The organism is Kitasatospora sp. NPDC091335 (assembly GCF_044757205.1).
GTDB lineage: Bacteria > Actinomycetota > Actinomycetes > Streptomycetales > Streptomycetaceae > Kitasatospora.
In genome coordinates, this window is the sequence record NZ_JBIVUM010000013.1 from 215,873 (window position 1) to 259,170 (window position 43,298).

The window sequence follows — 43,298 nt, forward strand, 5'->3', positions numbered from 1 at the left end:
GAAGAGGCCTCGTACGGGCGGGTGGCGGCCGGGGGCCGGGCCGACCTCGCGGTGTTCGCGGTCGCGGGGGACGGGAGCGCCGAGCCGGTGGCGGGCGGGTGCCTGGCCACGGTGCTGGGCGGACGGTTGGTGTACCGCCGTCGATGAGACGGCCGTCACGTCGCGCGTCGCGTACTCGCCGGTAGGCGGATTCCCCTGTGGCGCACGGGACTTCCTTCGTGTGCACCCGAACTCGGCTGCCGGTACCGGAGAGTGATTGCCCCTTCGTCGTGACCTGAGGGCCCGCCAGCGGATACGATCCCGGACAGCTCACTCCGTACCCTCACCACACCACCGCCCGTGCCCGCGGGCGGCAGGGCCGTGTCCCCGGCCCCGAAGGCAAGCCAGGACAGGAACCATGCAGACCGCGACCGTTCCCCCGCCGCGCATCCCGCGGTTGGGCCGTGGTTGGTACCTCGCCGCCGTGCTCAGCGCCGTGCTGGCCGTCGGCATGTGCCTGCTCGGATGGCGTCAGGCCGACCAGGCCGACCGGATCGAAGCGCACCCGGTGAGAGTCGAGGGGGTCGTCACCCAGCTCCCGACCGGCGGTGGCACCTACAGCGCCGTCAGCTACCGGGCGGGCGGACAGCCGCACACCGCGGCCGCGCTGCCGCTCGCGGACGGTGCCAGGCTCGGCGACACGATCTGCCTGGAGCACGCCGCCGACGACCCGGGCGCGGTGCGGATCTGCGGCGACACCTACCCGCAGCCGGTCGGCGTCGGCCTGGCCCGGTTCAGCGTGCCGGTGGCCATCGCGTTCTTCGTGATCTGCGTACTGCGCATCCGGCGGCACCACAAGGCCGTCGCGGTCCGCAGCGGGCAGGGGAAGCTGGCCGCCAACCTGGCGCTGGCGACGGGGGCGCTGGCGGACGGGATGCCCGCGATAACGCAGGGCAAGCGGTCCCGGCGACGCCGCCGTGCGGGCGGGCGGCGCGCCCAGCACTGACGTGCCTGCGGGTGCGGCCCGGGACGTGGCCTGCGGGTGCGGTCCGGGGGCGCGGACCGGGCGTGCGGTCATGGGTCGGTGTGCCCCGTTGGTCGGGGTGTCCGTGCGAGGGTGAACAATGGGGGCGTGACCCGAGCCTCTCTGGACAAGCAGCCGCACGAAGTCGCCGCCATGTTCGACGACGTCGCGGCCAAGTACGACCGCACCAACGACGTGCTCTCCCTCGGCCAGGCCCGCGCCTGGCGCCGGGCGGTGGCCGAGACGGTGGCCGCCGGACCGGGGGACCTCGTGCTCGACCTCGGGGCCGGCACCGGCACCTCGTCGCTGCCCTTCGCCGAGGCCGGGGCGCAGGTCGTCCCGTGCGACTTCTCGGTCGGCATGCTCACCGAGGGCAAGCACCGTCACCCCGAGCTGGCGCTCACCGCCGGTGACGCCACCCGGCTGCCGTTCGCGGACGACACCTTCGACTCGGTGACGATCTCCTTCGCGCTGCGCAACGTCCAGGACACCGACGAGGCGCTGAGCGAGATGCTGCGGGTCACCAAGCCCGGCGGCAAGCTGGTGATCTGCGAGTTCTCCACCCCGACCTGGACGCCGTTCCGGACGGTCTACACCGAGTACCTGATGCGCGCGCTGCCGCCGGTGGCCACCGCCGTCAGCAGCAACCCGGAGGCGTACGTCTACCTCGCCGAGTCCATCCGGGCCTGGCCGGACCAGCCGGGGCTGGCCGCCAAGCTCCAGGACAACGGCTGGTCGAAGGTCGCCTGGCGGAACCTGACCGGTGGGATCGTGTCGCTTCACCGGGCCTACAAGATCGCGTAGTCGGGCCCGGCCGGTTCCGGTCGCACGCCTCGGGGCGTGTGGCCGGGGCGGGGCCCGCGGGCCTGAGGGGTTGTGGGCTTGTGGGCCTGTGGGGTTGTGGGGCCGTGGGGTCGTGTCGGGGAGGCGTGGCCTGCGGGCCTGAGGGCCCGTGGCCGGGATGTCCGTGCTCGGGGTGGGCGGGGGCGCAGCCGGTGGCGTGAGCGGAACTAGACTGCCGGAGGCAAAGCCGCCGTCCCCCAGCCGCAGTTCCAGGAGTGTGTCCACGTGTCCGAGACCGCAGCCGATCTGACGAAGCCGGACAGCCCCGTGGAGAGCACGGCCGACGTCATCGTGGTCGGCGCGGGCCCGGCCGGCTCCGCCACCGCGTACTACCTGGCCCAGGCCGGGCTGGACGTCCTGCTGCTGGAGAAGACCGCCTTCCCGCGCGAGAAGGTGTGCGGCGACGGCCTGACCCCGCGCGCCACCAAGCAGCTGGTGGACATGGGCATCGACGTCTCCACCGAGAACGGCTGGCTGCACAACAAGGGTCTGCGGATCATCGGCGGCGGCGTCCGGCTGGAGCTGGACTGGCCCGAGCTGTCCTCCTTCCCCGACTACGGACTGGTCCGCAAGCGCGCCGACTTCGACGAGCTGCTGGCCCGCCAGGCCGAGAAGGCGGGCGCGCGGCTCTACGAGCGCTGCAACGTCAGCGGGCCGGTCCTGGACGAGCGCACCGGGCGGATCGTCGGCGTCACCGCCAAGCTCGGCGACGAGAAGCGGCCGGTCACCTTCCGGGCCCCGCTGGTGGTCGCCGCCGACGGCAACTCCACCCGGCTCTCGCTCGCCATGGGCCTGCACCGGCGCGAGGACCGTCCGATGGGCGTCGCCTACCGCACCTACTTCACCTCGCCGCGCCACGACGACGACTACCTGGAGTCCTGGCTGGAGCTGTGGGACACCCGCGAAGGCCAGCGCAAGCTGCTGCCCGGGTACGGCTGGGTCTTCGGCATGGGCGACGGCACCTCCAACGTCGGCCTCGGCATCCTCAACTCCTCGCCCGCGTTCGGCGAACTGGACTGGCGCGAGGTGCTCAAGGCCTGGTGCGCCAGCATGCCGGAGGAGTGGGGGTACACCCCCGAGAACATGACCGAGCCGATCCGCGGCGCCGCGCTGCCGATGGCCTTCAACCGGCAGCCGCACTACACCCGCGGTCTGCTGCTCGTCGGTGACGCCGGCGGCATGGTCAACCCGTTCAACGGTGAGGGCATCGCCTACGCGATGGAATCCGGCCAGATCGCCGCCGGGGTCATCGTGCAGGCCCTCGCCCGGGTCACCGACGGCGGCCGCGAGCGCGCCCTCCAGGCCTACCCGCGCATCCTCAAGGACGTGTACGGCGGCTACTACACGCTGGGCCGCGCCTTCGTGAAGCTCATCGGAAACCCGAAGGTGATGCAGATCGCCACCCAGCGCGGCCTCACCCACCCGATGCTGATGCGCTTCACCCTCAAGCTGCTCGCCAACCTCACCGACCCGCAGGGCGGCGACGCGATGGACCGCCTGATCAACGGCCTCGCCAAGGTCGCGCCGAACGCCTAGTCGGGTTCGGGTGTCGCCGCCGTCTCCTGCCGCCGACCGTCGGGGTCCCGGCGGGAGGCGGCGGAGCGCTGCTCGACGTAGGTGAGGCGCTCGGCGAAGACGCGGGCCGCGTCGGGGGTGAGCGTCCTCAGGGCGACGAGGGCGGCGAAGACGACGTCGCAGAGTTCGTGCTGGACGTCCTCCCAGGAGTGGGTGACCCCCTTGCGCGGGTTCTGGCCGGTGGCGCCGATCACCGCCGCGCCGACCTCGCCGATCTCCTCGGAGAGCTTGAGGATCCGCAGCAGGCGTTCCTCCTGGGGCGACTGGGTGCCCTGCTCGTCCAGCCAGGCCACCAGGTGGTCGACGCTCTCCCAGATCCGGCTGTCCATGCGGCGTTGCTCCTGCTCCCGTGCGGTGTGGTCGGTGTTGCCACCGTACGGGAGTGGCGGTGGGTGGTCGGTCGGCTGGTCAGGCCGGTCGGTCGGTTGGCTGCGCGGCTGGTCGGGCGGCGGCTGTGGGTGGTGGGCGCCGGGTGGTGGGCGCCGGGTGGTGGGCGGGGCGGGCCGGGGCTGTCCGGCCCGCCGGGTCAGCGGGTGCTGATCTTCACGTTGCGGATGTTCACCGGGAGGGTGGGGAAGCCGTCGCCCGGGTTGTTCTGGTCGTCCTCGCCGCCGGCGGCGATCTTCTGGAGGACGTCCAGGCCCGCGGTGATCCGGCCGAACGGGGTGTAGGCGGGGGAGAGCTTGGTGTCCTTCCAGACGAAGAAGAACTGACTGCCGTTGGTGTTCGGGCCGGCGTTGGCCATGGCCACGGTGCCGGCCGGGTAGGTGGCGCCGGTCAGGTTCTCGTCCGGGAACGAGTAGCCGGGCCCGCCGCTGCCCGTGCCCGTCGGGTCGCCGCACTGGAGGACGTAGATCCGCTGGGTGGTGAGGCGGTGGCAGTGGCTGCGGTCGAAGTAGTCGTGTTCGGCCAGGAAGCGGAACGAGAAGGTGGTGCAGGGCGCCTTGTCGGTCAGTGCCTCGAAGGTGATCTGGCCCTGGGTGGTCCGCAGGGTGGCGCGGTAGGGCTTCGCCGCCTTCTTGGCGTCGAACACCGGGATGCCCTTGAAGTTGTCGGCCGGGACGGCCGGTGTGTAGGTGCAGCCGGCGGCGGGGGCGCCGGCCGCGGGGGCGTCCGCGATGGCGGTGCCGGTGCTCGCCACCAGCGGGAGGATGGTGGCGGCGGCGACCAGCGCCCAGTGCTTGCGCTTCACGTGACGGGCCTTCCGGGGGGTGGTGGACGGCTGGATTGTCATGTGGGCATCATCCACGGCCGGGTGGGGATGCGGTAGGGGGTCGGGACGGCTGGGGCTCCTTGGGTGACAGGGTGGTGATGCTTTGTCAGTTCGGCCCCGGGGTGGCCGGGGTGGAGGTGAAGAGTCCGGCGCGGGCGGCCAGGGCGGCGGCGTCGGCGGCCCGCTCGGCGGTGCGGGCGTCCAGCGGTTCGCCGGAGACGAACAGGCGGAAGTAGAGCGGCGCGGTGGCGGCCCTGACCATCTCGGCGCCTTCGGTGCCTGCGGGCAACTCCCCGCGGGCGACGGCCCGTTCGGCCACCTCGGCGGCCTGGCGGTGACGGGCCGCGAAGAAGGCGCGCAGGGCGGCCGCGCCGGCGTCCGAGCGCTGGGCGGCGGAGATCAGCGCGGTGGGCGTGGGGCCGAGTTCGGGATCGGTGAAGACGCTGAACACCTCCTGGGTGATGCGGCGGAGGTCCTGCTGGAGGTCTCCGGTGTCGGGCAGGGGCCAGGGCTGGTCGGCGGAGGCGGTCAGGGCGTCGGCGACCAGGCCGTCCACCCCGCCCCATCGCCGGTAGAGGGTCGCCTTGTGGACGCCGGAGCGGGTGGCGACCGCTTCGACGGTGAGGCCGTCGTACCCCTTCTCGGTGACCTCGGCCAGAGTGGCGGCGACCACTTCCGTTCGGACCCGGGCGCTGCGGCCGCCCGGGCGGGAGGCAGGGATGCGGGGCCCCGGTGCGGGGTGGGTGGCTCCGGGCAAAGTCGACTCCAGTCGCATTAAGGCTTGCTGGTGGGTGGCGGTCATGCCATGCTCATCGTAATGCGACTCAAATCGCATTACGAGAGGAGCCTGTGTGCCCGAAACCGCCATCCCCGACCCCACCGCCCTCCACCCGCTCGCCGGCCACGACCGGGTCGTCCTGCTGCGCCCGCTCGTCACCGACCCCCGGATCGAGGTCGGCGAGTACACCTACTTCGACGACCCCGACGGAGCCACCCGCTTCGAGGAGCGCAACGTCCTCTATGCGTACGGCCCCGAGCGGCTGGTGATCGGCAAGTACTGCGCGATCGCCACCGGCACCCGCTTCCTGATGGCCGGCGCCGCCCACCCGACCGTCGGCGTCTCCACCTTTCCCTTCACGATGTTCGGCGGAAGCTGGACCGAGCGGACCCTCGACATCGTCACGGGCCTGCCCAGCCGGGGTGACACGGTGGTGGGCAACGACGTCTGGTTCGGCCACGGGGCCACCGTCCTGCCCGGTGTCCGGATCGGCGACGGCGCGATCATCGCGGCCGGAGCGATGGTCACCGCCGACGTCGAGCCCTACACCGTCGTCGGCGGCAACCCCGCCCGTCCGATCCGCCGCCGCTTCGCCGACACCGACATCGAACGCCTGCTCCGCGCGGCCTGGTGGGACTGGCCGGCCGGGCTGGTCACCGAGCACGTCCGCGCCATCATGTCCGGGACCCCTGCCGACATCGAGGCGATCGCCGCGGCGAACGGTCTGCTCGCCGTCTGACCCACCCGTTTCCGGGCCGGGCATTGATCGCCGGTGGCCCGGTGCGCGAAGATGGCGCGCCGCCGCTCCACGCCCCACCCCGTCCACTGCTGGGCCTTCCGTCCAGCTCCTGGGTCCGTCCGCCGCCGTACGGTACTCGCGCCCGCCGGTTCCGTTCGTTCGGAGGGATCTTCCGCATGTCAGCCTCCTTGTCCGGCCTGCCCGAGGGATCACCCTCGTCGGCCCTTCGCGATCTTCCGGTCCTGCTCGTGGCCGTGGTGTGGGGGTCGAGCTTCCTCGCCGTCCAGCGGGTGGCCGAGCCCGGGACGGTCGTGGCGATGCTGGTGCTGCGATTCGGGCTGGTGCTGCCGCTGCTCGGGGTGGTCGCCTGGCGCGCCCTGCGGAGGTTGAGCCGCGCCGAATGGCTGGGCGGCGCCGCACTGGGGCTGGTGCTCAGCGGGATCTTCCTGCTGGAGACCTACGGCGCCGTGCACACCTCCGCGACCAACGCCGGGCTGATCATCAGCCTCGCGATGGTGCTCACCCCACTCGGCGAGAGCGCCCTCGGCCGGACCGCACCGCCGAAGGCCTTCCTCGCGGCTGCCGGGCTGGCCGTCCTCGGCGTCGCCCTGCTCACCGGCGACGGCGGGCTGCGACCTCCCTCGCTCGGTGATCTGCTGGTGCTGGGCGCCGCCCTGGTCCGGTCGGCGTACGTCCTCGCGATGGCCCGCACCCGGGCCGTCCGCGACACCGACATGCTCGCCGTCACTTGGGTACAACTCGCGGTGGCCACCGGGGTGTTCGCCGTCGTCGCGCTGTCGGTCGGGCCGGCGCCCTGGACGGTCGCACGCTCGTACGGGCCCGCCCAGTGGGCCTGGCTGCTGCATCTGTCCTTGTTCTGCACGCTGTTCGCCTTCTTCGTCCAGATGTGGGCCGTGCGGGCCACATCTCCCTCGCGGGTGAGCCTGCTGTTGGGCACCGAACCGCTCTGGGCCGCCGTCTTCGGCATCACCCTGGCCGGGAACCGGATGGGCCCGCTCGCCCTGCTCGGCGGAGCCCTCGTGCTGGTCGCGACCGAGTGGGGCCGGCGCACCGCCCCCGTGCCGCGCCCGGCCGGGGACGGGAGCGAGGGAGAGAACGCGCCCGCTGTGGTGGGGCCGAGCCAGGAGCCGACCCCGGTGTGATCCGCCACGCTCGTCACCGGCGCCGCCGCAGCGTCCGGCGGGCGTAGTCGATGGCGACCGCGCCGAGCAGCGGGCCCCAGGCGACCAGGGGCAGGTAGGCGAGCGTCATCACCACGGCGGCGAAGCCGTGCGGAGAATCGGGCTCGGCCAGGTTGTCGGCCCAGCGGCCGGACAGCCCCTCCAGGCCGAGGGCCGTGAGCATCGCCGCGCCCAGCAGGGCCGGGACGATCGCGGCGAGCGGCCGGACCCGGCGGCCACCTATCAGCGGGATCCACCGGGGCACCACCAGCCCCCAGGGCCGGACCAGGCCCAGGGTCAGGAAGGCCAGCGTCTCGGCCAGGGCGCTCAGCACCACGCAGTAGGCCGTGCCCCAGCCCGGCTGGTGCGCGCCGTACGTCGCGGCCGTCGCGCCGGTGAAGCCGACCGGGACGCCGAAGCCGAAGGCGATCCGCCACAGCCCCGAGGGGACGGCGGTGAGGGCGGCGGCCCCGGCGGCGAACCGGGCCCAGCGCGGGGCGGCCGGGACGCTGGCGGCGGACGCCCCGGCCCGGTGGGAGGTGCCGCGGGCGTTGGTCGCGAGCTTCGACATGGTGCTGGACTCCTTCCGGCTCCGGCCTCCGTGGCCGGTGCGACGACTCAAGACTGGAGGCCCACCGGGGGTTCGCGGCAGATGCCGATCGGGCTGTTCGCCCTGCTCAATCGCCCTTTGAAATATGCCGATCGGCACAGGTGTGCGGCCCGGGCGGCGTCGTAGTGTGACGGCAGTCGAAGAGTCGGGGAGAGGCGGTGACGATGAATCAGATCCTGTCCGGGGTGGTCCCGGTCCTGGCGCCCGCGGCCTGGGCGGTGCGGGTCCGGTACGGGGCGGTGGCCGTGACCACGGTGCTCGGGGTGGTGTCGGTCGTGGTCACGGTCGCCGTCTGGTTCCTCGGCCGCTGGGTGGAGGGGGATCGCTGGCCGGGGCTGCTGGGGCTGGTCGAGCTGGCCGTCCTGCTGCTGTCGGTGGTCGTCAGCCTGCGTGCCGAGGACGGCCCGCGGTGTGCGGCGGCGGCCTGGACGGCGTGCGGAGCGGTCGCCCTCTGGCTGACCAGGTTCGCGTTCGTCGAGGGGCCCGCGGACGCGCTCACGCTCTTTGGGTTCGGATCGTCGCTCTCCCTGCCGGCCGTGCTGACCGGGCTCTACCTGCGGGGCCTGGACGAAGGGCGCCGGAAAGCGGTGGCCGAGGCCAAGCGGGCGCAGCGGCTGGAACTGGCCCACGACCTGCACGACTTCGTGGCGCACGACGTCAGCGGCATGGTCGCCCAGGCCCAGGCCGGTGCCTATCTGGCCGGGATCGACCCGGCCGGGGCGGCCGAGATGTTCCAGCGAATAGAGCAGGCCGGGCAGCGGGCGCTGGCCTCGCTGGACCGGACGGTGCAGCTGCTGCGCAGTGAGGAGGGTGCCGGGCGCGGGCCGCAGCCCGGCCTCGCCGCACTGGCCGAGGTGGCGGAGAGGTTCACCGCGACGGGCGGTGCCGAGGTCCGGCTGGAGTTGCCGGAGGGGCCGGTGCCACGCGAGGTGGAGAGCACCGTCCACCGGATCGTGGTCGAGTCCCTGACCAACGTCCGGCGGCACGCTCCGGCAGCGCGGACGGTCGAGGTCCGGGCCCGTCGCAGCGGCGGACGGCTGGAGCTGACGGTGACCAACGACGGTCGGGCGCCGGCTCCGTCGGGGCGGCCGCGTCGGGGCGGCGGCAGCGGACTGCCGGGGCTGGTGGCCCGGGTGGAGGCCCTCGACGGTTCGCTGGAAGCCGGCCCGTACGAGCGGGACGCCTGGCGGGTGACGGCGGTGCTGCCTCTGGAGGACGTCGGCGCAGGGCCGGCGCGGGCGTAGAAGCCGACGGAGTTCGGCAACGGGGAGGTACAGATATGGGCAGTGGCACGAGACCGGTTCGGATCCTGGTCGCGGACGACCAGGCGGACGTCCGCAGCGCGTTCCGGATGATCCTGGACGCCCAGCCGGACATGGTCGTGGTGGCGGAGGCGGCGGACGGCGCCGCCGCGGTGGCGGAGGCGAAGAGGCTGCGGCCGGACGTGGTGCTCGCGGACATCCGGATGCCGAAGCTCGACGGCCTGGAGGTCACGCGGCAGTTGGCCGACCAGTACAAGGTGATCGTGGTGACCACCTTCGACCTGGACGAATACGTGCACACGGCGCTGCGGCACGGAGCGGCCGGGTTCCTGCTGAAGCGCTCCGGGCCGGTGCTGCTGATCGAGGCGGTCCGGGCGGCGATGGCCGGGGACGCGTTGATCAGTCCGCAGGTCACCGTCCGGCTCCTGCGGCACATGGCGCTTCCGGGCGCGGAGCCGAAGCCCGGACCGGGCGCGAAGGAGGCCGCGGCGCAGCCGCCGGCCGGGCCGGCGGAGGAACTGACCGCGAGGGAAAGGGAGATCGCCGAGCTGGTGGCGGACGGCGCGACCAACGCCGAGATCGGCGCAGGGCTGTTCATCTCACCGGGGACGGTGAAGAACCACCTCGCCAACGTCCAGCGCAAGATCGGTGCCCGCAACCGGGTGGGCATCGCGGCCTGGGTCTGGGAGCAGGCGGCCGGCCGCCAGTAGGCCGGTCCCTGGACCGAAGGCGGAGGCCGGGCAAAGCCCGGTCCGGGGAACGGCGATCCGCCGCCGTACCGGGTCCCGGCCCGGTCGGCGCTGCCTATCGCGGAGTCGACGGCGGGGGAGAGGACCCACCCCGACGACAAGCTCGCGCGCTTGTGAACGAAGGGTCAAGCGAGCGTTCGGCCCCCGCCACCCCTCCGAGTGAGCCGCTATAACACGTCAACATGACGCCCGAAAATTTGCTTCGGCCGACGCATGATTGATATAGGAATGTGCCCCTGACCAGCCTCTTCACAAGTAAATGCGACTGCTTGTGATCATTTGACTGCTTTGCGTCGACAGATCTGGGCATGTTCACATTCGCCACCATTCACGAGGTGTCGTAGATCACAAAGAAGACGGTGAACTGCGTGTCGCAGATCACAAGCTGACGGGCATAGGATGCGCTCGTTCCAGGCTTTGTGAACTGCCTCACATGGGGTGGATCTCGGGAACTGGAACGCGGGTTCACCTCACGGTGACCCGCCGGTTCCGATCTGCAGTCAAGGACGACTGGACGGAGGGAGCGGGGGCTATGAATGCCTACGCGCCGATCCTCGTACTCGGTGCCATCGCGGCGGCGTTCGCGGTCGGCTCCGTCGTGATGGCCTCACTCACCGGCCCCAAGCGCTACAACCGGGCCAAGTTGGAGGCGTACGAGTGCGGTATCGAACCGACCCCGCAGCCTGTGGGCGGTGGTCGGTTCCCGATCAAGTACTACCTGACGGCGATGCTCTTCATCGTCTTCGACATCGAGATCGTCTTCCTCTACCCCTGGGCGGTGACCTTCGACGCCCTGGGGATCTTCGGGCTGGTCGAGATGCTCCTGTTCATCGCCACCGTCTTCGTCGCGTACGCCTACGTGTGGCGCCGCGGCGGCCTGGAGTGGGACTGAGCGCGGGGTGGTCCGAGCGCGGGGTGGCGACCCCACCCGTCCGCCGGCTGCGCGACCGCTTGTGAACGAGCGGACTAGCCAGAACCGGCCCACGTATCAGCGGACTCGAGGGCATTGAGAGGGATCTGATGGGAATCGAGGAGAAGCTGCCGAGCGGCTTTCTGCTCACGACCGTGGAGACGGCTGCCGGCTGGGTGCGCAAGGCGTCACTCTTTCCGGCGACCTTCGGTCTGGCCTGCTGCGCGATCGAGATGATGACCACCGGAGCCGGCCGTTACGACCTGGCCCGGTTCGGCATGGAGGTCTTCCGGGGCTCCCCCCGGCAGGCCGATCTGATGATCGTGGCGGGCCGGGTGAGCCAGAAGATGGCCCCGGTGCTGCGCCAGGTGTACGACCAGATGCCCAACCCCAAGTGGGTCATCTCGATGGGCGTCTGTGCCTCCTCCGGCGGGATGTTCAACAACTACGCGATCGTCCAGGGCGTCGATCACATCGTCCCGGTGGACATCTACCTGCCCGGGTGTCCGCCCCGTCCGGAGATGCTGATGGACGCCATCCTGAAGCTGCACGACAAGATCCAGCACGAGCCGCTGGGCGTGAACAAGCGCCGGGCCGAGGAGCTCGGCGAGGCACTCGCCCTCCAGGCCACCCCGATCAGCGAGATGCGGGGGCAGCTGCGATGAACGACCAGGTACCCGAGACCCGCCGCGAACAGCCGGTCCGCGAGATCCCGGTCGAGGTGGTCGGCCGCCGCCAGGGCATGTTCGGCGCCAAGGACAGCGGCGACACCTCCGGCTTCGGCGGCCTGGCCGCCCCGATCGCGCTGCCCGGCCCGAGCGAGCGCCCGTACGGCGGCCCGGGCGGCACAGGGGGCCAGAGCGGCCCAGGCGGCCAGACCGGCCAGAGCGGCGCGGCCGCAGGACACGGGATCTTCGACGAGATCGCCGACGAGCTCGAAGGCGCCCTGGAGGAGCAGGGCCTGGACCCGGCCGAGGTGATCGAGAAGACCGTGGTCGACCGCGGCGAGCTCACCTTCCACATCGACCGCGCCCACCTGCTGAGGACGGCCCGCATCCTGCGCGACGACCCGGCGCTGCGCTTCGAACTGTGCCTGGGCGTGAGCGGCGTGCACTACCCCGGCGACAAGGGCCGCGAGCTGCACGCGGTCTACCACCTGCGCTCGATCACCCACGGCCGGCTGATCCGGGTGGAGGTCACCGCGCCCGACGCCGACCCGCGGATCCCCTCCGTGGTGAGCGTCTACCCGACCAACGACTGGCACGAGCGCGAGGCCTACGACTTCTTCGGCATCGTCTTCGAGGACCACCCGGCGCTCACCCGGATCATGATGCCGGACGACTGGCTGGGCCACCCGCAGCGCAAGGACTACCCGCTCGGCGGCATCCCCGTCGAGTACAAGGGCGCCCAGATCCCGGCTCCCGACCAGCGGAGGTCGTACAGCTGATGAACACCCAGCACCATGGAGAGACCGAGGAAGCGGATGCCCGGGAGACCACCGAGGGCCGGGTCTTCACCGTCACCGGTGGCGACTGGGGCGAGGTGGTCGAGGCGGTCGGCCGGGCCGACGACGAGCGCATCATCGTCAACATGGGCCCCCAGCACCCGTCCACCCACGGCGTGCTGCGGCTGATCCTGGAGATCGACGGCGAGACGGTGAAGGAGGCCCGCTGCGGCATCGGCTACCTCCACACCGGCATCGAGAAGAACATGGAGTTCCGCAACTGGGTCCAGGGCACCACCTTCGTGACCCGCATGGACTACCTGACGCCGCTGTTCAACGAGACCGCCTACTGCCTGGCCGTCGAGAAGCTGCTCGGCATCACCGGTGACGTCCCGGACCGCGCCACCGTCATCCGCGTGATGATGATGGAGCTCAACCGGATCGCCTCGCACCTGGTCTGCCTGGCCACCGGCGGCATGGAGATCGGCTCCACCACCCTGATGATCTACGGCTTCCGGGACCGCGAACTGATCCTGGACGTCTTCGAGCTGGTCACCGGCCTGCGCATGAACCACGCGTACGTGCGCCCCGGCGGCCTCGCCCAGGACCTGCCGCCCGGCGCCGTCGACCAGATCCGCGAGGCGGTCAAGGTCTTCCGCTCCCGGATGCACGAGTACGACAAACTCGCCACCGGCAACCCGGTGTTCAAGGCCCGCCTGGTCGACGTCGGCTTCCTCGACCTGCCCGGCTGCCTGGCCCTCGGCGCCACCGGCCCGATCCTGCGCGCCACCGGCCTGCCGCACGACCTGCGCAAGACCGACCCGTACTGCGGTTACGAGGACTACGACTTCGAGGTCGCGATCGCCGAGAGCGCCGACTCCTACGGCCGCTTCCTGATCCGGCTGGAGGAGATGAAGCAGTCCCTGCGGATCGTCGAGCAGTGCCTGGACCGGCTGCGCCCGGGCCCGGTCATGGTGGCCGACAAGAAGATCGCCTGGCCCGCCCAACTGGCCGTGGGCCCGGACGGGATGGGCAACTCGCTCGACCACATCCGCAAGATCATGGGCACCTCGATGGAGGCCCTGATCCACCACTTCAAGCTGGTCACCGAGGGCTTCCGGGTCCCGGTCGGCCAGGCGTACGCGGCGGTCGAGTCGCCCAAGGGCGAGCTGGGCGTGCACGTGGTCAGCGACGGCGGTACGCGCCCGTACCGGGTCCACTTCCGGGACCCGTCGTTCACCAATCTGCAGACGATGGCGGCGATGTGCGAGGGCGGCCAGGTGGCCGACGTGATCGTCGCGGTGGCCGGGATCGACCCGGTGATGGGAGGCGTGGACCGGTGACCAACGTCGAACTCGGACTGCCGGCACTGCCGGCCGCACCGTACCCCGAGGAGGTGCGCGCCCGGCTGGCCGCCGACGCCGCGGAGCTGATCGCCCGCTACCCGCAGCCCCGCTCGGCGCTGCTGCCGCTGCTGCACCTGGTGCAGGCGGAGGAGGGCTTCGTAAGCCCGACCGGGATCCGTTTCTGCGCCGAGCAGTTGGACCTCACCACCGCCGAGGTCACCGCGGTCGCGACTTTCTACACCATGTACCGGCGCCGCCCGGCCGGGAAGTACCACGTCGGGGTCTGCACCAACACCCTGTGCGCGGTGCTCGGCGGCGACCAGATCTTCGCCGAGCTCCAGGAGCACCTGGGCATCGGCAACAACGAGACCACCGGGGACGGCGAGGTCTCGATCGAGCACATCGAGTGCAACGCGGCCTGCGACTACGCGCCCGTGGTGATGGTCAACTGGGAGTTCTTCGACAACCAGACCCCGGAGAGCGCCCGGCAGCTGGTCGACGACCTGCGGTCCGGCCGCGAGGTCAGGCCCACCCGCGGCGCCAAGCTGTGCGGCTTCAAGGAGACGGCCCGGATCCTGGCCGGCTTCCCCGACGAGCGCCCCGGCGCCAACGACGAGTCCGGCGCCGGCGGCGCGCCCTCCCTGGCCGGCCTGCGGCTGGCCCGCGGCGAGGCCCTGCCCGGCGCCCCCGGCACCAAGGTGGTCTCCCCCCGCAACGAGGGCCGCGGCCCGGCGGGCAACGGCCAGGAAGGGAGCGAAGCGTGATGACCTCCGCCGAACCGGCCGAGAAGCTGCTCACCCCGGTCCTGTCCGACTCCTGGGACGACAGCCGCCCCTGGACGCTCGACACCTACCGCCGCCACCACGGCTACGAGGGCCTCAAGGCGGCCCTCGCCATGCCGCCGGACGACGTGATCGCCCTGGTCAAGGACGCCGGCCTGCGCGGCCGCGGCGGCGCCGGCTTCCCGACCGGCATGAAGTGGCAGTTCATCCCGCAGAACGACGGCAAGCCGCACTACCTGGTGGTCAACGCCGACGAGTCCGAGCCGGGCACCTGCAAGGACATCCCGCTGCTGTTCGCCAACCCGCACGCGCTGATCGAGGGCATGATCATCGCCTCCTACGCGATCCGCTGCGACCACGCCTTCATCTACCTGCGCGGCGAGGTCGTCCCGGTGCTGCGCCGGCTGCACGCGGCGGTCGCCGAGGCGTACGCGGCGGGGCTGCTCGGCCGGAACGTCCTCGGCTCGGGCATCGACCTGGACGTCACCGTGCACGCCGGCGCCGGCGCCTACATCTGCGGCGAGGAGACGGCGCTGCTGGACTCGCTGGAGGGCCGCCGCGGCCAGCCCAGGCTGCGCCCGCCGTTCCCGGCGATCGCCGGCCTGTACGCCTGCCCGACGGTGGTCAACAACGTCGAGTCGATCGCCTCGGTGCCGCCGATCCTGGCCCGCGGCAAGGAGTGGTTCAAGGCCCTGGGCACCGAGAAGTCCCCCGGCTTCACGCTCTACTCGCTCTCCGGCCACGTCACCAACCCCGGCCAGTACGAGGCCCCGCTCGGCGTCACGCTGCGCCAGCTGCTCGACCTCAGCGGCGGCGTCCGCGCCGGGCACCGGCTCAAGTTCTGGACCCCGGGCGGCTCCTCCACCCCGATGTTCACCGACGAGCACCTCGACGTCCCGCTGGACTACGAGGGCGTCGGTGCGGCCGGCTCGATGCTCGGCACCAAGGCGCTCCAGGTCTTCGACGAGACCACCTGCGTGGTGCGCGCGGTCACCCGCTGGACGGAGTTCTACGCCCACGAGTCCTGCGGCAAGTGCACCCCCTGCCGCGAGGGCACCTACTGGCTGGTCCAGCTGCTCAAGCGGATCGAGGCCGGCGAGGGCGTCGACGGGGACCTGGAGAAGCTCCTCGACATCGCCGACAACATCAACGGCAAGTCCTTCTGCGCCCTGGGAGACGGCGCGGCCAGCCCGATCGTCTCCTCGCTCCAGCACTTCAGGGCCGAGTACGAGCAGCACCTGGCCGAGCGCCGCTGCCCGTTCGACCCGGCCGCCTCCACCGTCTGGGCCGACGGCCCCCGCCCCGGCCACCAGTCCGCCACCGAAAGGGAGGTGCACGCGTGACGATCACTGAGCCGACCGCCTCCGAGACCGCGGTCGAACTGGTCACGCTCACCATCGACGGCGTCGAAGTCCGGGTCCCCAAGGGAACGCTGGTGATCCGGGCCGCCGAGACCGTCGGCACCCAGATCCCGCGCTTCTGCGACCACCCGCTGCTCGACCCGGCCGGCGCCTGCCGCCAGTGCATCGTCGAGATCGAGGGCCAGCGCAAGCCGGTCGCCTCCTGCACCATCCCGGTGGCCGAGGGCATGGTGGTGCGCACCCAGCTCAGCTCGCCGGTGGCGGAGAAGGCGCAGCGCGGCGTGATGGAGCTGCTGCTGATCAACCACCCGCTGGACTGCCCGGTCTGCGACAAGGGCGGCGAGTGCCCGTTGCAGAACCAGGCGATGACCAGCGGCGCCGCCGACTCCCGCTTCGAGGGCATGAAGCGCACCTACGAGAAGCCGGTGCCGATCAGCAGCCAGGTGCTGCTGGACCGCGAGCGCTGCGTCCTGTGCGCGCGCTGCACCCGCTTCTCGCAGCAGATCGCCGGGGACCCGTTCATCGACCTGGTGGAGCGCGGGGCGCTGCAGCAGGTCGGCACCGGCGAGGGGGACGACTTCGAGTCGTACTTCTCCGGGAACACCATCCAGATCTGTCCGGTGGGCGCGCTGACCTCGGCGGCGTACCGGTTCCGCTCGCGCCCCTTCGACCTGGTCTCCTCGCCGAGCGTGTGCGAGCACTGCGCCTCGGGCTGCGCGCAGCGCACCGACCACCGGCGCGGCAAGGTGCTGCGCAGGCTGGCGGGCGAGGACCCGGCGGTGAACGAGGAGTGGAACTGCGACAAGGGCCGCTTCGCCTTCCGCTACGCCCAGCAGCGCGACCGGCTGACCACCCCGCTGGTGCGGGTGGACGGCGAGCTGGTGCCGGCCTCCTGGCCGGAGGCGCTGGCCAGGGCGGCCGAGGGGCTGCGCGGGGTCAGGACCGGGGTGCTCGCCGGCGGCCGGGTGACGGTCGAGGACGCCTACGCGTACGGGAAGTTCGCGCGGGTGGTGCTGGGCACCAACGACGTGGACTTCCGGGCCCGCCCGCACAGTGCCGAGGAGGCGGACTTCCTGGCCGCGGCGGTGGCCGGGCGGGGCGTCGACGTGGACGGCACCGGGGTGGCGTACCAGGACCTCGACCGGGCGCCGGCGGTGCTGCTGGCGGGCTTCGAGCCGGAGGAGGAGTCGCCGGTCGTCTTCCTGCGGCTGCGCAAGGCGACGCGCGCCGCGGGCCCGAAGGTGTTCTCGGTGGCCGCGTTCGGCTCCCGGGGCCTGGCCAAGCTGCGCGGCGCGCTGCTGCCGGCCGCTCCCGGCACCGAGCCGGAGTGGTTCGCGGCGCTGGCGGCGGACGAGCCGCTGGACGACGAGGCGGGCCGCGCGGCCGAACTGCTGCGCACGCCGGGCGCGGTGATCCTGGCGGGCGAGCGGCTGGCCGCCGTCCCCGGCGCGCTGACGGCGGTGCTGCGGCTGGCGCACGCGACCGGCGCGAAGCTCGCCTGGGTGCCGCGCCGGGCCGGTGAGCGCGGGGCCGTGGAGGCGGGCGCGCTGCCGGGCCTGCTGCCCGGTGGCCGTCCGGTGGCCGTTCCCGCGGCCCGCGCGGAGGCGGCCGCGGTGTGGGGCGGGGCGGAGCTGCCGTCCGGTCCTGGCCGGGCCACCGACGGGATCCTGGCGGCGGCCGCGGCGGGCGAGCTGGACGCGCTGCTGGTCGGCGGCGTGGACCCGGACGACCTGCCGGATCCGGCGCTGGCCGACGAGGCGCTGGCGGCGGTGCCGTTCCTGGTGTCGCTGGAGCTGCGCCCCTCGGCGGTGACGGCCCGCGCGGACGTGGTGCTGCCGGTCGCCGCGGTGGCGGAGAAGGCGGGCACCTTCCTGGACTGGGAGGGCCGGGTGCGGATGTTCGAGGCCGCGCTCAAGCCGGACCAGCAGATGGGCCGTCACCTCCAGTCGGACCTGAGGGTGCTGAGCATGCTGGCGGACGCGCTCGGGCAGCGGCTGGGCCTGCCGGACGTCCGGGCGGCCCGGCTGGAGCTGGACCGGTTCGCCCCCTGGGAGGGCGAGCGCACGTCCGGCCCGGCGGCGCACCCGGATGTGCTGCCCCGGCCGGCCGCCGGCCAGGCGGTGCTGGCGGGTTGGCGCCTGCTGCTGGACAACGGCGTGCTCCAGCAGGGGGACCCGCACCTCGCGGGCACCCGGCACCGGGCGGTGGCCCGGATCTCGGCGGAGACGGCGAAGGAGGTCGGCGCCGAGACGGCCGCCGCGCTGCGGCTGACCGGCCCGGCGGGGTCGCTGACCCTGCCGCTGGAGATCACCGGCACGATCCCGGACCGCACGGTCTGGATCCCGCTCGACTCCACACCGGGCGGCGCCCACCGCGCGCTCGGCACCACCGTCGGCCACCTGGTCACGATCGCCGCGGCCGAAACCGAGGCCGAAGTCGAGGCGGCGACCGCAATCGAGGCCGGGACCGAAGCAGACGCCGACGCCCGGCCCGAGCCCGGACCCGGGCCGACCACGGACGGAACCGCCGGCGAGACCGCGGGCGAAGGGGAGGACCGATGACTCCGCAGCCGTACGAGACGCTCCACTTCTTCGGGCAGGACCCGTGGTGGCTGGTGCTGCTGAAGGCGGTGTTCTGCTTCGCCTTCCTCGTCCTGACGGTGCTGATCGCGATCGTCTGGGAGCGCAAGGTGGTGGCCTGGATGCAGCTGCGCATCGGCCCCAACCGGCACGGCCCCTGGGGCCTGCTGCAGTCGCTGGCGGACGGCGTGAAGCTGGCGCTGAAGGAAGACCTGGTGGTCAAGGGCTCGGACAAGGTGGTCTACATCCTGGCCCCGATCGTCTGCGCCATCCCCGCGTTCATGGCCTTCGCGGTGATCCCGTTCGGCCCGGCCGGCAACGAGGTGTCGGTCTTCGGCACCCGCACGCCGCTCCAGCTGACCGACTTCCCGGTGGCGCTGCTGTACGTCCTGGCGACGGCCTCGGTGGGCATCTACGGCATCGTGCTGGCCGGCTGGTCCTCGGGTTCGACGTACCCGCTGCTCGGCGGGCTGCGCTCGGCCGCGCAGATGGTCAGCTACGAGATCGCGATGGGCCTGTCCTTCGCGGCGGTGTTCATCTACTCGGGTTCGATGTCGACCTCGGAGATCGTGGCGCACCAGCAGCCGACCTGGTTCGCGGCACTGCTGCCGGTGTCGTTCATCGTGTACGTCATCGCGATGGTCGGCGAGACGAACCGGGCGCCGTTCGACCTGCCGGAGGCCGAGGGCGAGCTGGTCGGCGGCTTCAACACCGAGTACTCCTCGCTGAAGTTCGCGATGTTCATGCTGGCCGAGTACGTGAACATGGTGACGGTCTCGGCGGTGGCCTCGACCCTCTTCCTGGGCGGCTGGCGGGCCCCGTGGCCGGTGTCGACGTTCTGGGAGGGCGCCAACCACGGCTGGTGGCCGATGCTGTGGATCACGCTGAAGATCCAGCTGCTGCTGTTCCTCTTCATCTGGCTGCGCGGCACGCTGCCCCGGTTCCGCTACGACCAGTTCATGAAGCTGGGCTGGAAGGTGCTGATCCCGGTCTCGCTGGTGTGGCTGGTGCTGATCGCGAGCGTGCGGGCGCTGCGCAACGAGGGCTACGGCTTCGGCCAGGTGGTGCTGTACGTGGGTGCCCCGGTCGGGGTGGTGCTGCTGCTGGCGCTGCTGCGGGACTTCCTGAAGAAGGAGCCCGAGCCCGGCGAAGTCACGCCGCCCAAGGGCGAGTTCGACCCGATGGCGGGCGGCTACCCGGTCCCGCCGCTGCCTGGTCAGGCGCTCCCGCCGGTGCCGCGCCGGCGCAGCCGCGCCCCGAAGCAACTCCAGGACGCCCTCAACGGGGCCGACCATTCCGAAGGGAGCTGAACCGAGATGTCCGACCAGTCCGATCGTACGGACCGACCCGAGCGGGCCGACCGTCCGTCGATCCTCGGCCCGGCCGCCGGCTTCGGCGTGACCTTCAAGGCCATGTTCAAGAAGCGGCTCACCGAGCAGTACCCGGAGCAGAAGAAGCCCACCGCTCCACGCTTCCACGGCCGCCACCAGCTGAACCGGCACCCGGACGGCCTGGAGAAGTGCGTCGGCTGCGAGCTGTGCGCGTGGGCCTGCCCGGCCGACGCGATCTACGTGGAGGGCGCCGACAACCGGGACGAGGAGCGCTACTCCCCGGGCGAGCGCTACGGCGCGGTCTACCAGATCAACTACGCCCGCTGCATCCTGTGCGGGCTGTGCATCGAGGCCTGCCCGACCAGGGCGCTGACCATGACCAACGAGTACGAGCTGGCCGACTCCTCCCGGCAGGACCTGATCTTCACCAAGGAGCAGCTGCTGGTGGGGCTGTCCGAGGGCATGGTCGACACCCCGCACGCGATCTTCCCCGGCACCGACGAGGGCGCGTACTACCGGGGCGAGATCACCGCGGCGGCGCCGGGGACGGTCCGGCAGGAGCGCACCGACCGGGACCGGGAGGTGCAGCAGTGATCGCGCGGCTGGCGGAAGCGACCGGGACGACCTCCACGGGTGAGGCCGTCCAGTTCTGGGTGCTCGCGGTGATCGCGGTGGGCGGTGCGCTCGGCATGGTGCTGATGCGCAAGGCCGTGCACAGCGCGCTCTGCCTGGCGGCCACCATGCTGGCGCTGGCGCTCTGCTACATGGCCCAGGGCGCGGTGTTCCTGGGCGTGGTGCAGATCGTGGTCTACACCGGCGCGATCATGATGCTGTTCCTGTTCGTGGTGATGCTGGTCGGTGTCACCAGCGAGGACTCCCTGAAGGAGCAGCTGAAGGGCCAGCGGTTCGCCGCGGCGGTGTGCGGGCTGGGCTTCGGCGTGCTGCTGATCGCCGGGATCGCCAACGCGAAGCTGAACCACTTCACCGGGCTGGCCGAGGCGAACGCCGAGGGCAACGTGCCCGGCCTGGCCCGGCTGATCTTCACCCGGTACGTCTGGGCCTTCGAGGTCACCGGCGCGCTGCTGATCACCGCGGCGATCGGCGCGATGGTGCTGACCCACCGGGAGCACGTGAAGGCGCCGAAGACGCAGCGCGAGCTGGCGGATCAGCGGGTCAGGGACAACATCCAGGTGCCGCCGATGCCGGCGCCGGGTGTGTACGCGCGGCACAACGCGGTGGACGTCCCGGCGCTGCTGCCGGACGGCACCGTCGCCGAGGACTCGGTGATGGCGACGCTGCGCGAGCGCGGCCAGGTCAGGGACGTCAGCCAGGCGATGCTGCAACGGATGGCGGAGCTGGAGAACTCCACGGCGGACTGGCTGGGCCGTCCGTCCTCGGAGCGTCCGGCGGTGGCCGTCCCGCGCAAGTCGCTGGAGCCGGTGCCCGTGCCGGCGGACGGCGGACCCGTTCCGGCGAACGGTGAGCCGGTGCCGGCGAACAACGTGAACCACCCGGCCGCCGAGGAGGGCGCGGAGTGAACCCGGTCAACTACCTCTACCTGGCGGCCCTGTTGTTCACCATCGGTGCGTCCGGGGTGCTGATCCGGCGCAACGCGATCGTGCTGTTCATGTGCGTGGAGCTGATGCTGAACGCCTCGAACCTCGCCCTGGTGACCTTCTCCCGGCTGCACGGGAACCTGGACGGCCAGATCATCGCGTTCTTCACGATGGTGGTCGCGGCGGCCGAGGTCGTGGTCGGCCTCGCCATCATCGTCTCCATCTTCCGGACCAGGCACTCCGCTTCGGTCGACGACAGCAACCTGATGAAGCTGTAGGCGGAGGGCCCTCGGTGAACTCTCTCATTCCGCTGCTGGTGGCGGCTCCACTGGCCGGCGCCGCCCTGCTGCTGCTCGGCGGCCGGGCGCTGGACCGGTTCGGCCACTGGCTGGCCACCGCCCTCGCGGCGCTCTCGTTCGGCTTCGGCCTGGTCCTGTTCTCCGGCATGCTCGGCCGCGAGGCCGAGCACCGGGCGGTCACCACGCGCCTGTTCAGCTGGATCCCGGTGAACGGCTTCCAGGCCGACGTCGCGTTCCGGCTCGACCAGCTGTCGATGACCTTCGTCCTGCTGATCACCGGCGTCGGCACGCTGATCCACCTCTACTCGGTCGGCTACATGGCGCACGACGAGCGCCGGCGCCGGTTCTTCGCGTACCTGAACCTGTTCCTGGCCGCCATGCTGCTGCTGGTGGTCGCGGACAACTACCTGCTGCTGTACTTCGGCTGGGAGGGCGTGGGCCTGGCCTCGTACCTCCTGATCGGCTTCTGGCAGCACAAGCCGAGCGCGGCGACGGCGGCGAAGAAGGCCTTCCTCGTCAACCGGGTCGGCGACCTGGGCCTGTCCATCGCGATCATGCTGATGTTCGCCGAGTTCGGCTCCTTCGCCTTCGGGCCGGTCCTCGGCTCGGACGGCACGGCCGGGGCGGTGGCGCAGGCGAGCGAGGGCAAGCTGACCGCGATCGGCCTGATGCTGCTGCTGGCGGCCTGCGGCAAGTCGGCGCAGGTGCCGTTGCAGTCCTGGCTCGGGGACGCGATGGAGGGCCCGACCCCGGTGTCGGCGCTGATCCACGCGGCCACCATGGTGACGGCGGGCGTCTACCTGATCACCCGCTCCGCCGCGGTCTTCGACCTGGCGCCGGACGCGCAGACCGCCGTGGTGGTGGTCGGCGCGGTCACGCTGCTGTTCGGTGCGATCGTCGGTTGCGCCAAGGACGACATCAAGAAGGCGCTGGCCGGCTCGACCATGTCGCAGATCGGCTACATGGTGCTGGCGGCCGGGCTCGGCCCGATCGGCTACGCCTTCGCGATCATGCACCTGGTGACCCACGGCTTCTTCAAGGCCGGGCTGTTCCTCGGCGCCGGGTCGGTCATGCACGGCATGAACGACGAAGTGAACATGCGTCACTACGGCGGCCTGCGCAGGTACATGCCGGTCACCTTCGTCACCTTCGGCCTCGGCTACCTGGCGATCATCGGCTTCCCCGGCCTGTCCGGCTTCTTCTCCAAGGACAAGATCATCGAGGCGGCCTTCGCCAAGGGCGGCACCGAGGGCTGGATCCTGGGCATGTGCGCGCTGGTCGGCGCGGCGGTCACCGCGTTCTACATGACCCGGGTGATGGTGCTGACCTTCTTCGGTGAGAAGCGCTGGCAGTCCGACGCCCAGGGCAACACCCCGTACCCGCACGAGTCGCCGAGGACCATGACGATCCCGATGGTCCTGCTGGCCGTCGGCTCGGTCTTCGCGGGCGGGCTGTTCGCCTTCAACGACTCCTTCCTGAAGTGGCTGGAGCCGGTCACCGGGCACGAGGAGGGCAACTCCCCGCTCGCCCCGCTGACCGTCACCCTGCTGACCACGGGCTGCATGCTGGCCGGCGTCGGCCTGGCGTACCTGATGTACGGGCGCTCGCCGGTCCCCGTGGTGCCGCCGGTGGGCTCCCCGCTCACCCGGGCCGCCCGCCGCGACCTGCTCCAGGACGACTTCAACCACGCGGTGCTGGTGCGGCCGGGGTCGGCGCTCACCGCGACGCTGGTGTTCTTCGACAGCCGCGGCCTGGACGGCGTGGTCAACGGCCTGGCCGCCGCGATCGGCGGCCTGTCCGGCCGGCTGCGGCGGGTCCAGACCGGCTTCGTCCGTTCGTACGCGCTCTCCATGTTCGGCGGCACGCTGGTGCTGGTCGCCATGACTCTCCTGATGAGGTCCGTCTGATGACTCGTCCTGATATGCGTTGGGAGGTCAGGCCATGGGTGCTCTTCTGACCGCCACCTGCGCCGTCCCCGCGGTCGGCGCGGTGCTGACCGCCGCCCTGCCCGCCGGGTCCTCCGAGAGCCGGCGCAGGACCACCAAGGTCGTCGCGCTGGGCGCCTCGGGCGTCACCCTGGTGCTGGCCGCCGTGGTGGCGGCCAGGTTCGACCCGCACGGCGCCCGCTTCCAGCTGAACGAGTCGTACAGCTGGATCCGGTCCTTCGGCATCACCTTCTCGCTCGGCGTGGACGGCATCGGCGCGGTGCTCGCCCTGCTCACCGCGGTGCTGGTGCCGATGGTGATCCTCGCCTCCTGGCACGACGCCGACCCGCCCGCCGCCGGGGGAGGGGCGCCCAGCCAGGCCGGGCCGGACGGCACCTTCGAGAACAGCCGCCGCACCCAGGCCTTCTTCGCCCTGATCCTGGCGGTGGAGGCGATGGTGGTCGTCTCCTTCTACGCCACCGACGTCTTCGTGTTCTACGTGTTCTTCGAAGCCATGCTGATCCCGATGTACTTCCTGATCGGCGGCTTCGGCGACCGGGCCGGCGGCCCCGAGTCGGCGCGCCAGCGCTCCTACGCGGCCGTGAAGTTCCTCCTCTACAACCTGCTCGGCGGCCTGGTGATGCTGGCCGCCGTGATCGGCCTGTACGTGATCGCGCAGGAGCAGGGCTTCGCCACCTTCGACCTGCCGACCCTCACCTCGGCGATCGCGGACGGCCGGCTCCAACTGTCCGGCGCCGCCGAGAAGGCGCTGTTCCTGGGCTTCTTCTTCGCCTTCGCGGTGAAGGCCCCGCTGTGGCCGCTGCACACCTGGCTGCCGAACGCGATGGGGGAGTCCACCGCCGGCACCGCCGTGCTGATCACCGCGGTGGTGGACAAGGTCGGCACCTTCGCGATGCTGCGCTTCTGCCTCGGGCTGTTCCCGGACGCCTCGAAGACCTTCGCCCCGGCGATCCTGGTCCTGGCGCTGATCGGGATCGTCTACGGCGCGCTGCTGGCGATCGGCCAGAAGGACATCAAGCGCCTGGTGGCGTACGCCTCGATCTCGCACTTCGGCTTCATCATCATGGGCGTCTTCGCCCTGACCAGCCAGGGCCAGAGCGGTGCCACCCTGTACATGGTCAACCACGGGCTGTCCACGGCGGCGTGGATGCTGGTGGCCGGCTTCCTGATCTCCCGCCGCGGCTCGCGGCTGATCGCCGACTACGGCGGCGTGCAGAAGGTCGCCCCGGTGCTCGCCGGGACGTTCCTGATCGGCAGCCTGGCCACCCTGTCGCTGCCCGGGCTCGCCCCGTTCGTCAGCGAGTTCCTGGTGCTGGTGGGCACCTTCACCCGGTACCCGGTGATCGGCATCGCGGCCACCTCCGGCATCGTGCTGGCCGCCCTGTACGCCCTGCTGCTGTACCAGCGCACCATGACCGGCCCGGTGAAGGAGGGGGTGCGTTCGATTCCCGACCTCAAGGCCCGCGAACTCGCCGTGGTCGCCCCGCTGGTGGCGCTGACCATCCTGCTCGGCGTCTACCCCAAGCCGCTCACCGACCTGGTCGATCCCTCGGTGAACGCGACGCTCTCGCAGGTGCACGAGACCGACCCGGCGCCGGCCCACCCGGTCGCCGCCACCTCAGGAGGTGAGCAGAAGTGAGCGCGACCGCAGTGCTCGCCGCCGTCGGCGGCAACACCCCCAGCATCCCGGCGCCGCACATCGAGTACGGCCGACTCTCCCCGATGCTCGTGGTGTTCGGCGTCGCAGTGGCCGGCATCCTGGTGGAGGCCTTCGTGCCCCGCCGGTACCGGCACTGGACCCAGGTGACGCTCGCCCTGACCGGGCTGGCCGGCGCCTTCGTGGCGGTGGTGGTGCTGGCCGTGCAGAGCGACGGCTTCACCCGGGTCGACCTGCTGGCCATGGAAGCGGTCGCGATGGACGGCCCCGCGCTGTTCCTCCAGGGCGTGATCCTGCTGGCCTCCGTGGTCGCGGTTCTCACCTACGCCGAGCGGAGGCTGGAGCCCAAGGCGGGCGGCCTGCCCGCCGACGCCTTCGCCGCCCAGGCCGCCGCCACCCCCGGCGGCGAGCAGGAGCGGGCGGCGGTCCGGGCCGGCTTCGCCACCACCGAGGTCTTCCCGCTCACCATGTTCGCGGTCGGCGGCATGCTGCTGTTCCCCGCCGCCAACGACCTGCTGACCATGTTCGTGGCGCTGGAGGTCTTCTCGCTGCCGCTGTACCTGCTGTGCGCGCTGGCCCGGCGCCGCCGGCTGCTCTCCCAGGAGGCGGCGCTCAAGTACTTCCTGCTCGGCGCCTTCGCCTCGGCGTTCTTCCTGTTCGGCACCGTGCTGCTGTACGGCTACGCGGGCAGCGTGCGGCTCGGCGACATCGGGGACGTCATCTCCGGCAAGGCGATGACCACCCCCGCGCAGCTGAGCACCACCCAGAGCGACGCGCTGGTGCTGACCGGTCTGGCGCTGCTGGCGGTCGGCCTGCTGTTCAAGGTCGCCGCGGTGCCCTTCCACTCCTGGACTCCGGACGTCTACCAGGGCGCGCCGACCCCGGTGACCGGCTTCATGGCGGCGGCCACCAAGGTCGCGGCCTTCGGCGCCTTCCTGCGGCTGTTCTACGTGGCCTTCCCCGCCCTGCGGCTGGACTGGCGGCCGGTGATGTGGGGCGTGGCGATCCTCACCATGGTGGTGGGCGCGGTGCTCGCGGTGACCCAGCAGGACGTCAAGCGCCTGCTGGCGTACTCCTCGATCGCGCACGCCGGGTTCATCCTGACCGGCGTGATCGCCGTCAACAAGCAGGGCATCTCCTCGGTGCTGTTCTACCTGCTGGCGTACTCCTTCGTGACGCTCGGCGCGTTCGCCGTGGTCACCCTGGTGCGCGACTCCAAGGGCGAGGCGACCCACCTGTCCAGCTGGGCCGGGCTCGGGCGGCGCTCGCCGCTGCTGGCGGCGGTGTTCGCGCTGTTCCTGCTGGCCTTCGCCGGGATTCCGCTGACCTCCGGTTTCACCGGGAAGTTCGCGGTCTTCCAGGCCGCGGCCAGCGGTGGGGCGACCCCGCTGGTGGTCGTCGGTGTGCTGAGTTCGGCGGTGGCCGCCTTCTTCTACATCCGGGTCATCGTGCTGATGTTCTTCTCGGACCCGCAGCCGGGCGGTCCCACGGTGGCGATCCCGAGCGCCTTCACGGCGACCGCGATCGGGGTGGGAGTGCTGGTCACCCTGGGGCTCGGACTGCTGCCGCAGTACTTCCTCGACCTCGCCTCGAAGGCCTCGCTGTTCGTGCGCTGACCTTGTTCGTCCGCCGTTCCCGACCAGGGCCCCGTCCGGGCCGCGCCCCGTCCGCGCGGCCCGGACGGCTCTTTGTCGGGAACCGGGGCCGGAGGCGTTCCGACGCCCTCCCGCCTTTATTTCCAGCCGAATTCGCCCCCACCGCCGTCCGGCCCGCGCAGCTGCCCTGACCAGGGCATCAAGCCCGATCATGACAGGATCCGCACGCCCGTGCAGTGATCCACTCGCGACCGGATACCCTGCCTGTATGGCCAGCGGCGGCACTCAGGGACCAGGCCGCTAGATCGACCAGGGACAGAGGAGTGGTCTTCGTGACCGTCGTGGAACCCTTCGGGCTCAGCGTGCAGGACCGCGACCTGACCCGGGACGTCCAGGCCGGACTGGACGCGGTGGAGGCGGCGCTCGGCGAGGCCGTCAAGAGCGACGTCCCGTTCATCACCGTCACCGCCAGCCACCTCCTCGAAGCCGGCGGCAAGCGCTTCCGCCCGCTGCTCCTGCTGCTGGCCGCCCAGTTCGGCGACCCGGGGGCGCCCGGCGTGGTGCCCGCGGCCGTGGTCGTCGAGCTGACCCACCTGGCCACGCTGTACCACGACGACGTCATGGACGAGGCGCCGGTGCGCCGCGGCGCACCGAGCGCCAACTCCCGCTGGGACAACTCGGTCGCCATCCTCACCGGCGACTTCCTGTTCTCCCGTGCCTCCCAGGTGCTCGCCGACCTCGGCCCCGAGGCCGTGCGGATGCAGGCCGAGGCCTTCGAGCGGCTGGTCACCGGTCAGATCCTGGAGACCCGCGGCCCCGGCCAGGACATGGACCCGCTGCTGCACTACCTGGACGTCCTGGAGGGCAAGACCGGCTCGCTGATCGCCGTCTCCTGCCGGATAGGAGCGCTGATGGCCGGTGCCGAGCGCGAGCTGGTGGAGACCCTCGGCGAGTTCGGCGAGCGGATCGGCATCGCCTTCCAGCTGGCCGACGACGTGCTCGACATCGCCAGCGACGGCCACGAGTCCGGCAAGACCCCCGGCACCGACCTGCGCGAGGGCGTGCCGACCCTGCCCACCCTGCTGCTGCGGCAGATGCCCGCCGACCCGTCCGACCCGGACGACACCCGGCTGCGCGAACTGCTCGACCAGGACCTCTCCGACGACGGCCCGCACGCCGAGGCGCTGCGACTGCTGCGCGCCCACCCCGCGCTGGAGCGCGCCCGCGCCGAGACCCTGCGCCGGGCCGAGGAGGCCAGGGCGCTGCTCGCCCCGCTGCCGGCCTGCCCGGCGAAGGCGGCCCTGGAGGGCCTCTGCGACGCGGTGGCGATCCGCACCATGTGAGTCGGGCGGGGTCGTTCCCGCCCCTTCGGGCCCGGTTCCGGTACGTCCGGGCCCGGGCCCGCGCCACGCCCCCGGATGGGGGAGACTGGCTCCCGTCAGCACACGCCTGCGGGAAGGTCGCCATGCGTCGCGTCGTCATAGCCGAGGACTCCGTACTGCTGAGGGAGGGACTGACCCGGCTGCTCACCGACCGCGGCCTGGAGGTCGTCGCGGGAGTCGGGGACGGCGAGGCCCTGGTGAAGACCATCCACGACCTGGCCGCGGCGGACCGGCTGCCGGACGTCGTGGTCTCCGACGTGCGGATGCCCCCGACCCACACCGACGAGGGCCTGCGCGCCTGCGTCGAGCTGCGCGGCCGCTACCCGCAGCTGGGCGTGCTGGTGCTGTCGCAGTTCGTGGAGGAGCGCTACGCCTCGGAGCTGCTGGCCGGGTCCACCCGGGGCGTCGGCTACCTGCTGAAGGACCGGGTCGCCGAGGTGCGCGAGTTCGCCGACGCGGTGGTCCGGGTCGCCGAGGGCGGCACCGCGCTGGACCCCGAGGTGGTGCAGCAGCTCCTCAGCCGCAGCCGCAAGGGCGACGTTCTGGCCAATCTCACGCCGCGCGAGCGCGAGGTGCTCGGACTGATGGCGGAGGGCCGCACCAACGCCGCGGTGGCCAGGCAGCTGGTGGTCTCCGACGGCGCGGTGGAGAAGCACGTCAGCAACATCTTCCTCAAGCTCGGGCTCGCCCAGAGCTCGGAGGACCACCGCCGGGTGCTGGCCGTGCTCACCTACCTCAACTCCTGAGAAATTCCTCGCGCGGACCCCGGGAAACCCCTGACGCCGCGACCGCCTTTTCGGGGCCCCCGTCGCGACTCCCGAGGTCCGCGCCCCGACTCCCGAATCCGCGCCCCGGCGCGCGGGGCGCGGACCGGGGGCGCAATCTCGGCCACGTGCTCGCGCCCGCCCACCGGAGCCGGAATGATCTCCCACAGGAGGGCGTTGACGCTCATGTGCGGTGCAGCCGCGGGCCGGTGAATTCACTGCCGTGGTTCCGGCCGCAGTCGTGTCGGCCCGCATAGGATGCGAGAGGTGCACCAGGCGGACGGGGCACGGGGCCGCGCCCGCGGTGGTGTGCCCACGAGGAGGTCCGCGGCAGTGACCAGTCAGGTCGATCAGTCAGAGGCAGTGGACGGCCCGGACGGCGACGAGGCCCGTTCCGGGAGCGGCGACGCACGGCCCGGCCCGGCCGTACCCGCCGGCCCTCCCGCACCGGGCGACCCACCGGTGAAGCCTGGCAAGCCCATCCGCAGACTCGATCGGGTGATCATCCGCTTCGCCGGGGACTCCGGTGACGGCATGCAGCTCACCGGTGACCGGTTCACCTCGGAGACGGCGTCCTTCGGCAACGACCTCTCCACGCTGCCGAACTTCCCGGCCGAGATCCGGGCCCCCGCCGGCACCCTGCCCGGCGTCTCGTCCTTCCAGCTGCACTTCGCCGACCACGACATCCTGACCCCGGGCGACGCCCCGAACGTGCTGGTCGCGATGAACCCGGCCGCGCTGAAGGCGAACCTGCCCGACCTGCCGCGCGGCGCCGAGATCATCGTCAACACCGACGAGTTCACCAAGCGCGCGCTGGCCAAGGTCGACTACCCGGCGGACCCGCTGACCGACGGTTCGCTGGACGGCTTCCACCTGCACAAGGTGCCGCTGACCACGCTGACCCTGGAGGCGCTCAAGGACAGCGGCCTGGCCCGCAAGGACGCCGAGCGGGCGAAGAACATGTTCGCCCTGGGCCTGCTGTCCTGGATGTACCACCGGCCCACGCACGGAACGGAGTCGTTCCTGCGCACCAAGTTCGCGAAGAAGCCGGAGATCGCCGAGGCCAACATCAGCGCCTTCCGGGCGGGCTGGAACTTCGGCGAGACCACGGAGTCCTTCGCGGTCTCCTACGAGGTGCCGCCGGCCAGGCTCCCGGCCGGGCGCTACCGCAACATCTCCGGCAACCTCGCGCTGTCCTACGGGCTGATCGCCGCCGGGCAGCGCTCCGGGCTGCCGCTGTACCTGGGCTCGTACCCGATCACCCCGGCCTCGGACATCCTGCACGAGCTGAGCAGGCACAAGAACTTCGGGATCCGCACCTTCCAGGCCGAGGACGAGATCGCCGGCATCGGCGCGGCGCTCGGCGCGGCCTTCGGCGGGGCGCTCGGCGTGACCACCACCTCCGGCCCCGGCGTGGCGCTCAAGAGCGAGACGATCGGCCTGGCGGTCTCGCTCGAACTGCCGCTGCTGGTCGTGGACATCCAGCGCGGCGGCCCGTCCACCGGACTGCCGACCAAGACCGAGCAGGCCGACCTGCTCCAGGCGATGTTCGGCCGCAACGGAGAGGCCCCGGTGCCGATCGTCGCCCCGGCCACGCCCGCGGAGTGCTTCGACGCGGCGCTGGAGGCGGCCAGGATCGCGGTCACCTACCGCACCCCGGTCTTCCTGCTCTCGGACGGCTACCTGGCCAACGGCTCGGAGCCCTGGCGGATCCCCGCGGTCGACGAACTGCCGGAGATCGACCCGCGGTTCGCCACCGGGCCGAACCGCGAGGACGGCGCCTTCTGGCCGTACCTGCGCGATCCGCGGACGCTGGCCAGGCCCTGGGCGGTGCCCGGCACGCCCGGTCTGGAGCACCGGATCGGCGGCATCGAGAAGCAGGACGGCACGGGCAACATCTCCTACGACCCGGCCAACCACGACTTCATGGTCCGCACCCGGCAGGCCAAGATCGACGGCATCACCGTGAAGCCGGTCGAGGTGGACGACCCGACCGGCGACGCCCGGGTGCTGGTGCTCGGCTGGGGCTCGACGTACGGGCCCATCACCGCCGCGGTGCGCCGGGTGCGCGCGGACGGCGGCGAGGTCGCCCAGGCGCACCTGCGCAACCTCAACCCGTTCCCGGCTAACCTGGGGTCGGTGCTGCGCAGTTACGAGAAGGTCATCGTGCCCGAGATGAACCTGGGGCAGCTGGCCCTGCTGCTGCGGGCGAAGTACCTGGTGGACGCCGAGTCCTACAACCAGGTGCGCGGACTGCCCTTCAAGGCGGCCCAGTTGGCGGACGTGCTGTCGGCCGCGATCGGCACCCTGGACGAGGAGGACCACCGATGAGCGAGCGAAGCGAGCACGCCTTCCCGTCCCTGCGGCTGGTGCCCAAGGCCGAAGGCCCGCAGAGCGCCCGGGACTTCAAGACCGACCAGGAGGTGCGCTGGTGCCCGGGCTGCGGGGACTACGCGATCCTGGCGGCGGTGCAGTCCTTCATGCCGGAGCTGGGCATCCGGCGCGAGAACACGGTGTTCGTCTCCGGCATCGGCTGCTCCTCGCGCTTCCCGTACTACATGAACACCTACGGGGTGCACTCGATCCACGGCCGGGCGCCGGCGATCGCGACCGGCCTGGCCACCGCGCGCCAGGACCTGAGCGTCTGGGTGGTGACCGGTGACGGCGACGCGCTGTCGATCGGCGGCAACCACCTGATCCACGCCCTGCGGCGGAACGTCAATCTGAAGATCCTGCTGTTCAACAATCGGATCTACGGCCTCACCAAGGGCCAGTACTCGCCCACCAGCGAGGTCGGCAAGATCACCAAGTCCACCCCGATGGGCTCGCTGGACGCGCCGTTCAACCCGCTGTCGCTGGCGATCGGCGCCGAGGCCACCTTCGTCGCGCGCACCATCGACTCCGACCGCCGGCACCTCCAGTCGGTGCTGCGGGCGGCCGCCGAGCACCGGGGCACGGCGCTGGTGGAGATCTACCAGAACTGCAACATCTTCAACGACGGCGCCTTCGAGGTGCTGAAGGAGCCCGGCAGCCGGGACGAGGCACTGATCCGGCTCGAACACGGGCAGCCGATCCGGTTCGGCACCGACCTGGCGAACGGCGTCTTCCGCGGCCCCGGCGGCGAGTTGACCACCGCCCCGGTCACGGCGGCCAACGAGGCCGACGTCCTGGTCCACGACGCGCACGCGGCCGGCCCCGCCACCGCCTTCGCGCTCTCCAGGATCGCCGACGCGGACACCCTGCACCACACCCCGATCGGTGTGCTGCGCAGCGTCCAACGGCCGGTGTACGACGAGCTGATGGCGGACCAGCTGGCCACCGCCGTCGACCGGAGCGGCCCCGGCGACCTGGCCGGGCTGCTCGTCGGCGGCGACACCTGGACGGTCGACTGACCTTCCGGCGGAGCGAGCCGCGCCCCCTGTCCCGGCCGGGACAGGGGGCGCCGTCGTGGTTCGAGTGGTCCTGAGCGGGGCCCCGCGGGGAGTGGCGCGTCAGAAGACGCAGGGGATGCCGCCGTCGGACTCCGCGTCGACCATGGGGCCCTGCTGGGGCACGTTGGTGCCCGGATCGGCCGGGGTGCCGGTGGGGCCGGGGGCGGCGGACTTGTCGGCGGCGACGCCGGTGAAGGCGGTGCCGAGGGTGACGGTGACGTGGTCGGCGGCGGTGGAGGCGGATTCGGTGGCGGTCACGCCGTAGCGGGCGGCGATCCGGTCGGCCGCCTCCTTGGCGCCCTTGCCGTAGGTGACGGTGGTGGTCTTCGGCTTGGTGCCCGCAGGGCCGGTGCGGCCCTCCTTGAATCCCATGGCGGCCAGGGCCTTGGACTCGGCGCCGGAGGTGACGCCGGGGGCCGAGGAGGCGTTGAAGACGTCCACGGTGACGGCCTTGGCGGCTGCCGGGGGCGTGGTCGCGACCGGCTGGGCGGGCGCGGCGGTCGGGGTGGCGCCCTCGTCGGTCGGCGCCGGTGCCGGGCTGGTGTCGGCGTAGCCGAAGAGCTGCTTGACGATCTTCTGGACCTGCGGCGGGCTGACGATGTTGACGTCCTGGCCGTTGACCTTCCTGAGGTCGGCGACCGGGAGGGTGCGGAACTCCGCGTTGCCGCCGGTGAGGTTGGGGGCCTGCTGGGCGAAGTCCAGGACGTTCCACTCGTTGTCGATGACGAGGTCCTTCTGCACCACGCCCATCAGTTCCTGCATCTTGCCGAGGTCGCCGAGGACGCCCTTCTGCTTCAGGTTGTGCACGACCGAGGAGATGAAGGCCTGCTGGCGGTGGGTGCGGGCGAAGTCGCTGTCGTTGCCGTCGCCGCCGTCGAGGTTGTGGCGCTGGCGGACGAAGGAGAGCGCCTGGGAGGCGTTGAGCTTGTTGATGCCCTTGTGGAAGTCGGCACCGGAGCCCTGGCCCTCCATGGCCGGGTCCTTGGTGTCGTGGGTGAGGCAGACTTCGATCGGCTGGAGGGCCTTGGCGATGTCGTAGAAGCCCATCAGGTTGACCTCGGCGATGTGGTCGACGGGCTGGTCGAGGAACTTCTGCACGGTCTGGATGGTGGCCGCGCGCCCGGCGTCGCGTCCGGCCTTCTCCAGGTCGGCGCCCTTGAGTCCCTTGGCCTGGAGGGCCGGCGTGGCCTTGTCCTTGGCCTCGCCGTACGCCTCCTTGATCTTGCGCATGCCGGCCTGCTTGCCGTCGCCGCTGTAGGTCATGACGTAGTCGTCGCGGGGTATCGAGACGGCCTGCACCTTGCCGCCGTTGGCCGGGATGTGCAGCAGGATCAGGGAGTTGGTGTTGTAGCCGCCGATGTCGGAGCTGTGGCCGGCGTGCAGCTCGTCCTGGACGAACTCGGGCGGGAGGTCGGTGCCGTCCATGTTCTTGCGGCTGTCCAGGCCGATCAGCAGCAGGTTGACCGAGTTGTCCAGGTGCTTGGGAGCGTCCTTCTTGGTCTGGGCGATCGCGTCGGAGGTGGTCATCCCGTCGGTGAGCTGCTTGTACTCGTACCAGACCACCCCGCTGGCGGCGAACACCGCCAGACCGACGGTGCAGGCCAGCACCCGGCTCGCGATCAGCAGCGAGGAGGGCCGGCGGCGTGCCGGCGGCGGGGCGGCATCTCCGGTCCGGTCGTCGGTCCGGTGCTCAGCCATGCTGCCTCCTCCGCGCCCGGACCAGCCGGACCGCGATCACGGTGACGGCCGCGGCGGCGGCTCCGGCCATCACGGGAAAGCCGTGCACCACCCATTTCGCGGCGCCGGTGGCCAGGCCCTTGCCCTGGTAGCGGTCGCGGTGGGCGGTCAGTTCGACGGCGGCCGTCGCGCCCAGGACGACCAGCGGCGAGGTGGCGAGCACCCACCACCAGCCGTTGCGGCCGCTCAGCGCCACCGCCAGGCCGGTGCCGAGCACCGCGGCCAGTGCGAAGACCGGGCCGCCGGTGCCGGAGCCGGAGAGTTCGCCGGCGGCGGCTCCGGCGAGCGGCAGCCCGAGGGCGAGGGCGGCCGGCAGCGCGGGCCCGCCGGGCAGGGGGCGTCCGTGGCCGGCGGGGAGGGCGGGTCCGCGCGCCGCGCGCCGCCGTGCCACCCGGTCGGCCGACCGTCCTCGCTGCCCCGTCACGCCCTCACCCCGGTGTTCCGTGCTCCGTGCGCCACGGTGGCGCGTGCGCCGCTCACCGTCCCCGTACGTCCGATGCGTTCGGACGCCCGGGTCGTCCGGGTGGTCCGGAAGTCTGTTCGTGGCGCTGCCAGTTCCGGACGCCGGTGCCGGTCGGCCGGTTCCCTGGAGGGTCCGGCTGTCCGGGATCGGGGTGGGCGCTCCCGTGTGACTTCTACAGCCGTGTAGAAGTCGTACGCAGCATAGAGCACGCCCGTTCGACGGCAACCCCGGGTTCGCCGCGGCCCGGATAAACTGCACCGGGTAGTTTCCGCGAGGGCCGGCCGATGGGCCGGCGGAGGAGGAGAGGGTCGTGGCGACGGCGAGTGGAGCGGGGCGTCCGGAGAAGCGCAAGGCGATCACGCAGGCCGCGACGGTGGTGTTCGGGCGCGAGGGGTACGTCCGGGCCAGCATGGACGCGATCGCGGCAGAGGCCGGGGTGTCCAAGCGGACGGTCTACAACCACTTCGCCGACAAGGAGACCCTCTTCCTGTCGGTGGCCCTGCGGAACTCGGCGGAACTGACCGAGCGGATCGACGAGTTGATGGCGAAGTACCTCGACCGGGTGGTGGACCTGCGCCAGGACCTGACCGACTTCGCCGTCGAGCGGGCCCACGCGGTGCTGTCCGCGGGGGAACACGGTGCGCTCGGCCGGGCGATCCGGGCCGAGGTGGCCAACATTCCGGCGGACGTCCTGGAGGCCTGGCTGGAGGCCGGTCCTGTGGCCTCCCAGCGAGGGCTCGCGGCCCGCTTCGAGGCGCTCGCCGGGCGCGGGCTGCTCGTGGTCGAGGACGCCGCGCCGGCTGCCGAACAGTTCACGCTGCTGACCTTCCACGGCATCGCCGAGCGCTCCTTCTGGGGCGCGCTCCCGGTGGCGGACGAGGAGGTCCGGCGGATCGCGGCGGCCGGCGTGGACGCGTTCCTGCGGCTCCACGGCGCGTCGCCGTCGGCGGCACGGGACTGAGAAGAGGGACTGGACACAGGGGCCGGACGCCGGGGTGGGGGCAGCGCGCCCCCCACCCCGGCCGTGCGGATCACTTCCAGTTGAGGCCCTTGCCGAGGGTGTACGGCTCGCCCCAGTACTCGGCGCCCGCGATCTTGGAGGCCTCCGGGGACATCGCCACCGCGCAGGAGGTGGACGACTGGCCGTTGGTGAACCCCTTGGGCAGCGACGCGCTCTTGCACTTGGCGAAGGAGCCGATGACCGTCAGCTCCTGCGCCTCGGTGCCGTCCGCCAGCAGGCCCTTCATGTGGCTGACGCTGGTGTAGGACAGGTCGGTGCCGCCGGCGTTGGTGATCTTGTAGTGGATGTAGTACGGCACCAGGCCCTTGGCCTTGTCGCCGAGCTTGAGGTCGGCGAGGTCGGCCGGGTCGCCCTTCTCGATCGAGGTGACCGCGAGCGCGATGGTGCCCTTGGTGCTGCCCGAGCTGAACGGGATGGTGGCGGCCTCGCCGAGCTTCAGCGTGGTCCCGGCCGCCGGGGCGCTGCCGGCCGGCGCGGGTGCGGCGCCCGTGCCGGAAGCGCCGCCGCTCGGGGCGGCCGGGGTGGTGGCCGCCGGGGTGATGGCCGCGGTGCTCGGGGCGGCGGTCTGGCCGGCGGGCGCGGTGGTCGCCGACGGGGTCGTCGGGGTGTCGGCCGCCCCGGCGTCGTCGTTGCAGGCGGTCAGGGTGAGCGCGCCGACCGCGGCCATCGAGGCCAGGGCCAGGGCGCGGCGACTGCTGCGGATGGGCTTCACGTGAGGTCCCCCGTACTTGCGGACCCCCGGTGCCGGCGATCCTCCTGAGGGACGTTCATAGCGCAGCGCGAACGTCCGGAGCCATGGTGACGGTGCCGCCCTGACAGGGTCGTGACGAATTCCCCGCGCGGCCGTGACAAGGGAGATCGAGTCGTGATCAGCCGCCAGTCCGAGGGGTGGCACCCCCGCACGGACCGGCGGGGACCCGGTGCCGGCGGCAGGACCGGGCCCGGCGCCGGCGGGGGAACCGGGTCCGGCGGGTCGCCGGGAGCGCGGGTCAGACCTGGCCGAAGGTCTGGACGTAGCGGCCCCGGGTTCCGCGTCGGCGGGGCGCGCAGCCGACGCCGATGTGGTTGAAGCGCGGGTCGAGGACGATCTCGCGCTGCCGCGGACCGTTCATCCACATCCCCATGGCCTCCGGCACGTCGTCGGCCGGGGCGACGTTCTCGGCGGAGAAGCGGAAGGCGAAGCCGGCGGAGCGCACCCGGCGCCATGGGGTGCTGCCGTCGGTGCCGTCCTGCTGGGTGAGGTCGTGCGCGGCCAGGTCGTCGGCGTGGCGCTGGGCGGCGGCGCTCAACCGGTCGCCCAGGCGGACCGGTCGCGAGCCGGAGCGGGCGCGTTCGGCGTTGACGGCGGTCAGCATGTCGAGGTGGACGTCACCGCCGGCGGGCCATGGCCGTACCGCGGACTGCTGCCGGCCCGCGCCGGTCCGGTCGGCCGGGACGAGCCGCCAGCGCTGCGCCGGGTCGGTGTGGTCCCGCCTGGCCAGCGTGAGCGGGGAGCCGGGGAGGGACGCGGTGAGGAAGAGGCTGCCCGCGTCGGTGCGCATCGTCCGGATGCGCAGCCAGTCGCCGCCGACGACCTCCAGGCACCAACGCTGGTCGGGCTGTCCGTCCAGGTCGGACAGCGAGGTCCGGCCGGTGCCGCGGTCGTGGCGCATGACCATGGCCTGGCCGGGGGCGTACATCCCCCGGGTCAGCTGGGTCTCCAGCACCCAGTTGTCCTCCATGGCCCAGAAGACCCAGCCCTGGGTGGAGGTGCCGTTGGGTTCCCGGGACCGGATCGGGGTGCCTCGGTCGGGGCGGCCGGGGCTCAGGTCGGCGACCGTTCCGTTCGCCGACCTGAGGGTCCACACCTGGCCGTTCCGCACGAGCGTGGGCATGGTTGCGCCTCTCGTCTGTGATGTCGCTCCGGGCCGCAGCGGCTGCGGCCCGGAGCCTGAGGGGAGAGACGTTGCCGCACCCGGGTAGACGTGTGGTCAACGCGCGTAGTCCGTACGGTCGTTGATGCCGCGCGGTCAACGCGCCGCTACCGCGCCAGCAGCTCCCTCACCTGCGCCGAGTCCTCCGCGAGCCCGAGCCGCTCGTACACCTCCAGGGCGTCCGTCAGGCAGGCCCTGGCCTGGCTCGGGCGGCCGAGGCCGGTGAGCGCGGTGCCGAGGGTGCGCAGCAGGGCCGCCTCCAGGGCGGCGCTGGTGCGGCGGGCGAGCGGGAGGACGGCTTCGGCGGCGTCGACGGCGAGCAGCCAGCGGCCGGCCTCGGCGTGGATGCGGGCGGCGAGGTCCCCGGACGCGGCGGCGAAGACGGTGACCTGGAGGGCGGTGAACTCCTCGCGGGCGCCGGCGGCGTGGGCGAGCGCGGCCTCCGGGTCGCCGCACAGCCGCAGCACCCGGGCGAGGTAGTAGCGGCCGGTCGCGGCGGAGACCGGTCCCGAGGCGCTCATCAGGTGGGCGCCGCGTTCGGCGGCCTCCCTGGCCTCGTCGAGCCGGCCGGTCTGGGCGCAGCTGAACGCGAACTCGCCGAGCGCGCTGCCCTCGGAGCGCCCGGCGCCGAGGTGGCGGAACAACTCGGCGGCCCGGCCCGCGTGTTCGGCGGCCTCGGCGTAGCGGCCGTGGATGCGGGCGTTGCCGCCGAGGGTGAGCAGGGCCTTGGCGAGCACCCGTTCGCCGGCCGGCGAGGTGCAGAGGTCGACGGCCCGGCGGATCTCCCGCTCCGACTCGGCGTAGCGGTTGACGTGCCAGAGCATGGAGCCGCGCAGGTACCGGGCGAGGGCGAGCGGGCCGTGCTCGCCGCGTGTTCCGGCTTCACCGGCGAGGCGTTCGGCGAGGTCGGCGATGACGGTGGTGTGGGCGCGTTCGGCGAGCACCGAGCCCATCCGGTCGGCGAGTTCGGCGGCGCGGTCGAGGGGCAGGGCCGGTTCGGCGCAGCTCAGGGCGATGGCGGCGGCGTGCACCTCGGCCTGGTCGCGCATCCAGCGGACCGCCTCGGTGCCGTCGGCGATCGGTCGGCCGGGGTGGCGCACGGGCGCGTCGAGCAGGCTGAGTTCGGCCTGGTCGGCCTTGCGGGCGGCGAGGTCGGCGTTGCGGGCGGTGGCGAGGCAGAAGTCGAGCAGCCGGTCGGTGGCCGCGGTGCGTTCGGCGGCGCCGTCCTCGGCGGCGAGCCGGGCGCGGGCGTAGGCGCGGACGAGGTCGTGGAAGCCGTACCGGCCGAACCGGGGGGAGTGCAGGAGGTTGAGGTCGACGAGGCTTTCGAGCAGGTCGCCGGTCTCGGCCTCGGTGCGGTCGAGCAGGGCGGCGGCGCAGGGCAGCGGGACGTCGGGGGTGTCGGGCAGGGAGAGCAGCCGGAAGGCGCGGGCGAGTTCGGTGTCGAGGCGGTGGTAGGAGAGCGCGAAGCTGGCCTCCACGGTCCTTTCGCCGTCGCTGAGTTCGGCCAGCCGGTGTTCGTGGCGCAGCCCGTCGGCGAGGGCGGCGAGGGTGAGCGCGGGGTCGGCGGCGAGCCGGGAGGCGACGATGCGGACGGCGAGCGGCAGCAGTCCGCAGGCCAGGACGACCTCCTCGGCGGCCCCGGGTTCGGCGGCGACGCGTTCGGCGCCGACGATGCGGGTGAGCAGGTCCAGGGCCTGCCCGGGCGGCAGGGTGTCCAGCCGCAGCTGGTGGGCCCCGGCGAGGCCGGTCAGCCGGTGGCGGCTGGTGACCAGGACGGCGCAGCCGGGTGAGCCGGGCAGCAGCGGTTCGACGTGGCCGGGGCCGGCCGCGTTGTCGAGCACGACCAGGACGCGCCGCCCGGCCAGGGCCGAGCGGTAGAGCGCGCTGCGCTCGCCGGTGTCCGGCGGGATCTCGCCCGGGGCGACGCCGAGGTCCCGCAGGAAGCCGGCGAGCACCGTGCCCGGGTCGGGCGGGGTGCGGTCGGCGCCGCGCAGGTCGGCGAAGAGCTGTCCGTCGGGAAAGCGGTCGCGTACCCGCCGGGCCACGTGCACGGCGAGGGTGGTCTTGCCGACGCCGCCCATGCCGTCCAGGGCGGAGACCACGACGGCCCGTCCGCCGGCGTCGGCGAGGCGGTCGGCGAGGAGCTCGGCCTCCTCGGCGCGGCCGGTGAAGTCGGGCAGGCCGGAGGGGAGTTGGTCGGGCGCCTGCCAGCCTGCGGGGTCGGCGGCCGGCTCGGCCTGGCCCGTGGTGGCGTTCGCGGGCAGCAGGGCGGCGTCGTCGCGCAGGATGCGCAGCTGGACGGCGGCCGGGCCCTCCTCGCCCGGCGGGAGCGAGGCGCGGGCGTCCTCGTAGACGGCGAGCGCCTCGGCCTTGCGCCCCGCCTGGTAGAGGGCGCGCATCAGGACGGCGGTGAGCCGGGGCCGGCCGGGATGCTCCAGGGCGAGGGAGGCGGCCGCGGCGGTGAGGCCGGTGCGGTCGCCGAGTTCGGCGTCCAGTTCGAGTTCCGTCTCTTTGGCCGAGATCCGCTGCTCGGTGAGGCGGGAGCGGACGGCTTCGGCGTGCGAACCGGGCAGTCCGGCCAGTGCCTCGCCGACCCACAGCCGGTGGGCGCGCCGCAGTACCTCCCGCACCTGGTGGGGCGGCGCGTCCGCCCGGCGCAGCCGTCCGGCCTCGGCCAGCAGCGCCTCCCAGACGGCCGTGTCCACCTCGGCCGCCGGGAGTCTGAGCGCGTAGCCGTCGCCGACCCGGACCAGCGGCATCCGCTGCGGGTCGTCCCCGGCGTACGGCCGGAACACGGCGCGCAGCCGGGAGACGGCGAGCTGGACGGCCTTGCGCGGATCGGCCGGCGCGGCCCCGCCCCACACCCCCTCGACCAGCACCGGGACCGCCACCGTCCGCCCGGCGGCGGTCAGCAGGGCCGCGAGCACGGCCCGCTGCTGTGGCCGGCCCAGATCGAGCTCCCTCTCCCCGTGCCAGGCCCGCAGCGGTCCCAGCAGTCCGAACCGCAGCCCGGATTCCCCCATGTCACCCATGTCCCGTCCCCGAAAGTCGTTCTGCGCCGGGATCCCGCCACTTCCGTCCGGATAGCGGCGCCCCTGTGTCCCGGCGGCCTATGCTCTGTCACTGATTGTGCATGGACAGAGTTTTCGAGGGGTGGGCTGTGGGGCTCGTTTTCAGCCTGCTTGGGCCGCTGCGGGCCCGGTGCGACGGCCGGGAGCTCGACCTCGGGCGACCGCAGCAGCGGGCCGTGCTCGCGGCCCTGCTGATCCCGCCGGGGCAGTTGGTGCCCACGGACCGGCTGGTCGAAGACCTGTGGGGCGCGGACGACAGCCGCTGGCCGAAGGATCCGGTGGGGCAGATCGGCACCCACGTACACCGCCTGCGCCGTGCCCTGGGCACGCCCGGGCTGCTGGTCGGGGCGGCGGGCGGCTACCGGCTGGAGGCGCCGCGGGCGGCGGTGGATCTCTTCACCTACGAGGCCGCGGTGGAAGAGGCCGTCGCACTGCGTCACCAGGATCCGCCGCGGGCCCGCGAGTCGCTGGCGCGGGCGCTGGGGTCCTGGGAGGGGCAGCGGGCGCTGGACGGCGTGCCCGGGGCGTTCGCCGAGCGGGTCAGGGAGCGGCTGGCGGCAGGACGCTTCGCGGCGGTGAAGGCGCTGTCGGGCCTGGACCTGGCGCTCGGCCGGCACGCCGAGGCGCTGGAGCCGCTGGCCGCTCTGGCGACCGCGCACCCCCAGGACGAGGAGGTGCACCGGCTGCACCTGCTGGCCCTGCACCGCTGCGGGCGGCCGGCGGAGGCGCTGGCGGTGTACGAGGCGCTGCGCGAGCGGCTGGACGGGGAGCTCGGGTTGGAACCAGCCCCGGCGCTGGTCGAGCTGGCCGGGCAGATCAGGTGCGGGGAGGCACCGGTGCTGCTGCGGCGGCTGCCGAGGCCGTGCCAGCTGCCGCCGGACATCCCGGACCTGGTCGGGCGGGCGGCGCAGCTGCGGGAGGCGCAGCGGGTGCTGCGGGCGAACGGGGCGCCGGTGCCGGGGGCGGCTGTCACCGGGACGCCTGTGGAAGAGGGGCTGGTCGTAGAGGGGCCTGCGGAGGGGACGCCTGTAAAGGGGACGCCGGTGCTGGGGTTGTCCGGGCCGGCGGGCAGCGGGGCGTCGGCGCTGGCGGTGCACGTGGCGCACGCCGTCCAGGACGCCTTTCCGGACGGTCAGCTGTACGCGAGTGGCGGCGGCCCCGGCGCGGTGCTGGCAGGTTTCCTGCGGGCGCTGGGGGAGCGGGCGGACGCCTCGGCCGGCCTCGACGAGTTGTCCGCGCGCTACCGCGCCGCGCTCGCCGGGCGGCGGGTCCTGGTGCTGCTCGACGGGGTGGCCGAACCGGGGCCGCTGCTGCCGTCGGTGCCCGGCTGCGCCGCGGTGGTGGCGGGCGCGGAGCCCGGCACCCTGCCCGGCGACGCCGTACGGCTGGTGGTGGGACCACTGGAGCCGCAGGACGCCCGCGAACTGCTGGCCCGGATCGTCGGCACGGATCGGATCCGGCAGGAGCCGGAGGCGGTGGCCGAGGTGGCCGCGCTCTGCGGCCACCTGCCGGCGCTGCTGCGGACGGCGGCGGAACGGCTGGCAGCGCGGCCACAGTGGTCGGTGGCCGAGCTGGTCAGGTGGCTCGCGGAGCGGGGCTGACGACCGGGCCGCCGTGTGGGCGGCCCGGCTTCGTTGCCCCGGTGCTCCTGTACCCCGGTTCTCCTGTGCTCTGGTTCTCCTGTGCCCCGGCGCGGGTCTCCGACGGGGCCTACGGCCGCGGGGCGTACAGGTCGGAGGCCAGGATCACGGCCTGGGGGTCGTTGGAGTGGGGCACCCGGTCACCGCCCCAGTAGACGGCGACGGTGCCGTTGTCGTTGACCATCAGCTTGGCGTGCGGGTGGCCGTACGTCCCGAGGTTCCAGCAGACGCCGCCGTTGGCGGAGTAGACGACCAGGTTGCCGTCGCTCTGCATGACGGCCTTGTAACCGCAGTTGTTGGTGTTGCTGGCCCAGACCGGCTTGCCCATCTGGTAGACGACCAGGTTGCCGTCGGTCTGCATGATCAGGCGGGTGGTCGAGGAGTCGACGTGCCAGCCCTGGTAGAGCGGCTCGTCGTCCCAGATGGTGTGGGTGTTCGGGTCGTACGCGGCCTGCGCGCTGCCCGCCCCCATCAGCGTCCCGGTCAGTGCCAGTGCGGCGGTCGCTGCCACGACGGCCGTGCGTCGGAGTGCCTTCGTTGCCTTCATGTCCCCGTGTACCTCGTGGTTCTCTCGTCCCGTTTGCACCCGCGAGGTCCTCGGGGCGCCGTTGGGCACGATCCTGGGAGAAGGCGGTAGACAAACGATGAACGCCGCCGTTTACGGGCGTCCGGGGTGAGGGTGCCGGGCCGGCCGCCGATGGCCGGGGCGACGGCGGCCCGGGGCCATTTGGCTTGGGAGCGGAGGAGGAGTAGTGTCCTCTAGTCGCCTGACAGGGAGCACCGGACACGCGTTTGCGCGGACGGTCCCGGGGCGGCCAATCCTCTGAAACACCACCTCCCGGTTCGGGCCGGGTCGCTTCGTCGTTTTCGCGTCGCGGCCTGGTGCGCATTCGGCGTGCACGTTTTATTGGGTTGCGGTCGGATTCGCTTTTCGGAGCGGGGATCGGCTAGAGTTTGAAACGTCGGACAGGGCGTCAAAGCCCCGAAGACACCGGCGAGTTGGATGAACGAAGCCCCGGAAACGGAGCGGAAAACATCTGATAAGCTTGAAACACGAAAGAACGAAGCCCGGAGGGCCTGCTGGAAGGCAGTCCGAAGGAAGCGTCCGTTCCTT

General features: G+C 72.4%; 38 protein-coding genes (1 of these 38 cut by a window edge). 28 read left to right on the top strand and 10 right to left on the bottom strand.

Going from position 1 to position 43,298, the window contains the following annotated elements; all coding sequences use genetic code 11:
* From ACIQOW_RS26180 to ACIQOW_RS26195, 4 genes are all read left to right on the top strand, one after another.
* On the top strand, positions 1-147 hold the end of the coding sequence (locus ACIQOW_RS26180; RefSeq protein WP_401088828.1) for an imidazolonepropionase-like domain-containing protein. Its footprint begins 579 nt before the window's first position; 147 of the gene's 726 nt are visible here — the last part of the coding sequence; its start codon lies off the left edge, out of view; it ends in the stop codon at positions 145-147.
* 250 nt (positions 148-397) lie between these two features.
* On the top strand, positions 398-985 hold the full coding sequence (locus ACIQOW_RS26185) for a hypothetical protein (protein WP_188301243.1): 588 nt from the start codon (positions 398-400) through the stop codon (positions 983-985).
* Between the two features lie 126 nt (positions 986-1,111).
* The gene (locus tag ACIQOW_RS26190; RefSeq protein ID WP_188301242.1) at positions 1,112-1,807 is read left to right on the top strand and encodes a demethylmenaquinone methyltransferase; all 696 of its coding nucleotides are present in this window, start codon (positions 1,112-1,114) and stop codon (positions 1,805-1,807) included.
* Between the two features lie 264 nt (positions 1,808-2,071).
* A complete protein-coding gene (locus ACIQOW_RS26195; protein WP_401088831.1) occupies positions 2,072-3,382 on the top strand; it encodes a geranylgeranyl reductase family protein in 1,311 nt (436 codons plus the stop codon).
* Here ACIQOW_RS26195 and ACIQOW_RS26200 read toward each other — a convergent pair.
* From ACIQOW_RS26200 to ACIQOW_RS26210, 3 genes are all read right to left on the bottom strand, one after another.
* On the bottom strand, positions 3,379-3,750 hold the full coding sequence (locus ACIQOW_RS26200) for a MazG-like family protein (protein WP_401088833.1): 372 nt from the start codon (positions 3,748-3,750) through the stop codon (positions 3,379-3,381). The genes ACIQOW_RS26195 and ACIQOW_RS26200 overlap by 4 nt on opposite strands.
* Before the next feature lie 197 nt (positions 3,751-3,947).
* A complete protein-coding gene (locus ACIQOW_RS26205; protein ID WP_401088835.1) occupies positions 3,948-4,655 on the bottom strand; it encodes a peptidylprolyl isomerase in 708 nt (235 codons plus the stop codon).
* Between the two features lie 85 nt (positions 4,656-4,740).
* Positions 4,741-5,307: a TetR/AcrR family transcriptional regulator gene (locus tag ACIQOW_RS26210; protein WP_401088837.1), complete on the bottom strand. Its 567-nt coding sequence runs from the start codon at positions 5,305-5,307 to the stop codon at positions 4,741-4,743.
* A 178-nt stretch (positions 5,308-5,485) separates the two neighbouring features.
* Here ACIQOW_RS26210 and ACIQOW_RS26215 point away from each other — a divergent pair, with 178 nt between their 5' ends.
* On the top strand, positions 5,486-6,151 hold the full coding sequence (locus tag ACIQOW_RS26215; protein WP_401088838.1) for a CatB-related O-acetyltransferase: 666 nt from the start codon (positions 5,486-5,488) through the stop codon (positions 6,149-6,151).
* 176 nt (positions 6,152-6,327) lie between these two features.
* The gene (locus tag ACIQOW_RS26220; protein ID WP_401088840.1) at positions 6,328-7,314 is read left to right on the top strand and encodes a DMT family transporter; all 987 of its coding nucleotides are present in this window, start codon (positions 6,328-6,330) and stop codon (positions 7,312-7,314) included.
* Positions 7,315-7,327: 13 nt separating this feature from the next.
* Here the strand turns inward: ACIQOW_RS26220 and ACIQOW_RS26225 are convergent, their stop codons facing one another.
* Positions 7,328-7,903, bottom strand: a complete 576-nt coding sequence (locus tag ACIQOW_RS26225) for a hypothetical protein (RefSeq protein ID WP_401088842.1) — start codon at positions 7,901-7,903, stop codon at positions 7,328-7,330.
* Between the two features lie 203 nt (positions 7,904-8,106).
* Between ACIQOW_RS26225 and ACIQOW_RS26230 the strand changes: the two genes are divergently transcribed.
* From ACIQOW_RS26230 to ACIQOW_RS26325, 20 genes are all read left to right on the top strand, one after another.
* Positions 8,107-9,186, top strand: coding sequence for a sensor histidine kinase (locus tag ACIQOW_RS26230; protein ID WP_401088904.1), 1,080 nt, complete (start codon positions 8,107-8,109; stop codon positions 9,184-9,186).
* 35 nt (positions 9,187-9,221) lie between these two features.
* Entirely contained in the window at positions 9,222-9,914 is a 693-nt protein-coding gene (locus tag ACIQOW_RS26235; protein ID WP_401088844.1) for a response regulator, read from the top strand.
* 571 nt (positions 9,915-10,485) lie between these two features.
* Positions 10,486-10,845, top strand: coding sequence for an NADH-quinone oxidoreductase subunit A (locus ACIQOW_RS26240; RefSeq protein ID WP_030060100.1), 360 nt, complete (start codon positions 10,486-10,488; stop codon positions 10,843-10,845).
* 128 nt (positions 10,846-10,973) lie between these two features.
* Entirely contained in the window at positions 10,974-11,528 is a 555-nt protein-coding gene (locus ACIQOW_RS26245) for an NADH-quinone oxidoreductase subunit B family protein (protein ID WP_188301234.1), read from the top strand.
* Positions 11,525-12,310, top strand: a complete 786-nt coding sequence (locus ACIQOW_RS26250) for an NADH-quinone oxidoreductase subunit C (protein WP_401088846.1) — start codon at positions 11,525-11,527, stop codon at positions 12,308-12,310. Before ACIQOW_RS26245 ends, ACIQOW_RS26250 begins: the two co-directional genes overlap by 4 nt.
* Positions 12,310-13,650, top strand: coding sequence for an NADH-quinone oxidoreductase subunit D (locus ACIQOW_RS26255; RefSeq protein WP_188301232.1), 1,341 nt, complete (start codon positions 12,310-12,312; stop codon positions 13,648-13,650). The genes ACIQOW_RS26250 and ACIQOW_RS26255 overlap by 1 nt, the downstream gene beginning before the upstream one ends.
* Complete coding sequence (gene nuoE, locus ACIQOW_RS26260; protein WP_401088849.1) at positions 13,647-14,417, top strand: NADH-quinone oxidoreductase subunit NuoE; 771 nt, start codon at positions 13,647-13,649, stop codon at positions 14,415-14,417. Before ACIQOW_RS26255 ends, nuoE begins: the two co-directional genes overlap by 4 nt.
* The gene (gene nuoF, locus ACIQOW_RS26265; RefSeq protein ID WP_401088851.1) at positions 14,417-15,778 is read left to right on the top strand and encodes an NADH-quinone oxidoreductase subunit NuoF; all 1,362 of its coding nucleotides are present in this window, start codon (positions 14,417-14,419) and stop codon (positions 15,776-15,778) included. The genes nuoE and nuoF overlap by 1 nt, the downstream gene beginning before the upstream one ends.
* Entirely contained in the window at positions 15,775-18,357 is a 2,583-nt protein-coding gene (locus ACIQOW_RS26270; protein WP_401088852.1) for an NADH-quinone oxidoreductase subunit G, read from the top strand. Before nuoF ends, ACIQOW_RS26270 begins: the two co-directional genes overlap by 4 nt.
* Positions 18,354-19,685, top strand: a complete 1,332-nt coding sequence (nuoH, locus tag ACIQOW_RS26275; protein ID WP_401088854.1) for an NADH-quinone oxidoreductase subunit NuoH — start codon at positions 18,354-18,356, stop codon at positions 19,683-19,685. Before ACIQOW_RS26270 ends, nuoH begins: the two co-directional genes overlap by 4 nt.
* Before the next feature lie 6 nt (positions 19,686-19,691).
* Complete coding sequence (gene nuoI / locus ACIQOW_RS26280; RefSeq protein ID WP_188297703.1) at positions 19,692-20,300, top strand: NADH-quinone oxidoreductase subunit NuoI; 609 nt, start codon at positions 19,692-19,694, stop codon at positions 20,298-20,300.
* A complete protein-coding gene (locus tag ACIQOW_RS26285) occupies positions 20,300-21,244 on the top strand; it encodes an NADH-quinone oxidoreductase subunit J (RefSeq protein WP_401088906.1) in 945 nt (314 codons plus the stop codon). The genes nuoI and ACIQOW_RS26285 overlap by 1 nt, the downstream gene beginning before the upstream one ends.
* Positions 21,241-21,540 (top strand): NADH-quinone oxidoreductase subunit NuoK, encoded by a 300-nt coding sequence (nuoK, locus tag ACIQOW_RS26290; protein ID WP_035798594.1) that lies wholly within the window; start codon positions 21,241-21,243, stop codon positions 21,538-21,540. Before ACIQOW_RS26285 ends, nuoK begins: the two co-directional genes overlap by 4 nt.
* A gap of 14 nt (positions 21,541-21,554) precedes the next feature.
* A complete protein-coding gene (gene nuoL, locus ACIQOW_RS26295; RefSeq protein WP_401088857.1) occupies positions 21,555-23,468 on the top strand; it encodes an NADH-quinone oxidoreductase subunit L in 1,914 nt (637 codons plus the stop codon).
* Between the two features lie 34 nt (positions 23,469-23,502).
* Positions 23,503-25,146 carry an NADH-quinone oxidoreductase subunit M gene (locus tag ACIQOW_RS26300; protein ID WP_401088859.1) on the top strand — a complete coding sequence of 548 codons (1,644 nt, stop codon included), beginning with the start codon at positions 23,503-23,505 and terminating at the stop codon, positions 25,144-25,146.
* Positions 25,143-26,780 carry an NADH-quinone oxidoreductase subunit NuoN gene (gene nuoN / locus ACIQOW_RS26305; RefSeq protein ID WP_401088861.1) on the top strand — a complete coding sequence of 546 codons (1,638 nt, stop codon included), beginning with the start codon at positions 25,143-25,145 and terminating at the stop codon, positions 26,778-26,780. Before ACIQOW_RS26300 ends, nuoN begins: the two co-directional genes overlap by 4 nt.
* Positions 26,781-27,091: 311 nt before the next feature.
* Positions 27,092-28,102 (top strand): polyprenyl synthetase family protein, encoded by a 1,011-nt coding sequence (locus ACIQOW_RS26310; protein ID WP_401088863.1) that lies wholly within the window; start codon positions 27,092-27,094, stop codon positions 28,100-28,102.
* Positions 28,103-28,224: 122 nt separating this feature from the next.
* Positions 28,225-28,887: a response regulator gene (locus tag ACIQOW_RS26315; RefSeq protein ID WP_401088866.1), complete on the top strand. Its 663-nt coding sequence runs from the start codon at positions 28,225-28,227 to the stop codon at positions 28,885-28,887.
* Between the two features lie 351 nt (positions 28,888-29,238).
* Positions 29,239-31,236: a 2-oxoacid:acceptor oxidoreductase subunit alpha gene (locus ACIQOW_RS26320; RefSeq protein ID WP_401088867.1), complete on the top strand. Its 1,998-nt coding sequence runs from the start codon at positions 29,239-29,241 to the stop codon at positions 31,234-31,236.
* A complete protein-coding gene (locus ACIQOW_RS26325; RefSeq protein WP_188297710.1) occupies positions 31,233-32,297 on the top strand; it encodes a 2-oxoacid:ferredoxin oxidoreductase subunit beta in 1,065 nt (354 codons plus the stop codon). Before ACIQOW_RS26320 ends, ACIQOW_RS26325 begins: the two co-directional genes overlap by 4 nt.
* A 99-nt stretch (positions 32,298-32,396) precedes the next feature.
* On the opposite strand, the gene ACIQOW_RS26330 is transcribed toward ACIQOW_RS26325, so the two are convergent.
* Together ACIQOW_RS26330 and ACIQOW_RS26335 are read right to left on the bottom strand one after the other, a co-directional pair.
* Positions 32,397-34,034, bottom strand: coding sequence for an LCP family protein (locus tag ACIQOW_RS26330; protein ID WP_401088869.1), 1,638 nt, complete (start codon positions 34,032-34,034; stop codon positions 32,397-32,399).
* Entirely contained in the window at positions 34,027-34,497 is a 471-nt protein-coding gene (locus ACIQOW_RS26335; RefSeq protein WP_401088871.1) for a DUF6542 domain-containing protein, read from the bottom strand. The genes ACIQOW_RS26330 and ACIQOW_RS26335 overlap by 8 nt, the downstream gene beginning before the upstream one ends.
* Positions 34,498-34,846: 349 nt before the next feature.
* Between ACIQOW_RS26335 and ACIQOW_RS26340 the strand changes: the two genes are divergently transcribed.
* A complete protein-coding gene (locus ACIQOW_RS26340; RefSeq protein ID WP_401088872.1) occupies positions 34,847-35,497 on the top strand; it encodes a TetR/AcrR family transcriptional regulator in 651 nt (216 codons plus the stop codon).
* Positions 35,498-35,567: 70 nt separating this feature from the next.
* Here ACIQOW_RS26340 and ACIQOW_RS26345 read toward each other — a convergent pair whose 3' ends face one another.
* The 3 genes from ACIQOW_RS26345 to ACIQOW_RS26355 all read right to left on the bottom strand — a co-directional run bounded on the left by ACIQOW_RS26345 (position 35,568) and on the right by ACIQOW_RS26355 (position 40,505).
* Positions 35,568-36,269 carry a hypothetical protein gene (locus ACIQOW_RS26345; protein WP_401088874.1) on the bottom strand — a complete coding sequence of 234 codons (702 nt, stop codon included), beginning with the start codon at positions 36,267-36,269 and terminating at the stop codon, positions 35,568-35,570.
* 277 nt (positions 36,270-36,546) lie between these two features.
* Entirely contained in the window at positions 36,547-37,431 is an 885-nt protein-coding gene (locus tag ACIQOW_RS26350; protein WP_401088876.1) for a CAP domain-containing protein, read from the bottom strand.
* Positions 37,432-37,577: 146 nt separating this feature from the next.
* Positions 37,578-40,505, bottom strand: a complete 2,928-nt coding sequence (locus tag ACIQOW_RS26355; protein WP_401088878.1) for an AfsR/SARP family transcriptional regulator — start codon at positions 40,503-40,505, stop codon at positions 37,578-37,580.
* A 128-nt stretch (positions 40,506-40,633) separates the two neighbouring features.
* On the opposite strand from ACIQOW_RS26355, the gene ACIQOW_RS26360 reads away from it, so the two are divergent.
* Positions 40,634-42,145: a BTAD domain-containing putative transcriptional regulator gene (locus tag ACIQOW_RS26360; RefSeq protein WP_401088880.1), complete on the top strand. Its 1,512-nt coding sequence runs from the start codon at positions 40,634-40,636 to the stop codon at positions 42,143-42,145.
* A gap of 109 nt (positions 42,146-42,254) precedes the next feature.
* On the opposite strand, the gene ACIQOW_RS26365 is transcribed toward ACIQOW_RS26360, so the two are convergent.
* Complete coding sequence (locus tag ACIQOW_RS26365) at positions 42,255-42,731, bottom strand: hypothetical protein (protein WP_401088882.1); 477 nt, start codon at positions 42,729-42,731, stop codon at positions 42,255-42,257.
* Positions 42,732-43,298: the final 567 nt, after the last annotated feature.

Excerpts from the sequence above, each read along its gene's own strand:
- ACIQOW_RS26315 (WP_401088866.1), top strand. The coding sequence starts at position 28,225 with ATGCGTCGCGTCGTCATAGCCGAGGACTCCGTACTGCTGAGGGAGGGA.
- ACIQOW_RS26330 (WP_401088869.1), bottom strand. The coding sequence starts at position 34,034 with ATGGCTGAGCACCGGACCGACGACCGGACCGGAGATGCCGCCCCGCCG.
- ACIQOW_RS26240 (WP_030060100.1), top strand. The coding sequence starts at position 10,486 with ATGAATGCCTACGCGCCGATCCTCGTACTCGGTGCCATCGCGGCGGCG.
- ACIQOW_RS26200 (WP_401088833.1), bottom strand. The coding sequence starts at position 3,750 with ATGGACAGCCGGATCTGGGAGAGCGTCGACCACCTGGTGGCCTGGCTG.
- ACIQOW_RS26235 (WP_401088844.1), top strand. The coding sequence starts at position 9,222 with ATGGGCAGTGGCACGAGACCGGTTCGGATCCTGGTCGCGGACGACCAG.
- ACIQOW_RS26245 (WP_188301234.1), top strand. The coding sequence starts at position 10,974 with ATGGGAATCGAGGAGAAGCTGCCGAGCGGCTTTCTGCTCACGACCGTG.
- ACIQOW_RS26220 (WP_401088840.1), top strand. The coding sequence starts at position 6,328 with ATGTCAGCCTCCTTGTCCGGCCTGCCCGAGGGATCACCCTCGTCGGCC.
- ACIQOW_RS26250 (WP_401088846.1), top strand. The coding sequence starts at position 11,525 with ATGAACGACCAGGTACCCGAGACCCGCCGCGAACAGCCGGTCCGCGAG.
- ACIQOW_RS26230 (WP_401088904.1), top strand. The coding sequence starts at position 8,107 with ATGAATCAGATCCTGTCCGGGGTGGTCCCGGTCCTGGCGCCCGCGGCC.
- ACIQOW_RS26185 (WP_188301243.1), top strand. The coding sequence starts at position 398 with ATGCAGACCGCGACCGTTCCCCCGCCGCGCATCCCGCGGTTGGGCCGT.
- ACIQOW_RS26205 (WP_401088835.1), bottom strand. The coding sequence starts at position 4,655 with ATGACAATCCAGCCGTCCACCACCCCCCGGAAGGCCCGTCACGTGAAG.
- ACIQOW_RS26365 (WP_401088882.1), bottom strand. The coding sequence starts at position 42,731 with ATGAAGGCAACGAAGGCACTCCGACGCACGGCCGTCGTGGCAGCGACC.
- ACIQOW_RS26350 (WP_401088876.1), bottom strand. The coding sequence starts at position 37,431 with ATGCCCACGCTCGTGCGGAACGGCCAGGTGTGGACCCTCAGGTCGGCG.
- ACIQOW_RS26255 (WP_188301232.1), top strand. The coding sequence starts at position 12,310 with ATGAACACCCAGCACCATGGAGAGACCGAGGAAGCGGATGCCCGGGAG.
- nuoF (WP_401088851.1), top strand. The coding sequence starts at position 14,417 with ATGACCTCCGCCGAACCGGCCGAGAAGCTGCTCACCCCGGTCCTGTCC.
- nuoH (WP_401088854.1), top strand. The coding sequence starts at position 18,354 with ATGACTCCGCAGCCGTACGAGACGCTCCACTTCTTCGGGCAGGACCCG.
- nuoI (WP_188297703.1), top strand. The coding sequence starts at position 19,692 with ATGTCCGACCAGTCCGATCGTACGGACCGACCCGAGCGGGCCGACCGT.
- ACIQOW_RS26355 (WP_401088878.1), bottom strand. The coding sequence starts at position 40,505 with ATGGGTGACATGGGGGAATCCGGGCTGCGGTTCGGACTGCTGGGACCG.
- ACIQOW_RS26325 (WP_188297710.1), top strand. The coding sequence starts at position 31,233 with ATGAGCGAGCGAAGCGAGCACGCCTTCCCGTCCCTGCGGCTGGTGCCC.
- ACIQOW_RS26225 (WP_401088842.1), bottom strand. The coding sequence starts at position 7,903 with ATGTCGAAGCTCGCGACCAACGCCCGCGGCACCTCCCACCGGGCCGGG.
- ACIQOW_RS26300 (WP_401088859.1), top strand. The coding sequence starts at position 23,503 with ATGGGTGCTCTTCTGACCGCCACCTGCGCCGTCCCCGCGGTCGGCGCG.